We start from the raw sequence: 57,671 nt of genomic DNA on the forward strand, positions 1-57,671 counted from the left end.
GAAACTTATAACAACAAAAGACCACATTTGAATCTTAACATGAAAACACCTAATTTTATACATAACAAAAAACCAGAGAAGTTAACTTCTCTGGTTTAATTTATTTTTTAAAAACTGTCAACCTATTTTAGGACGACTCAGGAATAATAAAAAATAAGACTAAATAAAGATGACAACTATTTTAAACAATTATACACGTACTTTAATGTTTTGTTTTTTATCAATATCATGTAGTAAATCTAATATAGATAATTTAACTAATAATGAATCAATTGAAGAAAATATATGGCTTGTTGATAATCAATATATATCTGGTGGACTATCGGAATTTCAAATTATAACAAATCCTATTTATAAAACTGTTAATGAAACAATTACTCAAAACAGTTTACATTTAAATTCAAAAGTCGGAGTACTAAAGTTAAATGATATAGTTTATGTTTATCCAAATCAATTTTTAACTCCCTATGAAGTAATAAATGACACTATAGGGTCAAACCATATTGCAATTACGTATTGTCCTCTAACATTAAGTATAATAGCATATGATAGAAAAACAGCAAATGAAGAAATTTTAACTCTAAAAGCTTCAGGATATTTATATAAAAATAATCAAGTGTTTTCTACACTAAATGATAATCAGTATTGGTCTCAAATGCAAAATAAAACCATAAGAGGTTTCAATTATGAATCTGAACTACAAACTATAAATATTATTGAGACTACTTGGGAGACTGTAATAGACCATTTCCCAGAAGCAAAAATTTTCGCTCTAAATAACGCTACTAATTGTATAAGTTGCGACACAACAAATTCACCACTAAATTTAGATAATTATTATGGAATTATAAATAACAATATACTACAGAATAATGTAAAACTTTATGACTACAATTCGCTTTCATTAGTAGAAAATTCTATTTATAATACCGCTTTAAATAATAAATCCACTTTAATAGTTGGAAATAAAAAACAAGTTTTTTTTAATTCTTTTTATGTTCCAAACAATCTCAACTTTTTGGCATTATCTACATCGAACTTTCCAAACATATTAATTGACAATGAAGGTAATATTTGGAATATCTTTGGAGAAGCAGTTCAGGTACCCAGAACCGGAAATCGATTAGAGTCGCCAGAATCTTTTTCTGCGGCAGAGTGGGCTTGGGTAAGTTTATACAACAACTTCTTGAGTTACGAATAATTATTCCATTTTTCTTAAAAAAACATAGCCAAATACTAGCAGTTTTATAAGTATAAGCTAAAAATTATGATTAAAAAGTTGGTTTATTAACTTTTTATTATGATTTTTGGGGCAGACTAATTCAAATAAATTATAAAATGAAAACAAAGTTTAGTGGAATTCTAACGCTACTATTAGCGTTTGTTGTGCAATTTACGTTTGCACAAGACAGAACAATTTCAGGTACAATATCCGATGAAAGCGGATTACCCTTACCTGGAGTTAATATTATAGTACAGGGAACCAATAATGGAACTCAAACAGATTTTGATGGTAACTACTCCATTTCAGCTAGTACTGGAAGTGTATTATCATATTCTTTTGTAGGTTACAAAACTACAGAGAAAACTGTTGGTGCTTCTAGCAACATTAGTTTGTCTATGGATTTAGATGTAGCAGCAATTGAAGAAGTTGTAATAGTTGGTTATGGTACACAAGCTAAATCAGCAACTACTGGATCTATCACAGTAATCGATTCTCAAGAATTTGTTGATGTACCAGTTGCAAATATTGCAGAGACACTTCAAGGAAAATCTTCAGGTTTACAATCTTTAAGTGCCTCAGGACAACCTGGAGCAAATAGCTCAGTACTTATTAGAGGTCTAGGGTCTGTAAATGGAAATATTGAACCATTATATATTGTAGATGGAGTACCGATTAACGCAAACTCAACTTCAGATCTTGGGTCTGGTGGTTTAGACTCAGGAAATAGAGATCCTCTATCTAATATTAATGCAGCAGACATTGAATCTGTAACAATACTAAAAGATGCTTCTTCTACATCCATATATGGTGCTAGAGCAGCAAATGGTGTTATACTAATTACAACTAAAAGTGGTAAAAAAGGTAAAGCAAGGATTGACTTTTCTACACAGACTAGTGTATCAGCAAGAGCAGTAACAAAATTTCAAGTACTAAACACAAGTGAATATCTTGAACTTCAAAGAGAAGCTGATGTTAATTCTGGTTTTACAGAAGCTCAAGCCTTTGCTAGAAATCCAGATTCAGACATAGACACTGATTGGGCTGAATATGCATACAATGATTGGGATGCATTTACTAAAAAAACTAACCTCTCAATTACTGGTGGGAATGATACTGCAAATTATTTTGTTTCTTTAGGTCATTTAGACCAAGAAGGTATAGCGGTAGGTTCAGGTCTAGAAAGATTATCTTCAAGGTTAAACTTAAACGCAAACGTTTCAAACAACATTAAAGTTGGGATGGGGTTGTCATACTCTAGAACATCGCAACGAACTGCTTTAGCAGAGTCTGCGTTTTTCGCAAGCCCTGTAGTAGGAACATACTTGTTTACACCTACAACCGCGCCGTATTTAGAAGATGGAAGACCAAATCCAGAAAATTCTGCTACAGGTGGAACTTCATTTATTCAAGATTTATTTTATGATAGTGAAGGATCTGTTACAGATAGGTTAATAGGTAATGTTTTTGGTTCTATAGACTTCCTTGAAGATTTTACTTTTAAAACACAATTTGGTAGAGATTACTCTAATTTTAATTACAGTTCATATGGAAGTAATTTAAATACAGCAAATCCGGCTGGTGGTGCAGCTAGTAGAGTAAATCAAAATGTATTTAACTGGACATTAACTAACATGCTAAGTTACAGTAAGTTGTTTAACGAAAATCATAAAGTTAATGTAACTTTAGGACAAGAACTAAATAAAGAAGGTTTTGATGATTTTGGTATTGATGTTGAGGATTTTCCTAATGGAATTTTACAAAACATAGGCTCTGCAGCAACTGTTACTGGACATTTTAGTACAACAGAAGAATCAAGTTTAGAGTCATATTTTATGTCTGCAAACTATGGATATCAAAATAAATATCATTTAAATGCTGCAATAAGAAAAGATGGTTCGTCAAGATTTGGGCCAAACAATAAATGGGGTACATTTTGGTCTGTAGGTGGAAACTGGGTCATTTCAAAAGAGTCATTTTTTGACAATGTAGATTTTATGAATTTATTAAAATTAAAATCTAGTTATGGTGTTCAAGGAAATTTACCTAGTGGTAGGTATTCATGGCAAGGTATTTTCTTAAACGATACTTATAATGAATCACCCGCAGTATTTCCTTCTTCAACAAAACAAAATTTAGACTTTAAATGGGAAGAACAAAACTTATTTAATGTTGGCTTAGAATTTGGTTTTTTAAACAATAGAATTAATGGTGAAATAACCTATTTCAATAGAGAAACTACAGATTTGATATTTCCTAGAACTCTAGCCTCCTCTACAGGATTTACACAAACATTTTCAAATGAAGGGGATTTTAAAAACAGTGGTTTCGAAGGACAATTATCGTATGATGTCATTAGAGCTGAAAATACAAGATGGACTTTAGGTGGTAATATTACTATTTTAGAAAACGAAGTAACAAAAGTGACTAAAGATACTGAAGGTCCAGATGGAATATATATTAGAGAAGTTGGTGAGGCATGGAATACGTTTTATCTAGAGAGATGGGCTGGTGTTGATCCTGCAACTGGTAGTCCAATGTGGCTTGACGAAAATAACAATATAACTTTTACATATAGTGAAGCATCTAGAGAAAAAGTAGGCAGTGCTAATCCAGATTTTTATGGAGGTTTTTTTAGTAACTTAAGTTATAAAAACTGGGAATTTAATGCAGCATTTTCATATCAAGTTGGGAACAAGATTTTCAACAACACTTCTCGAATAACTAATTCTGATGGAGCGTTTAGTGGCTTTAACCAATCAAGAGAACAACTTGATAGATGGCAAAATCCTGGTGATGTGAGTGAAAATCCTATAAGAATAGTTGGTAATCCATCACAAAGTAATCAAAGATCGACAAGGTGGTTAGAAGACGGTGATTTTTTAAGATTAAAAAACTTATCAGTTGCATATAATTTGCCAAATTCATTAACAGATAAATCATTTTTAAATTCAGCTAGAATATATGTTCAAGGGACAAATATTTTAACAATATCAAGTTTTAATGGAGACCCTGAGCAATCAATAAATGGGCAACACTGGTTTGTTTATCCAAATGCTCAAACAGTATCAATTGGACTTGATGTATCATTTTAACTTTAAAAAATCTAATTATTATGAAAAAAAATAAATATTTAATTAATAGTGCATATCTAATAGCATTGCTACTATTTGTATCATGCAATAATATTGAACTGGACCCAAGTCAAGAAGATGCGGTCTCTATAGAGGATGGTATTGTAGATTTAATTTCTGCTAATGCTGCAGTAGATGGAATGTATGATTTACTATATAGAAGAGATTATTATGGTCGTGAACTCATGGTTACTCCAGAAATAATGGCGGATAATATTTTAGTGAGTCCTGCGAATTCAGGTAGATATCTAACTCAATATCAATATTCAATTATTCCAGCTAATGGGAGTGTAACTAATGTATGGGATAATTTATATAAAAACATAAATGCGGCAAATACAGTCTTGTTTTATGCAAATACTTTAACAGGAACTACTCAGGAGCAGTTAGATGAATTAAATGGTCATGCATTTGCAATTAGAGCAATGGCACATTTTGATTTAGTAAGAACTTATGCTTTTCCTTATAGTACTACTGAAGCATCAGCAGCAACTGGAGCAAATGGAAATGGTGGACATTTAGGTGTACCTTTACTTACAGAGTTTGACTCATCAGACCCTAAACCACGATCAACAGTAGCAGAAGTTTATATTCAAATAATTAATGACCTTAATTCTGCTATACAATTATTGCCAAGTACTCCTTACTCAAATTCAAGTAAATTTAATGTTACAGCTGCAAAAGCATTATTAGCTAGGGTTTACCTTTACAAGGAGGATTATCCAATGGCATACACTACGGCTTTAGAAGTAATAAATGATGGTAATTATTTTTTAACCTCAAATTCAGATTATATCGCAAACGATTGGAGTGGAACACTTAGCTCAAATGAAGGGCTATTACAATTACCAGCTTTCGCAAATGATAGCAATGGATTTGATTCATTAGGCTCTATTTACATTGACGAAGGGGATGATGGTAATGGAGGATATGGTGATTTAATTCCTACTGCCGATATTAAAGATTTATACACTGCTACAGATGTAAGAAGGAACTGGTTTAGAAATATTGGCGGTGTAGATTTTAACTTTAAGTTTCCAAATAGTTTTACTAATGATATTCCACTAATCAGGTTATCGGAAATGTACTTAATTGTAGCGGAAGCTGTTGCAAATAACGCTGGTTCTCTAATTGTTGGACAAGATGCATTGACTCAAATTATCCAAAGAGCAGACCCAAGCGCTCCATCAGTCACTTCTAGCGGAAATGACTTACTAGTACAAACATTAAATGAACGAAGAAAAGAGTTAGCTTTTGAAGGTCATAGAATGTATGATATAGTAAGAAATAAGTTAGATGTTATAAGAATTGATTTAGCAACTCCTTCAACAATTTCAACCATAAATTATCCAGATTATAGAATGATATGGCCTATTCCTGAAGATGAGATTATTGCTAACGATAACATCAATGAAAACAATAATGGATATTAAAAATAAGATTATGATAACGAAAATAATAAAAAAAACAATCCTATCATTTGCAATACTATGCTTAATCGCTTCATGTAGTGATGATGAGCAAGCAAATGTTTATCAAGGAGGTTCTTTCATCTCTTTCGGTGATACTAACTCTGGGACTAAATTAGAATCTAGTACAGAACCAATTACAATTACAGCTTATGCTTCTGTACCAAATAACCAAAATGAAATTTCAGTAGATTTTTCTATTGAAATAACTAATGGAACTGATGCAGATTATATAGTAATTGATAATAAAACAAGTTTTAACTTCGATTCTGATAACTATTCTGATTCAATTGAAATTCTTCCGGTAAATAATTTAGATGAAGATGGAGATAAAACAATTACTGTAACACTAACAAGCAATAGTGCTGGTTACACACTTGGGTTTCCTGGACCTGATGCAAATGGTAAAGTCTTTACTTTCGTAATTGAAGACGATGATTGTGCTTTTACATTAGAAGAACTAGGTACTGCTTCATGGTCAGGCTTTGATAATGTTCCATCAAACCAAGCAGGACCTAATGCAAGTATGATTACTACAAGTTTTGATGGAACTAATGTGTTATTTGAAGGCATTGGTTATGGTTGGTTAACTGACACAGATTTTTGGGATGAAGTTATTGTAACATCACAACTAGTAACATCTGATATTAACCCAATCACTGGAGAGATTACTATCGCGCAACAACCATTATGTGAAACTACTTGGCTTGGAGATCCTCAACCAGCTTATAGTATTGTTGGTTCTGGTCAATATGTGTCTTGTTCAGAAACGTTAGTAATTAATTATGATATTATCCAAAACGGAGGTGTATTAAGATCATTTTCAGAAACATTAATAAAAAATTAAAAAATATTTAAAATGAAAAAATTTCTAAAAATTTTAAGCTTATTTACACTAGTACTCTTAATTGGTTCTTGTGAGCCTAACAATGAAGAAAATGTAAACTATACTCCTAGAGAATATATACAACCAGGAAGTCTAAGTATTGCGATAGATAATGTCTCTTTTACTACTTTAGATTTAAACTTTTCATCAACGAATAATGATGACGTAGTCTATTATTCATTTCAGTTATCTAGTGCACAGGAACCTTCGGTTTTATCTTTAGTAAGTCAAAATTCACCAAATGCAATCGAAAATGGCGCATTAAATTTAAGTTCAATGCAAACAGTGATGTTGTCAAATTTAATGGATGCAACTGAATACACTTTATATGCTGTCAATTCTAGTGTTGATGGAACTCTATCAGACTTAATGTCTGCAACTGATATGACATTAACATGTCCTATAAATATTTCCTCATCTTACACAGGTGATGGTTATTCTAATGAAATAGATGTTACTGCTGGTTCTTTTCCTGCATATACTGTCGATTTTGTTCCAGTAATGGGAGAAGATAATATGTGGACTTTAGAAACAACTTGGGGTCCAAATTTTGTAAATTTACTTTCAAATGGTGGAGCTCCTCCTGGAGCATTTCCTTACCCGTCTACAGTAACATTAATGGAAGATAATTCTGTTATTGTTACAGGAGGGGCTGCCTATGCAACTGGTGGTACTGGTACATATGATGCTTGTACAGATACTTTTACTTTAAACATTACTCAAGGTCTATTCCAGGGAGACTTTACTGTTGATGTTGTTTTAATTGGTAATTAGTATTTAAATTACATATAACAAAAAAGAGACTGAGTTATCAGTCTCTTTTTTTATACTTTTGTTTTAATGGAAAAGTCTACACAAATATTTGGAATAAGAGCGATAATTGAAGCAATAAAGTCTGAAGAAACAATAGAAAAAGTCTTTTTACAAAAAGGTCTTAAAGGAGAATTGTTTAAAGAACTTGAAACAACTTTAAAAGAACAAGGTATTAATAGTTCCTATGTTCCTATTGAAAAACTAAATAGGCTAACAAAAAACAATCATCAAGGTGCTGTTGCACAAATTTCTCCTATCACCTATTATGATTTAGACTCTTTAGTTTCTAAAGTATTAGCGACTAATACTACTCCTCTTTTTTTAATGTTAGATCAACTAAGTGATGTTAGAAATTTTGGAGCAATAATTAGAACAGCTGAATGTACTGGTGTTAGTGGAATAATTATTCAAAAAAAAGGCGGAGCTCCTGTTAATGGAGACACAATTAAAACAAGTGCAGGTGCTGTATTTAAAGTCCCTATTTGCAGAGTAGATCATATTAAAGACGCTATGTTTTATATGCAAGCCTCGGGTATTAAAGTGATTGCTGCAACAGAAAAAACAGATACTACTTTGTATGATATCTCTTTTAAAGAACCTTGTGCTATTATTATGGGTTCGGAAGGTAGAGGTATTAATCCTTCAATATTAAAATTAGTTGATGCAAAAGCTAAATTACCTATACTTGGAGAAATTGAATCTTTAAATGTATCTGTTGCCTGTGGTGCGTTTTTATACGAAGTTATTAGACAACGATTAACTTAATTATCCTTCTCTGTTTCTTTTTTATAGATATAATTTATCTCCAGCCTTTCCTCTTCTACTTCTGGCTCTTTGTTTTCTATAAAGTTTCCGTATTCATCAAAATGCTTTAAAAACTCATCATCTTCCTCATTAAAGTTTTCTTCCTCCCAATTAAATTTTTTAGGCTGAGCTATTTCTTTTCTAAATAATAAAGCAAAAAGTAAGCCTGTAATTAAACCAGATAGATGACCTTCCCAAGATATACCTCTTTCTAAGGGGATTGCATACCAAATCATACTTCCATATAAAAAGATTACTAAAAACGAAAGTGCTATTAACCTATAATGTTTAGCAAAGATTCCTTTAAAAAAAGTAAAACTAAATAATACATATATCAATCCACTTGCGCCAATATGCCAAGAAGGTCTTCCTATAAGCCAGGTTAAAAATCCTGATAATATAATTCCATAAATTATTACTTTCCAAGCTACTGGCTTATAAAAATAGAATAAGGCAGTAGAGAGCACAAAAAGTGGGATCGAATTATGATATAAATGTGTAATTCCGGAGTGAATAAATGGACTAAACAAAATACCTTGTAACCCTTTTAGTGTTTTTGGATATATTCCATGTTTAGTTAAATCTACATTAAATCGCAACTCCAGTGCAAATATTAGCCATAGTAACATAACAAATGCTACTGGATAGAGAATAACTTCCAAAGAAAACTTAAATGCTGTATTGTTATTTTTCATACCACTAACCTATTACAATTTACACTCCATTAATTAAATTTTGTAAAATTGTCATACTTATTTCTTATTTAATTATCTCAAGTCCCAATTAATAAATTAATTTTGTGAAATGAATCAACCACTAGCAGAGAGACTTCGTCCAAAAACTTTACAAGACTATATTAGTCAATCTCATTTGGTGGGTAAAAATGGTGTATTAACAAAACAAATAGAAAGTGGAACAATACCATCGCTTATTCTTTGGGGACCACCAGGAATTGGTAAAACTACCTTAGCTAATATAATAGCCAACACTTCTGGAAGACCATTTTACACACTTAGTGCAATTAGCTCTGGAGTAAAAGATGTAAGAGATGTAATTGATAAAGCGAAACAAAGTGGAGGATTATTTACCACAAAAAATCCTATTCTTTTTATTGATGAAATACATCGATTTAGCAAATCTCAACAAGATTCTTTATTACAAGCTGTAGAAAAAGGTTGGGTTACTTTAATTGGTGCTACAACTGAAAATCCTAGTTTTGAAGTTATTCCTGCTCTTTTATCACGTTGCCAAGTCTATATACTTAACCCTTTTGATAAAAAGGATTTAAATGCCCTCTTAGAACGCGCAATTACCGAAGACGAGTTAATCTCTAAAAAAAATATAAAACTAAAAGAAACTGATGCTTTATTGAGACTCTCTGGTGGTGATGCTAGAAAATTATTAAACATTTTTGAATTATTAATTAATGCTGAAGAGTCTGACTCAATTAGTATTACAAACGAAAGTGTTTTAAATAAAGTACAAAATAACACTGTACGTTATGACAAAACTGGCGAGCAACATTACGATATTATTTCGGCCTTTATAAAATCTATTAGAGGAAGCGACCCAAATGCTGCTGTATATTGGTTAGCCAGAATGATAGAAGGTGGTGAAGATGTTAAATTTATTGCCCGACGACTATTAATACTTGCAAGCGAGGATATTGGTAATGCAAATCCAACTGCGCTAGTTATCGCAAATAGTACTTTCCAAGCTGTTTCAACCATTGGATACCCTGAATCTCGTATTATTTTAAGTCAATGTGCCACCTACTTAGCGTGTTCTCCAAAAAGTAATGCTGCTTACGAAGCTATTGGTAAAGCACAACGACTTGTTAAGCAAACTGGCGATTTATCTGTACCCTTAGGTATTAGAAATGCTCCAACAAAATTAATGAAAGAATTAGGCTATGGAGAGGACTATAAATACTCACATAATTACGAAAATAATTTTGCCGCTCAAGAGTTTTTACCAAAAGAAGTTGAAAACACAAAACTGTACGAGCCAGGCAAAAATGCTCGTGAACATGCGCAACGAGAATTTCTTAAATTGAGATGGAAGGATAAGTATGACTATTAAAACTTAATATCTAATACTCTAGCTGTAATTGCACTTTCATTTGCTTCAGAATATCTCCAAGTATTATTTTCTTTATAGAGTATAGCCTCTTTTCCTTTAACAATAAAAACATCTTTAAGGCTAGAATAGAAAATTATAAACTTACTATTTGTAGTGTTATTTTTTAATATAAATCCATTATCTATGGCTTCTGCATGATAAGCAGATTCACTTTTAGTCTCAATTACAACTTCAGTTGCTTCTTTTAGAGGCGCTATTTCCTCTTTAGTTTTTACAACTTGATTGGTGTTGGTTTCTTTCTTTAAAGTTTTAATTTCTTTTTTTAATTTTTCGATTTCATTAGTATTGCTCTTTGAATTAGTTATTACTGAAGCATTAGCATTATACTCATAATTTAAAGCTTTTATATGCTCAAAAGCAGCTCTTAATGCTAAATTATAGGCTGTTTTATAATCCTTCTCTCTAGATTCTCCAGGTGCTGTATTATAAACGATCTCATTTCTACAGTTTTTTAATTGAATAACAAGCTTTGTTTTAAACAATGATTTTTCTTTTAAAACATCCGATTTTAATACCAAACATCCATTATTAATGGCATCTTCAGGCATACTTTCATCTTCCTTAATTGTTGTAAATCCATATTTTTCAAATAAAAACTTACTAAGGTCATTTAGTTGATATTGATTTGCTTCCTTTAAAAAATCAAATTTATTAGGCACTAATACGTATTTATAGTCATTAACTTTGGTTTGAGATATTGCTATGTTACTTGTTAGAGTTACTAAAATTAATACTATGAAGTTTTTCATTTTTATAAGTGTTTTTTTAATTCTATTAATTTTTTAATTTGTTTTATTTCTGGTGTTAGTGTTTCGTTATGATAATTAAAGCAAATAGCATCTAATCCTATATTTAAAGCTCCCATAATATCCGCTTCAAAATTATCGCCAATCATTATACTTTGTTCAACAGTTGTATTTGCTAAGTTAAGTGCAAAATCAAAAATTTTACGATTAGGTTTTTTAACGCCAACCATTTCGGAATTTGTTACACTTTCAAAATAACTATCTATCTTAGATTTTTTAAGCTTAGTGGTCTGCACTTCTTCAAAACCATTAGTAATAATATGCAATTTATATTTTGGTTTTAAATACTCTAAAATTTCTATGGTGTCCTCAAATAAGTGATTACTATTTGTTAAGTACAAAATATATTCTTCTGAGAGTGTATGGATTACATCATCGCGTACCTTTAAATTAACAGCATTAAATGTTTCTTTTAACCGCTTATACCTTAAATCTTTTTTCGAGACTTTTTCGTCTCTATACAGTTTCCAATACTTAAGGTTTATGGGTTGGTAATGCGCTACAAATTGTTTTGTTTGTATGTTTATATTATTCTTTTTTAAAATAAAATCGAATGTAATTTCTGAGTTTTTATCAAAATCCCATAAAGTATGATCTAAATCAAAAAATATGTCTGTAATTTTTTTACTCATCGGTAGATTGTAATATTATATTAAACAGTTCTTTATAACCATTCCATTTTGGGTCTTCTCCAAAAGTGTAATTATGGAATACCGAAACAAATTTACCATTTACCTTCTTAACTTCTAATAGCATTTGATTTAAAACTCTCTTTTTATCTAATAGTGATTTTTGCTTTAATAATGCAAAATCTAAAACATGATAGGTGTAAATTTTTAATGGTGTGTGCGTTTCGTAATCCAAATCATAAAAAAAGAATGGTGTGCATGTTCCTGCTCTAAATCCTACGTGGTTGGTGTAGCCCATTGTATAATCTTCAAAAATCTCTAAATCTACCATATTTCTATACGACTCTGGCAAATTTAATTTGGAGAACGATTGTCTAGAGGCTTTAAGCTTAACGTTTATAACCTGTTCCATTCTTATTTTTTCCTTTTTCAAAACAGTACTATCATTTAGTGCAAAATAAGAGGCTTTTAGTCCTATTTCGCAATAGTCTGCCATTTGTTTAATTAACGATACGAACTTTTGTTTTTGAATATTTATTCCTTTATCATACGTGGAATAATCTCCTAAAAGAAAGAAAATAATAAATTTAAATTTTGTTTGTTTCTGTTTATTTATAATATACTTAAAACTATCATAAGGATCGTTTTTAAATCCTAAAAGCACAGTATATCTCTCATACAAATTAGTAAGCCTAAGCTTATAAATATCCCTTAAAGTACCACCAACAGTACGCATTATACCTTTTAATTTATAATTGTATGCAGATGGTACATCTATAACAGGTTTTATGGAGTAACGCCTAGTTTTAAATTCATGTTCTGGATAAAAGGTTTGCAATACTTCTAGAAACTCTAAAGCCCAAATATCTACAACTGGTTGTTTTAAAAAATCGTGCTTGTAAGCTAAACTCTCTTTAGCAGTAAAGCGCCCATAGTTGTCTTTAACGTGTGGTAAATACTCTTCGTAACGACTTAATAAATAAAATGAGGCTGCAAAAATATCGTAAGGCAATGCGCTTTTTTCACTGGTAGAGAAAAAACATTTAGTCTGTTTCCAAGGCTGCACATTAATATCTAAATCCGATAAGCCTTGCTCAAACAACAACTCGTTACTTCGTATAAAAAGCTCATTACTTAACGGTTGTTTAGAATAGGAAATTTTTAACTTATCATGCGCAATAAACTCTTCGATTGTAGTTGTAAATGCTACAGGAATGCCTAATATCCCTGTACATATTTGTTTAAAAATGTATTTTAAACGTGGTGTTATTTTATAAGTGTAAACTAGTAACATTAAAGTATATTCTCATCTGCAAAGCTAAAATAAGCTTGCTCAGTAATTATTAAATGGTCTAGCACTTTTATGTCTAAACTTTCTGCGGCAAGTTTTAATTTAGTGGTTAATTGTTTATCTGCCATACTTGGTTTTAAAGTACCAGAGGGATGATTGTGCGCCAAAATAATGCCAACTGCTCCAACCTCTAAAGCTATTTTAAGAGCCAATCTCACATCTACTAATGTTCCTGTTATACCACCTTTACTCAATTGGTTTTTTTGAATTACTTTATTAGAGTTGTTTAAATACACAATCCAAAACTCCTCGTGTGGTAATTCCCCAATTATAGGTTGCATTAATTCGTAACACGATTTGCTAGAGGTTATTTTCTTTTTTTCTAAAGCTTCCTCGCCTCTACGACGTCGTCCCAACTCCAAAGCTGCAATTATTGTAATGGCTTTTGCTTCGCCAATACCTTTAAATTCCATGAGTTGTTTAATACTTAATTTACCCAACTCACTTAAGTTGCCAACAACACTAAGTATGCGTTTACATAAAGCTACTGCGCTCTCCTCTCTGTTTCCTGAACCAATTAAAATGGCCACCAACTCGGCATCACTCAAAGCAGCTTTACCTTTGTAAAGCAGTTTTTCTCTGGGTTGATCGTCCTGGTTCCAATTTTTTATAGAAAAAGACTCTGGTTTTTCCTGCATGTAGTAAATATAAATATTGTAATTTTATTAAGTAGCACTAATTAAAATTTTTCTTTTGAATTATCCTCCAAAACAGCATCAAGATAATAATAAACAGCATTTAATCGAAGTCATTACGTCCTATCCTTTGGCGACAATCATTTCAGTTAAAAACAATACACCTCTTATTACACATTTACCTTTAATTTATGATGATAAAAGTGAGACACTCACAGGACATATAGATATTTACAACCCACAAACACCGCTTTTAAAAGACAATAACGACGTCACTATACTTTTTTCTGGTCCACAATGTTATATCTCGCCAAGTATTTACACTACAAAACAACTCCCAACTTGGAATTATATAAAAGTGCATTTAAAAGGAAAGGTTAAAGCTATTGAAGACAGAGAACAACTAAAAGAATCGCTTATTGCAATGACTCATTTTTTAGAAGCACCTCAACATAATTATAGTTTAGACGCTAATAATAAACAAATGGAAGCAGCACTAGATTACATTAAACTTTTTGAAATTTCTATTAAAACTTGGGAAGGTAAGTTTAAACTCTCACAAGACAAAAAAACTATTGACACTGCTAACGCTAAAGCGGAATTGATTCGTGCTAACCAAAACAATATAGCTTCGTTTATAAATCGCGTTCTAACAATAAATTAATCCTCAATAAAACCTGAAATATCATCAATCGAATCTTTAGCATTAGTCTCAAAAAAAGCCTTAATCCTTTTATGTAAAAGAACATGCTCTACTAATAACCACGAGCCAAATATTAAAGGAATTACACAGGAATATATTATAAAATTCAATTCCATTGAAAGTGGCTTATTACTGTACATAGTATAAAAAGTATAGCCTAAATAAGTGGCTAAACCAATTATAGACACTGCAAAAACCAAATTTAAAATTAAAAGAAATTGAGGTAGCTTTTGGTAAAGTTCTAACCTAGGATTTCTGCTGTATAAAGGAAGCGTTTTAAAGTGATAAACAGCACTAATCGAAGCAAAAAACATTAATAGAAAAGGGATTGCCATAGTCCATTCAAAAGTTGCCTGTTCTACAAAAAGCACATTAAACATTAGTATTGCCAGCAATACAAATACAGCTAAAACACCTATTAATAATAAGATTTTAAAAGCAAATTTCAACTTCATAAGCTAAACAGAAAGTGCTAATTCGGCTTCAAAAAGCGTCGCGAAATGGTTAAGTAGCTTTTCTTTTACTTCAGGAATATTAATTTCTTTTTTACCCAATTCAACATTAAGAGAGGTTACTGCTTTACCACGTATTCCACAAGGTATCATATTATCGAAATAGCCTAAATCTGCATTTACATTTAGTGCAAATCCATGCATAGTTACCCAACGGCTTGCACGAACGCCCATAGCACAAATTTTACGCGCAAATGGCGTTCCTACATCTAACCAAACACCTGTTTCACCAGGACTTCTTTCGGCTTCTATACCATATTCTGCAAGTGTGAGAATAATCATTTCTTCTAATAAACGAAGGTATTTATGGATATCTGTAAAAAAGTTTTCTAAATCTAAAATAGGATAACCCACAATTTGTCCTGGTCCATGATAGGTGATATCTCCTCCTCTATTCACTTTATAAAACGTTGCACCTTTTGTTTCTAGTTGTTTTTCATCTAGCAATAAATTAGACAAATCACCACTTTTACCTAAAGTATAAACATGTGGATGCTCAACAAACAGAAAATGGTTTTGTGTCTCTAAACCAGCAGCTTCTCGCCTGTTTTTAATTTTTGTATCAACGATTGATTTAAAGAGTGTTTCTTGGTAATCCCAAGTGTCTTTATAGTCTTTTAAACCTAAATCTTGTATATCTATTTTCTTATTCAATAGCTTAATCTTCTAAAATTACCTCTAAATTTAAAGCTTCAGGATCTGTCATGTATTTCATAAAAGGAAACTCTAAAGTCACTGTTTTCCTGTCTGCACTAAACATCGCATTCTCGTTAGATACTGATTTTACTGGCTTTGGAAAATGATAATTTAATTTATAGGTTGATGAGCCAAACATTGCTCCCATTTCACCTATACTATCTGTCATTTGTTTGTACAATTCTTTGTCTGTAACTGTAACGCTTCTGCTAAACGTTTTACCATCGTAATTATATTTTAGCTCTGTTGCGCCATTTTCGCCTAAAGACGAAAAAGGATTATTAGCAGTATTTACTTCTGCTTTTCCTTTGCCTTTCATATTACTAAAATTATTCATCGCTTTAAACATATCTTGCAGTTCACTAGCATTTTTAAAATCTGTAAACATTTCAAATTGCATTAAAGATGCTTCAGGATCCATTTTCATGTGCATGCTAAATTTTTCTAAAGATTTTAATTTCTCTTGTTCTTCTGCAGGAAGCTTAGAGATACTATCGCGTTTAGCATCAAACAACTCTTTAAAGCTAAAAGTAGAATCCATAGCTTTTTCATTGCCTTCTTTCATTTTATCTCCTGCCATTTGCATAAGTTGGGAACCATCGAAAGCAAATTCCATTTTACCACTACCATCTTCATTGATATAAATATTTTCAGAAAACTGGCAACTTGTTAAAAATAAAGTTAAAATACAGAGTATTGGGACAACTAGTTTATTCATAATAACATGATTTAATTTAAACGGATTACAAAGATAATACTTTTATCTATTAGGATTATTTAATATAATTAGTGCTGCAATAACTCCTGGAATCCAACCGCATACCCATAGAATTAATACAATTAAAATAGAGCCACAACCTTTATCTAACACTGCTAAAGGCGGACAAAATATTGAAAGTAAGACTCTCCAAAAACTCATAAAATTTGATTTAATTGATTGATGATAATTGTTAGACGTTGCATCCTATATTTTGTTACAAAGCATTATCTTTGTGGCTTTAAATTTCACAATACAATATTTTATGTCGCAATTATCTGAGCAAGAACTTGTAAGAAGAGAAAAATTAGCCAGCTTACGTGAGTTAGGTATTAATCCTTATCCAGCAGATTTATTTCCTTTAACGCACACTTCTAAACGTGTAAAAGAGGAATTTAAGGAAGGAGGAACTGTAGTTGTTGCAGGTAGATTAATGTCGCGTCGTATTCAAGGTAACGCTAGTTTTGCAGAGCTACAAGATAGCGAAGGTAGAATACAAGTATATTTTAATAGAGATGAAATTTGCACTGGAGACGATAAAACTAAATACAATACTGTTTATAAAAAACTGTTAGATATTGGAGATTTTATTGGTATTGAAGGCGAATTATTTACCACCAAAGTTGGTGAAAAAACCATAATGGTAAAAGATTTTAAAGTGCTAAGTAAAGCGCTAAAACCTTTGCCACAACCACGTGTTGATGCCGATGGAAAAATACACGACGCCTTTACAGATCCTGAGCAACGATACAGACAGCGTTATGCTGATTTAGTGGTAAACTCTCATGTAAAAGAAGTGTTTATAAAGCGTACAAAGCTTTTTAATGCCATGCGCGATTTTTTTAATACTGCTGGTTATTTTGAAGTAGAAACTCCAATTTTACAGCCTATTCCTGGAGGAGCAGCCGCTCGTCCATTTATAACACATCACAACAGTTTAGACATTCCATTATATATGCGAATTGCTAACGAGTTATACCTAAAACGTTTAATTGTTGGTGGTTTTGATGGTGTGTATGAGTTCTCTAAAAATTTTAGAAACGAAGGGATGGACAGAACCCATAATCCTGAGTTTACAGCAATGGAAATTTATGTGGCTTACAAGGATTATAACTGGATGATGGATTTTTGTGAGACACTTTTAGAGCATTGCGCAATTGCTGTAAACGGAACAACAAAAGCAACATTTGGAAAACACGAAATAGATTTTAAAGCACCTTATGCTCGTGTAACCATGGCAGATTCAATCAAAAACTTTACAGGTTTTGATATTACAGGTAAAAGCGAAGACGAGATTCGCGAAGCTGCAAAAGGAATGGGAGTTGAAGTCGATGAAACTATGGGAAAAGGAAAGCTAATTGATGAAATTTTTGGTGAGAAATGCGAAGGAAACTACATCCAACCAACATTCATAACAGACTATCCAAAAGAAATGAGTCCTTTATGTAAAGAGCATAGAGATAATCCGGAATTAACAGAACGTTTTGAACTAATGGTTTGTGGTAAAGAAATCGCAAATGCGTATTCTGAGTTAAACGACCCAATAGACCAACGCGAACGTTTTGAACACCAATTGAAGCTTGCAGCAAAAGGCGATGACGAAGCTACCGAATTTATAGATCACGACTTTTTACGTGCTTTAGAATATGGAATGCCACCAACTTCTGGAATGGGAATTGGAATGGATAGATTAATCATGTTTTTGACCAACAACCAAAGCATACAAGAAGTATTATTCTTCCCTCAAATGCGACCAGAGAAAAAAGCGTTAGCTATTAGTGACGAAGCTAAAGAGGTTTTAAAAACGTTAAAAGCTGCTGGAAAATTAGAACTTGTAGATTTAAAATCACAGTCTGGTTTAAGTAATAAAAAATGGGATAAAACTATTAAAGAACTCACAAAAAACAATCTAGCAAAAGTTGAAAAAACGGATAATGGATTGTTTGTGGAAATAGTTTAAAAAAAATATATATATTAGTTGTAACTAAAAACTTTAAAACTTATGAAAAAAGTATTGTACACCTTTGCTATTATAGCAGTAACATTAATGGCTTGCGAAAGCAATTCTGACGACCAACCTAATCCTGGAACTATGGAAGACAGCACCATTTTACCTACCAAATTGGTAATAGTAGAATCAGATGGTGAAACAGAAACTATTAATTACACTTACCAAGGCGAAAGACTTATAAAGGCAGAATATACTTATTCAGATTTTGATAATATTACCTCTAATTATGTTTATGTAGATGATAAATTAACAAATATAAATGATGTTTTTTTAAATGATGATGATATTTTAGAGTCTTACACATACGATAGTGAAGGAAGAATTAGTACTATAACAACAAATATTATTGGTGATGGTGTTTATGAATATAATGTAGCCTATAATAGTGATAACTCTTTAGTAACAGTATCATCAATTACAAATCCTTCGCCAGATTCTTCTACCTCAACCATTGCAAATGGAAATATAACTCAAGGCACAGAGCTTAATTATTATACAACAACATATACGTATGATAACAAAAATGCACCATTTAAAAATTTAGAGCATCGAGAAGTATTATTAAGGTTATTTTCAGAAAATAACGAGGGTACTTTTTATACATTAAATAACATTACAAATGAAACAGTTATAGACAACTCCACAATGGATAGTGAAATAACAACTTATTCATATACTTATACAGCTTCAAACTACCCAAGAACAGTAATTGAAAATTATGATGGCGATATTACAACATATACTTACACTTATAACAACGATTAATTTCTAGTTTGTAAGTTCAAACCAAATATGAAGCTCAACAAAAAACTTAAAGCGTATAGTCTTGGACTTTACGCTTTATTGCTTTTTATTCATTTTGGTTTAAAATTCAATGCTTTCTTTTGAATGCTTCTTAGATTGACTATTAAAATTTCAACATTCCCAATCCGACCATAAATTACTAATTGCTATGTTTACAGCCAAAAACTCAAATTAGTTTCAATCCTTCATTTTCAAACAATTTCACACTTCTTTTACATTTAATTGACACTTTACACTTAAGTATCTTCTAGTTTTACTTCAGTTAAATTAATAATCATAAAATTATCACATTATGAAAAAGAAGATACTACTTTTTACTGCAGTACTAATTACTTTAAGCCTAACAGCTTTTAATGTAATTAATCAATCTAGCAAAGCAACAGAACAAAAAAAAGATAGTGCTGTAGCTACTACCAAGGCAAATGAACCCAAAACTAATGCCCTTTTTACAGATTTTATTTACGATGTTGGACCAAGGTTTCAACCTTTTAAAAAATCTGATGTACACAACGCAAAACACATTATAGATTTTATTGGCGAAGAAGACACCAATAGTATTGCGACACTAAAATCTGTAGAGATTATTGTTATAAAAGACGAAAGACAAACCACGACTAAAGAAATTGGCTACTCGAAAGTTTTAACCGAAGCACAACGTAAACTTTTACAATCTTTTGATTATAATTCACATTTTAATATTAGAGTAGAATACACAAAAATAAACAAAGAAACTGGCCATTTAGAACATAAATTCTCTTCGCCTCATATTACTGTTGTAACCGAAAAACTTGCAGAGTATTCCGAAGGTAACGACGCATTAAAAACTTATTTAAGAGAAAATAGCAGAGATGCTAGACTAGAAGCAAATGTAGATCCATTAAAACTACAACCAGCAAAACTGTTTTTTATAATAACTAAAAAAGGATTAATTGAAAATATAAAGCTAGATAGAACATCTAAATATCCATTAGTAGATAAAACCATGATTAATCTAATTAAAAATTTACCAGGAACATGGACTCCTGCTAAAAATGAAAAAGGCGAAAATATAAATCAAGAGTTTGTTGTAAGCTTTGGTTTAATAGGATGTTAGACTTACATTAAAGCGAATTTAATAAAACAGAATTTACAAGTAAAAAAGAGACACTACCATCTTGTAGTTTCTCTTTTTTTTTAATATTAAACTTAAAATCTTTATTTTCACGTTTTTAAAATTTAAAGATGAAGAAAATTCAATTTTATTTAATGGCATTATTAGTTATAGTTTCATGTAGTGATGATGACGATGTAATTACAGTTCCTCAATGCGAAACACCTATAAATGTACAAGTAGTAAGTACTGGAATAGAAGATGCGACATTAACCTGGGAAAACAACAATGTAGATGCAGAATACACTATTGAGTATGGCATATCTGGTTTTACACAAGGTAATGGCACTTTTGCCACAAGTAGCACTAACAGCTATACAATTACTGGCTTAACTGCAAATACTACTTACCAAGCCTATATTACCACTCTATGTAGTAGTACAAACCAAAGTATGCCTAGTGATGCGCTTACGTTTACTACAAATCCGCCAAGAGTTGTTCCAGAATTTTTACCTAACCTGTCTCAATTACATATTTATAATGGTGCACTTAATGATTTACAACCTAGCATCTATGCGTTTAAATACGAATTAAATTCATCATTATTCTCTGATTATGCCTATAAAGAGCGTTTAATTGCACTTCCGGAAGGAGAATCTATGGCTTATGTTAATGCTACAGAATTACCAGATTTTCCAGATAATACTTTAATTGCTAAAACCTTTTTTTATTATAATAATGAAGGTGATCCAAGTCAAGGAAAAAAAATTATTGAAACACGTATCCTAATAAAACAAAACGGAGTTTGGGAGTTTGGCGATTACCATTGGAACAATGAGCAAACAGACGCTGTTTTAAACAACGATGGTGCAATTGTACCTGTTACTTATATAGATGCAGATGGAGGAACACGAAATTTAGATTATAAAATTCCTAATAATAACGATTGCTTTTCATGCCATAATAATGCGCAAGTGAGAACACCAATAGGTCCAAAAATTAGATCTATTAATTTTAATAACCAATTAGAAAATTTAATTGCTAACAACCAACTTACTGGTAGTCCAAACCCAAATACATTACCAACATTACCTAATTGGAAAGATACCAGCTACACGCTTGAAGAACGAGCAAGAGCTTATTTTGAAATTAATTGTGCACACTGCCATATAGACGATGGCTATTGTGGAGTACAGAGTGAATTACGATTATCTTACGAAACTAGTTTAACAGACTCTAAGATTGTAGAAAGAAGCTCTAGCATAGATTTTAGATTAAAAACGTATAACGAAGGTGTAAGTATGCCATTAATTGGTACAACAATGCAACATCCAGAAGGTTACGCATTAATTAAAGAGTATTTAACTTCACTTTAAAATTTACCTTTATACTATAAATAAAAGCCACATCTAATTCGATGTGGCTTTTTAAATTTTACTTTTTTTTTGATTAGTAATGACACAGCTTTATAACTGTGTCATTACAGGTTAATTGCTAACTTACAATTAACCAATCATCAAAACAAAAAGATCATATAAATAATAATACCTTCGGCAATTCCAGTAATAATGCTCATTCCTAAAATGTCTTTTATTTTACTTCTTAGAAAAAACACCATACTTAATATGGCCATTATAGCTGCTAATAAAATTTCTAAAGCATCAATCTCCGAAAGTAAGTGTGTTAAAACAGTAAATGCAGCTGTAATACCTATTGTAATTAGTCCAAAACGGAGAATTTCATGTTTACTATAATTTCCTTCCTTAAATCCTTTGCGTAAATCTCTTAAAATAGAGAGAATAAATAATAAAGGGACAACAGATAAAAAAGGTGCAAAAATAACTTTAATACCTTTCTCTATAGCTAAATTGTTATAGAAAAAAAACGCTATTGCTGTAAATGCTAGTAATCCAGTTACTATTATTAATTGAAATGTAAATAACAATTCACGTTTATTCACATTACTTTTTTGTTTTTGTTTTGGTGTTAAAAGTTCCATAAGTTTAAATTTTGATGATTAAATTTTTATTGCAATTGAAGCTGTTTGTCTTTCTCTTTTAAAAGATTTTATTAGCACATATAAGCCAATTGCAGATAATATGTGCTTTAAAGTGTGTCCACTAATTCCAAATAGTGAATTAAAAAATACTGAATCATAATACTCAAATAACTTTGCAACAACATAGGCGAAGAGCAAAATCCAAAATGCCTTTTTATTTCCATTTTTAGATTTAAAAAACATTAGCATAATAACAATAGCTAAAATTGGATAAAACTGAACAAATACATACATTCGTAAATCATCCATAAGCATCCAAAATAATACCGAAAACACACCTAATATGAGTAAAGGGAATAATAACTGCTTTCCGATTTTCGTATTAATAAACTCGCTTATTACTATAGATAGTATTGCCATAAAAGCAATTGTCATTGGTATTCTATCCCAAACTAAACTATTATTATTTGGATTTAAATGATAATAAGATGAACCGAAAGCTATGCCAATAATACCAAGGTATAAGAGCGTAAATTGAATATTTCTTTTCTGTTTAGAATTAAAAAATCCATAACACCCAACGATTAAAAACGGCAAATTGGAGATAACATTCATAAAATTTGGAATGCCAAATATCGTATTAGTGTCTATAAAATTATGGTACGATTGCTCTTGTATAATTATAGGTGCATTAAGCAAAACTATAGCCATCACTAAACCTGTAATTACTAAAATTAAAATTCCAATTTTTTCAATATGTCTTAGTTCTAAATTCATAAATTAATGAGATAAAAAGAACACGTGTATAGCTAGTGATAATAGTGTTCCGCTAAGTATTCCGTTTACTTTTAAGTTATTATACAACACGTAGTTTAATACGTAACTACCTATAGTTGTGGAGTTTATTAAGTGAGCAAAAATAAGCTGGTCTTCTAATTTTTGTTGTGTTAAAAACTCTACCAATTGCATAATTGCTAAGCCACTAACTACAGCGACTATAAGTAATATTGTTGCAGGTTTTTGGTTTTGCAGCTTATAATCGTCTGTGTTTTTTGGCATAAAATGTTCGATTAAAATAAACCGAACAAAAAATAACATAGGAATAGGAAACACTATCGAAGCGATAATTTTAATCACATCCTTTGCTGTTTTTATGTCATCGTATCCTAAAAAAACCAAATACACAAATACTAAAACCGAAACTCCTGTAGTAACAATAAATGCAGTATTTACTTGCTTCAGTTTCATATTAAACGCCTAAAGGTTGTATTGAAAAAGCATCTACATAAGACACACAATGCGTATAAGCATCAATAATCTCATGTTGAATAGATTTAGAAAAAATAGTAACTAGTCCTAAAACAACTATAAAGGCTGTAAATTTAATTTGAGTTTTCATCTTGTTTTGTTTTAATGATTACAGTACAAATTTGCGATATCATCATAATTTTAAAAACACAACTTTAACAAAAAACTGACGATATAAATTGTATATTTATTTTTTAAAATGAATAAAACAAACACTTATACATTTTTTTACTAACGATTAAATGACAGATTTAAACACCATAATACTCACCTTTTCTGAAGAAGAAAAGCAGAAATTCACAACATATTTAGAAAAAAAGAACAAACGAAAAGACACCAAAAACATACAATTATTCAAACTTATACACGCTAATAAGTGGACTTCAAGTAGCATTTGTAAAAAAATATATTCTAACAAAAACAAAGCTGCATATCATGCTTTAAGGAAAAGACTCTACCAATCGATTATCGATTTTATAGCAAACAATACTTTAGAAGAAGAAAATTCTACCGAAATGAAAATCATTAAATACATTTTGGCATCCAGAACATTTCTTCTTAATAAAAAATATAAAGTAGCTTACAAATTATTATATAAAGCGGAAGCAATAGCGCAAGAAAACTACCTTTTCCCTATTTTAAACGAAGTCTATCACACTAAAATACAATACGCTTATGCAAATCCAGATTTAGATTTAAACACGCTAGTTACTCAGTATAAAACCAACCAAAAAAATCATTATCTCGAAGATCAACTAAATATAGTCTATGCAAAAATTAGGCAAGCCATTACTAACGCTAATTACAATGGAGCTATTTTAAATTTTGAAACCTTACTTACTAAAACACTAAGCGAACACAATATTTCTATTAACGACTCTATGTCGTTTAAGTCGCTTTATCAATTAATGACTATTGTAAGTATTTCGGCATTTGCTACAAACGATTACCTTAAAACCGAACCCTTTTTAATCCAAACCTACTCCAATTTATTGCAGCATAAAAGCAAGGACAAAGAATTGTACTATCACATCCAAGTCCTTTACCTAATTGCAAATACGCTATTTAGAAACAAAAAATTTAAAGCATCAATTAGTTATTTAGAGCTTATGCACGACAAAATGATTCTTAATAAGAAAAAACACTACAACACCTTCTATTTAAAATACAATTTGCTTTTAGCACTTAATCTAAATTACTCCAACCAACAAGCTAAAGCTATAGCATTACTAGAGCCAATACTCCAAAAAAAATCCGAAGATTTAGAAACACTTTTAGACAGTTATTTAAGTCTAATTACTTTTTACATGCAAGCATCAGAGTATAAAAAAGCCTCTAATTTAATGTCTAATTTTTACCATACAGATCGGTATTACGAAAGTAAAGCAGGTAAAGAATGGATTATAAAAAAGAATTTAATCGAAATTATTTTACACATAGAATTAGAAAACTTAGACCTTGTGGACTCGCGTTTATTAAGTTTTAAAAGAAGCTATTACGACTATCTAAAAACCATAAAGCAACAACGCGTAATTACTTATTTAACTTTTATAGAAGCGTACTCTAAAAATCCAAATGCAGTTACAACAACACAATTTAAAGCTAAAGTTGAAGCTTCTTTTGAGTGGATAGATGCTAAAAAAGAAGATATTTTTGTAATGAGTTTTTATGCCTGGCTTAAAAGCAAAATGGACAAAAACGCACTATACACAACCACTTTAGAGCTTGTAGAAAAAGCACAGCGTGTTAATTAGGAGTTAAAATACAACTGCTAATTAAACTAATTCTAAAATTAACTGTCAAAGCATTAAATAACATTAAAAAACTATAAAATGAAAAAATTATTGATAATTGCTTTAGCTTTAGTAGGACTAAACGCAACTGCGCAAGACAAAGAAAAAAGAGGAAATGAAAGAGGTAAAGATAAAATGGAAAGATTTGAACATATAAAGGACATCTCACCAGAAGAGATGGCGCAAATCCAAACCAAAAAAATGACTTTACTTTTAGATTTAAACAATGCGCAACAACAACAAGTGCAAGCCATAAATCTTAAAAATGCCAAAGAGCGCAAAACGATGATGGAAAAAAGAATAAAATCGAAAGACGATAAACAAAAGCCCTCTAAGGAAAAGCGTTTAAAAATGACTAACGATAGATTAGACAAAGCTATAGCGCAAAAAAGACAAATGAAAACCATTTTAAACCCAGAGCAGTATGCCAAATGGGAAAAAAGATTTGCAAAAAAAGCAATGAAGAGAAAACATAAAATGAAAGGAAAAAAAAGAGGTAATAAAAAACAAAAATAGTTTAGCTGAATTTGATTTTAGTTAGTTTTTAGTTTGTAAAAAGTGTAGATTATCTAATCTGCACTTTTTTATTTGCTAATATGAACCAAAAAGTGTTACTTTGAGATATAAATACCTTTTAACACTATTATTATGAAAAAACTAATTACATTTTGCTTATTTGCTGTAGCTATACTTTTTAACACACAAGACTTACAAGCACAAAACAAAGTAGAGCTTAACAAAAAAGCTGCTGAAACAGCTGCAAATTTAAATCAATCTTTAAAGTTAAATAAAGATACTCAAGAAGAGGTTTACCAAGCATACAAGCAATACGAAACAAACATTGCAAAATTAGAAAAAAACAATACTGCTACACCATCTTCATCTTACGATATGGATAAGCAAAAAATAACAACAACGTTAATGACTAAAATGCAAGGTATTTTAAGCTCAGAACAATACGCAAAATTTACTAATATTTCCGGATTACAGCTTCCAACAACACAAGCTAAAGGCACAATAGTTTCAAAATCTAAAAAATAATATAAAAAAAAATTAGATTTTAAAATTTCATATAAAAAAGGCGACCATTTGGTCGCCTTTTTTATGTTCTAATGTTTGTGTTATACTATTATTTTTATAAAGTCTGTGCAACTTTATCGCAAGCTGCAATAGTAGCATCTAAATCTTTATAGGTTAACGCATCTGTAATAAACCAAGTTTCGTAAGCACTTGGAGCAATATAAATGCCATTATTTAGCATCCCATGGAAAAATGTTTTAAAGATATCGTTATCACCTTTGGCTGCACTTTTAAAATCTACAACCTCATCTTCGGCAAAATGCACAGAAATCATAGATCCTATTCTATTTATGGTATGAGTAATGTTTTGCTTCTCTAAAACTTCTGCTAAACCCTTATGCAAATAAGCTGTTTTTTTAGCTAAACGTTTAAAAACATCAGCATCAGCATTTAGCTCTGTTAACATTGCCAAGCCTGCTGCCATAGCTAGAGGATTTCCACTTAATGTACCTGCTTGATAGACAGGACCTAAAGGTGCTAAATAATTCATTATTTCCTCTCGAGCAGCAAACGCTCCTACAGGCAAGCCTCCTCCAATCACTTTACCAAAACACACAATATCTGCATCTACTCCTAAAAGTTCTTGTGCTCCTCCTTTTGCGAGTCTAAAACCCGTCATTACTTCATCTAAAATCAATAAAATATTATGGTTTGTACACAATGTTCTTAAGCCTTCTAAAAACCCTTCTTTTGGTGGAATACAACCCATATTACCTGCTACAGGTTCTATAATTATACAGGCTATTTCATTTGGATTAGCTTTTATTAAAGCCTTAACACTATCTAAATCATTATAATGAGCAAGCAATGTGTCTTTTGCTGTGCCTTTAGTTACACCAGGACTATTTGGTGTGCCAAAAGTAATTGCACCACTTCCTGCTTGTATTAAAAAGGAATCACTATGTCCATGGTAACAGCCAGCAAATTTTATAATTTTATCTCTTTTTGTGTAACCTCTAGCTAAACGCACTGCACTCATACAAGCTTCTGTGCCAGAATTTACAAATCTAATTTTATCAATATTTGGCACCATAGAAACAGCTAACTCTGCAATTTTTGTTTCAATTTCTGTAGGCATACCAAAGGAGGTACCTAATTTTGCTTTTTCAACTACTGCATTAACAACAGGCTGGTAAGCATGACCTAAAATCATTGGTCCCCAAGAATTTATGTAATCTATTAATTGGTTTCCATCCTCATCAAATAAATAAGCTCCTTTTGCTTTTTTTACAAATATTGGAGTACCTCCAACACCTTTAAATGCTCGAACTGGAGAGTTCACACCTCCAGGAATAACACGTTCTGCCTCAGCGAATAAGGCACTACTACGTTTATAAATCATAAAAATTAATAATCTTTTGGTAAGGGTTTAACATAAAGAACTTGGCCTACAAATAAGGTGTCATTTTCTAAACCATTTAAGGATTTTAGTTCTTCTATAGATATTTTATATTTTTTAGATAGTGAATAGAGAGTATCTCCTGCACCAACTACGTGTTTATCGTTTGGTCCAGAGGTTTTTCCTAAAACATCTGCATCAAAACGATACAATTGATAGCGTTCGATTATACTAATTAATTTTTGAGGGTATTTCCTATCTGTAGCATAACCTGCAGCTCTTAACTCTTTTGCCCAACTTTTATAATCATCTTCTTCAAGCTCAAAAAGCTTGTAATATCGTTTTCTTTCTTTTAAAAATAGTGAGTGGTCTCTAAACGAATATTTTGCATTATTATACTTTCTAAAACATTCTTGTGAGGCATCGTCATCATGGTAAATTTTTGCTCCTGTCCACTCATGGCATTTAATTCCAAAATGGTTATTTGCTTCGGTAGATAAACGGCCTTTTCCAGAGCCAGATTCTAAAATTCCTTGTGCTAAAGTTATACTTGCAGGTATTTTATATAAGCGCATTTCTTCTTGTGCAATATCACTAAAAATAGCAATATATTCTTCAGTTGCATTGGCATATACTTCTGGAGTGGATTTAACAACTACTTCTGGTTCTTCTGGTTTGATTACTTTCTTCTTCCTCTTCTTTTTTCGTTTAGTTTTAACAACAGTTTCAGTAGTATCTTGTTTTCCTTTTTTGGTAATCACTCGTTTCTTAGAGCCGCAACTCATTACAAAACTAGCTAGTAAAAAAAGTATAATTATTTTTTTCATTACTTATTGTATTAATGGTAAATTCTTCTGTTTCAATCTTGCATTCATACCATCAATTCCTTGTAAACCTCCTGTATGTATTGCTAAAATATTAGACCCTTCTTTAAAATAATTGTTTTTAATTAAATCATATAACCCAAACATCATTTTTCCTGTATAAATAGGATCTAAAGCAACATTTTGTTCTGCTTTAAACCTGTTTATAAACGCAACTAAATCAGCATTTATTTTGGCATAACCTCCAAAATGATAGGCTGTAATTAATTGCCATTGGTCTTGAGTTGCAAATTTACTAATATCTTCCTTTAAAAAATCACCTTTTAACGCAGGAAATCCTAAAACTTGTTGACCAGGTTTTAAACAATTTATTAAACCAGCGATTGTGCCTCCAGTTCCAACCGAAGCACACACGTAATCAAACTCAGCATCGTTAGCTTTTAAAATCTCTTCGCAGCCTTTAACAGCTAATGTATTTGTACCTCCTTCTGGTATAATATAAAACGCTCCAAATTGTAGTTTTAGTTTCTTAATAAACTCTTCATTATTTTTATTTCTAAAGCTTGTTCTGTCCACAAATTTAAATTCCATTCCTTGTGATTTAGCATAACTAAGGGTTGGATTTGTTTCTATTTTATCCTCTAATTCTTCGCCTCGTACCACACCTATGGTTTTGAACCCAAAAGCGTTTCCTGCAGAAGCTGTTGCTGCTAAATGATTAGAAAACGCACCTCCAAAAGTTAATAACGTATGGTGATTTTTTAACTTTGCATCTTCTAAATTATATTTTAATTTCCTGTATTTATTACCAGAAATAAAGGGATGAATGGTGTCTTCTCGCTTTAAAAACAATTTTATAGTTGTAGTAAATGGAAGTGTGATTTCTTGGTTTTCTATATTTTTAAAATTAAAAATCATTTAAAGACATATAATTTAAAAAATTCCAAAAAGGACGTTTTTGTAAGTAGTTAAAATTAGCTTCATTTTTGTAAGCCTCTCTTTCAAATGAAATATTTTTATAAGCTAAATGCCAGTTTTTATATTGAAATAATCGTATTATAAATTCTAAAACATATAGGATATAAAAAGGAAAAACTAAAAATTCAATTTGTTGACGCAAATGAATTTTTTCATGATTAATCAAAACCATATCATTTTTTAACGTTTTACTTTTTAGAAACACAAAAGGAAAAATTGTTATCCCAACATAACCTTTTGGCACTATATATTTTGAAAATAAAATCATTATCTAAATCGTCTGTTTTTTAACTGAATAATTGCAAGTATAACAAAAAATATTTCTTCGAATTTACATTATATTTGCAATATGAAGAAGATTATCCCAGTCGAAGAAGGCGATTATTATTTAACTCCCGAAGGTTATCGCTGTTTTACTGAGCAATACCACTTAAAACGCGGCTACTGCTGCCAAAGTGGATGCAGGCATTGTCCCTACGGATTTAATGCAAAAACAACATTAAAAAAAAAGTAAAGTCTCCAAAAAATATGACATTTAAAGACCAAATTTTAGAAGGAATACCAGAAAGTTTACCACAACCAAAAGCCTATGACACCTCAATTAATCATGCGCCAAAACGCAAGGCTATTCTCTCTAAAGAAGAAGAAAGATTAGCATTAAAAAATGCCTTACGCTATTTTGATAAAAAACACCATAAGACATTATTGCCTGAGTTTAAAAGTGAGCTAAACACTTACGGAAGAATTTATATGTATCGCCTTCGTCCAGATTACAAAATGTACGCAAGACCAATAAGCGACTATCCTGCAAAGTCCAAACAAGCAGCAGCTATAATGTTAATGATTCAGAATAATTTAGATTATGCTGTAGCACAACATCCTCATGAGTTAATTACTTATGGTGGTAATGGAGGCGTGTTTTCTAATTGGGCGCAATACAGATTAACAATGAAATATTTGGCCGAAATGAATGACGAGCAAACACTCGTAATGTACTCTGGCCATCCTATGGGATTATTCCCTTCTCACAAAGAAGCACCAAGAGTTGTAGTGACTAATGGCATGATGATTCCAAATTATTCCAAACCAGACGATTGGGAAAAATTTAATGCTTTAGGAGTTACGCAATATGGTCAAATGACTGCAGGTAGCTATATGTATATTGGACCTCAAGGTATAGTACATGGTACAACAATTACAGTATTAAATGGTTTTAGAAAAATTAAAAAAGAACCTAAGGGTAATCTTTTTGTAACCTCTGGATTAGGTGGTATGTCTGGCGCACAGCCAAAGGCTGGTAACATTGCTGGCTGCATTACTGTTTGTGCAGAAGTAAACCCTAAAATAACACAAGTTAGGCTAGACCAAGGTTGGATAGATGAGAAAATAACCGATTTAAATACACTTGTAAATCGTGTTAATAAAGCTAAAGCTGAAAAAGAGACGATTTCACTAGCCTATTTAGGAAATATAGTGGACGTTTGGGAAAAATTTGAAGAAGCAAACATACATATAGATTTAGGAAGCGATCAAACTTCACTTCATAATCCTTGGGCTGGAGGTTATTATCCTGCTGGCATTTCTTTTGAAGAAGCTAATGAAATGATGGCTAACAATCCTGATTTGTTTAAAGAAAAGGTACAAGAAACTTTACGTCGCCATGCAGAAGCTGTTAACAAACACACTGCAAAAGGCACTTACTTTTTTGATTACGGCAATGCCTTTTTATTAGAAGCGTCGCGTGCTGGAGCAAATATAATGGCTGATAATGGGATTGATTTTAAATATCCAAGTTACGTGCAAGATATTATGGGTCCAATGTGTTTTGATTATGGGTTCGGACCATTTCGTTGGGTTTGTGCCTCAGGGAAACCAGAAGATTTAGCAAAAACAGATGCTATTGCCTGTAAGGTTTTAGAAGACATTAAAAAGAATTCTCCAAAAGAAATCCAGCAACAAATGGCTGATAATATACAATGGATTAAAGGAGCTCAAGAAAATAAATTGGTCGTAGGCTCGCAAGCAAGAATATTATATGCAGATGCAGAAGGACGCATGAAAATAGCAGAAGCTTTTAATAATGCAATTGCAATTGGTGAAATAGAAACTGTAATTTTAGGTCGCGATCATCATGATGTTTCTGGAACAGATTCTCCATATAGAGAAACTAGTAATATATACGATGGATCACGCTTTACAGCAGACATGGCTATCCATAATGTTATTGGAGATAGCTTTAGAGGAGCCACTTGGGTAAGCATCCACAATGGTGGTGGTGTTGGCTGGGGAGAAGTTATAAACGGAGGTTTTGGTATGGTTCTTGATGGTAGTAAAGAAGCATCAAAACGTCTAAAATCTATGCTTTTTTGGGATGTTAATAATGGTATAGCCAGAAGAAGTTGGGCTAGAAATAATGAAGCCGTTTTTGCTATAAAAAGAGCAATGGAAGCAGAACCTAATTTAAAAGTAACGCTCCCAAATTACGTAAACGATGCATTATTGGATTAATAATTTAAATATTGTACCTATGAAAAAACTACTTACCATTACATCGCTACTTCTAATAGTTGTAGCTGTTTCATCATGTAGCTCAGTAAGAGTTGCTGCAGATTACGACAAACAAGCAAATTTTAATAATTTTAAAACCTTTGCTTTTTTTAAAACAGGAATTGATAAAGCCGAAATTAGTGATTTGGATAAACGTAGAATTTTACGTGCTATAGAATCTGAGCTAATGGCTAAAGGTTATACAAAATCTGAAAATCCCGATTTATTAGTAAGTATTTTTACAAAGTCGCAACAGCGAGTAAATGTTTATAATAACTCTTGGGGTTATGGTGGCTGGGGCTGGGGAGGCTTTGGTCCTGGATGGGGCTGGGGTTGGAATCAACCAGCAGTGTCAACAAGTACTGAAGGTCAACTTTTTATTGACTTAATAGATGCTAAGAAAAAAGAACTTGTGTGGCAAGGGCAAGGTAGTGGCTACCTTACTAGAAACATGGAGAAAAAAGAAGAACGTATTAAAGAATTTGTAACAAAAATAATGGAGAAATATCCTCCTGGTTTAGAAAAATAAGATATTAAAAAAATGCAACTCAATGAGTTGCATTTTTTTTAAGGATAATAAGGCTCTGCATGACCATTATCAACTAACCATTGGTTTACATCTAAACCATCTAAAACAATACTAGCTAAATAACGCCCATATTTACCTTGTTTATCTTTATAAGTATGTATTTCTACTTCCTTATCTAAAATCATCTCTCTTAAAATATCACGTACTTTTTTCCCTTCAACCTTTTCTGGACCTCTCATCTCTGGAGTATCTATACCTAATAAACGTAATTTCATTTCTTGAGAATGTAAAAATCCTAAATCCACTATAGCAGTAACAGTATCTCCATCATATACGCTTATAATTTTTGCTTTATAATGATACATAATTTTATTTTTAATGTTAAAACCTACAACAAGTTACTAATTAATACGCTAATAATTGCTTTATTTTTATCTTAACTTTTTCTGTTGAAGGAATCATAGTTTCCTCTAAAGTACTATTTAAAGGTATTGCTGGCATATTTTCACTTCCAATTGTCATTACTGGAGCATCTAAATATTTAAAACATTCTTCTTGTATTTTACCTGCTAGAGCTCTTGCAAAACTATTATTAGATGGCTCTTCTGTAACCACTAAACATTTCCCAGTTTTCTTAACAGATTTCATGATGGTATTTTCATCTAAAGGAAATAAAGTACGTAAATCAATCACTTCAATTTGATCTTTCATATCTAATACTTCAGAAGCGTTCATTGCCCAATGTACTCCCATACCATAAGTAACAATGGTTAAAGTTTCAACGTTTTCTTGCTTCCAAATTTCTTGTAAAACCCAAGCTTTACCAAATGGTAATACATAATCTTCACTTGGCTCAACAGAGGTTGCTCCTTCTGTGCCTTTTACTTTAGACCAATACAAACCTTTGTGTTCTAGAATAACTACTGGATTAGGATCGTAATAGGCTGCTTTCATCAATCCTTTTAAATCTGCTCCATTACTAGGATAGGCAATTTTTATACCTCTAATGTTTGTAATTACACTTTCTACAGAAGACGAGTGATAAGGTCCACCACTTCCGTAGGCACCAATAGGGACTCTAAGTATCATACTTACTGGCCATTTTCCGTTACTTAAATAGCAACTTCTACTTACTTCTGTAAATAACTGATTTAATCCAGGCCAAATATAATCTGCAAACTGAACCTCAACAATTGGCTTTAATCCAACTGCAGACATACCAACCGTTGAGCCTACAATAAAGGCCTCTTGAATTGGTGTATTGAAAACGCGATCATCACCAAATTTTTGTGCTAAAGTGGCTGCTTCTCTAAAAACACCTCCTAATCTTCCACCAACATCTTGACCATATAACAAACACTCTTTGTGTTTTCGCATTAATTCTTCAACGGCAAATAAAGCACAATCTACCATCACTACTTTTTCTGCTCCTTCTGGTGAACGTGTTCCTTTTTCTTCTGTAATTGGTGTTGGTGCAAAATCGTTCGTAAACAAATCTTCAGGTTTTGGATCTTCAGCTTTTAATGCTTTTTCAAAATCTGCTTGTACTTTCGCTTTCGCGGAATTTTCTATAACTTCAATTTCTTCCGAAGAAAAACCATTATCTAACAACTGTTTTTTAATAACTGGATAAGGATCTCGAGAACGAGCCTCTTCTAAATCATCACGATACCATTCCATTCTAACTCCTGAAGTATGATGATTAAGTAACGGAACTTTAGCATGTACTATAAAAGGTCGTCTTTCTTTTCTAATGGTAGTAATCACTTTTTCAATAGCTTCATAACTTTCTATAAAATTTGCACCATCAATAGAAATCGCTTCCAAACCATGAAATCCTTGCGCATATTCAAAAGCGTTTTGAGCTCTTGTTTCTGCAGCATTTGCCGAAATATCCCAACCATTATCTTGTACCAAATATAAGATTGGCATTTGTTTTAACGCTGCCATTTGGAAGGCTTCTGCAATTTCACCTTCGGTTACTGAGGCGTCTCCTAGAGAACAGACTACAATCCCATCCTCAATCCTTCCCGAAGGGAAGGAAGCCTTTATGTGTTCACTCAATTCTATATTTTCCGCGCCTTGTTTTTCTATGTATTGCATTCCCATGGCAACTCCTGTTGCTGGAATAGCTTGCATACCTGTTGCAGAGGATTGGTGCGGGATTTTAGGTTTATCTTCATCTTTTAAACTTGGATGCGAATAATAGGTTTTTCCACCAGAAAACGGATCGTCTTTTTTGGCTAATAGTTGCAACATTAAATCGTAGGGTTCTAACCCAAAAGACAACAACATCGCATCATCCCTGTAATAGGGAAATGCATAATCTTGTGGTAATAATTGCAAACCTAATGCTATTTGTATTGCTTCATGTCCACGAGATGTTGCGTGTACGTATTTTGAAACTTGTTTAAAATTTGCTTCGTATAATTCTGCCATAGCTTTTGCTGTGCAGAGTTTAGAAAATCCTTTTTTTAGTTTGTCTTTATTCATTTTTATATGCTTTGTCATTGTTAGAAAAGAAACTTGGTTGAAATCTCATCATAAGATTCTTCTCTTCGCTTTGAATGACATTTCTATTAAATTTTTCTATTGACGTCAAATTGCTCAAAATAATCTGCAACTCGTCTTACAAAACTACCGCCTAAATAACCATCAACCACTCTGTGATCAAAGGATAAGGACAGGTACATCATACTACGAATTGCGATTTCGTCTCCTTTTTCAGTTTTAATAACTTCTGGTCTTTTTTTGATAATTCCCAATGCTAAAATGGCAACTTCTGGCTGATTAATAATTGGTGTTCCCATAACGCTTCCAAAGGTTCCAACATTAGAAATTGTAAATGTACTTCCTTTTATATCGTCTCCAGATAATTTATTTTCTCTTGCTTTATTTGCAAGTTCATTGACGTTTTGAGCAATTGTTTTTAAATCTTTAGTGTCTGCATTTTTTACTACGGGAACTATTAAGTTTCCGCTAGGTAAAGCGGTTGCCATACCAATATTGATATTTTCTTTTACAATAATATTATTACCATCAACTGATGCATTTATATTTGGGAAATCTCTGACTGCTTTAGCAACTGCTTCAACAAATAGTGGTGTAAATGTTAAACGTTCTCCATGCTTTTCTTGAAATGCTTTTTTATTTGCATTGCGCCAATTTACCATGTTAGTTAAATCGGCTTCAACATAAGCTGTAACGTGTGGTGATGTGTGTTTTGAATACACCATGTGATCTGCGATCATTTGACGCATGCGATCCATTTCTATCACTTTTCCTTTTCCTTTATCGAAACTTAACTGAGGAATGCGATATGCTGTTGGATCTTTTTCGGCAACTGGTTGTGCAAACTTGTAAGGTCGTCCATCTTCTATATATTGAAACACATCACTTTTACGCAATCTACCTTCACGTCCTGTTGCTGGAATGCGAGCGAGTTCTTCAAAACTAATGTGATGTTCTTTTGCTATTTTTATAATTAATGGCGAAAAGAATGTATTTGAATTTGAAACTGAAAATGAAGTTGAATTTGAAGCTGAAGTTGGAGTTGGTCTTTTGACTTCTTTCTTCTTTTGAGACGTCTCGACTGAGCCTGTGCTGAGCGGAGTCGAAGTACTCGACGTGACAGTGGTTTTCTTTTTTGAAGACTTCACATCTTCGGAAACTTCCAAAATAGCGAGAACCTCTCCTACTGCAACGACATCTTTAGCTTGGAATTTGATTTCCTTTATTTTTCCTGCAGCTGGTGCTGGCACTTCGTTATCTACTTTATCTGTTGCAACTTCCAGAATGATATCGCCTTCTTCAAAGCTATCTCCTTCTGAAACTAGCCAATTGATAATGGTTCCTTCCGTAATACTTTCACCCATTCTGGGCATTTTTAAATCGAATTTAGACATTGTCTTTTCTTAGTTTTTTTTAAAATCTCAGTCTGCGTTAAGGATTGAGGCTTTGTTGGAGCTCATCTTTGATAGCGACTGCCGAAAGCCTGACCCTTGTGGTAACGCCAAACTACTTTTTCATAAAATCCCGAAGTGTTTTATACACATCGTCTTGTATTTTCATATGTTTTGGAACCTCTCTTAAAGGCTCCACTTCTTTTAAACTCTTATAACAATCTGCTGGTAATTGTTGATATAGTTTTGTTCCTTTTGTTTTCCAAGCTATCATTTCATCTGTAACTTCTTTGATAATCTTTGCAGGATTTCCAACTACTAAGCTTCGTTTAGGAATCTTAGTTTCAGCTTTTACAAATGCCATTGCTCCTACAATACTTTCGTCTCCAATTTCTGCATCATCCATAATTACTGTATTCATACCAATTAAACAGTTTCTACCCAAATTCGCACCATGAATAATGGCTCCATGACCAACGTGAGCGCTTTCTTTTAAGGTTATTGATTTACCTGGAAACATGTGAACTGTACAATTCTCCTGAACATTGACACCATCTTCTAAAATAATTTGTCCCCAATCTCCTCTAATCGCAGCACCTGGTCCAATATAGCAGTTTTTTCCAATGATAACGTTTCCTGTAACTGCTGCCAAAGGATGCACGAAACTGGATTCGTGAACGACTGGAGTGTAGCCTTTGAATGAATAAATCATGTATAATTATTATTTGTCATTCAGAGCAAAAGCGAAGAATCTCATCATGAGATTGCCATACTTCGACTGCGCTCAGCACAGGCTTAAACTTCGTCCTCGCAATGACAGTTTATTTAAATCCTTTTAATTTTTCTTTTGTAAAATCACTCAACACTAATCTTCCGCTGGTTTCTGCACGTTCTGCTAATAGGTTATCCCAATTTTCTGTACCTTTCCAGAACACTTTTTTCATTTCTAACATTGCTTCTGTATTGTACGTACATAAATGCTCTGCAGTGTTTTTTACAGCTTCATCTAAGATTTCTGTACTTTCATAAACATGTGCAAATAAGCCTTTTTCTTTTGCCCAATCTGGTGGATAAAAACTATTAGCATCTATGGCGATTTGCGACATCGCACTTAATCCCATTTTACGTTCAATTGCTGGTCCAACTACAAATGGTCCAATGCCTATATTTAATTCGCTTAATTTTATTGCTGCAAATTTAGTAGCCATACAATAATCTGTTGATGCTGCAAGTCCTACTCCACCTCCAACGGTTTTTCCTTGAATACGACCAATAATAAATTTTGGACATTTACGCATTGCGTTGATGACATTTGCAAAACCTGAAAAGAATACTTTCCCAGTCGCTGCATCATTAATGTTAATTAGCTCTTTAAAACTTGCTCCAGCACAAAAAGTTCGGTCACCACCACTTTTTAGAACGATGACTTTTATCGCATCGTTTTCTCCAGCTTCTCTAATTGTATTAGCTAATTTTGCTAATACATCACCTGGAAGTGAGTTATGTGCAGGATGAAAGAATTCTATGTATCCTACTTCGTTTTGTATTTCTAGTTTTACGTATGGATTTGTCATGTTATTTCTTTAAACTTAATTGTTCGATTTTTTTAATATAGTTTTTTGAGGTTTTCATGTCTGGATTTAACTCCAATGCTTTCTTGAAACTTATTAGTGCGTCTTTATAATCTTCGTTTACAAAATAGACTTCTCCTAAACTGTCATATAAATTTGCATTTTCAGGAAATTCTTCAGTTAAAAATTTGAATACTTCAATCGATTTTTGATGTTGTTCATCATTCAATAAATCGTAACCAAAATTATTTAGATCACTTACAGCAAAATCATAGGTTACAGTATCACTTTTACGGGTTCTGAAATTTTGATAAGCTTTACTAGGATTTTCGTTAAAATCTACTCTAAACATAGATGATAAATTGAGTTTAGGATAAGCTATAACCATCGGTTCTATATCTCTGAAAAATAAATTTACCCAATCATTTAATGCTGCATCTGATGTATTATTGACCATAACAATAATTCCATAATCAGAATCTGGACAAATTAATACACCACTCTGTACTCTGTTAGATGTTCCTGTTTTAGAATAATAATAACCTTCTTTTTCAGCAAAACCTATATTTTGCCATAGGTAACCAACTTGCTCATCTTCTTCTTTATCTTCAAAAAGTAATCGTGACGATTCCTTAATCCAAGGTTCATTTTTATTATCAACCAAATATTTCATGTAGGTCGCTAAATCTGGTAGAGTTGAAATCGCACCACCTGCTGCGCCATAAACTGGGTCGTAATCTATAGGTGCTAAAGTATCGCCTTTATAGCCATTTATTAATCGATTCTTATATTTTTGAGATTCATTAAGATAGGTGTCGTTCATTGCAAGTTCCTTGAAAAAAGCGTTCATTTGCTCTTTAAAAGGCTTATTGTTTACTTGTTCTAAAATGTAGGCTAGCAACTCTGGTCCAAGCGAATTATAAGCATAGACTTTTCCTGGTTTTTTGTCTAAAGTAACCGTTTTTAGGTCTTTTAATAAATCATCTATTGTATAAGTATCGGTTTTATAATCGTAAGTGCCACTCGTTACTTTTTCTCTAATCGCTTCAAAACCTTTTGTGAGTTTATTTTTTAATCCCATGCTATGGGTTAAAAGATGCTTTATAGTAATTGGTTGTCCTTGATATTCTAAATTTGAATAGTCATCACCTAAATATTTTCTAATATCATCATCTAAATTTAATTTATCTGATAAAACTGCTTTAGCAACTAGAGATCCTGTAAATGTTTTGGTTATAGATGCGATTTCATACAGCGTACTATCATTGGGTTTAATTTTGCTGCCTTTATCAATTTCGCCATAGTAGTTTTGATACATTTTACCATCTTTATAAATGGCTACAGCGAAGGAATTTACATTTCCTTTTTTGATACTATTTTCTGCAAAAGCATCTACTAAATTGGTGAGCTGAAAAAATTTATCATCTTCTATAACCTTATCTATATTAGGTGCTTTCGAATCCTTACAGCTAAATAACAGAAGTGCAATTAAAGTTGTATAAAATGTATTTTTCATATTATTTTTTTCTTTATGTTCGTTTTGTCTTGAAACAAAACGAACCAAATATTCAAGTTAAAATGAGGAAATTTTTAACGATTTGATTTTTATATTCTGTATTCCAACGGTACCCATCAGCTATCTCTATTCTAATTTCTAACTACGTAGCAGTCTATTTTTTTTTTTTTAAACTAATCCAAATTGTTCGAAATGGTGGTTAAGGTGTTTTCTTTCTAATAAATACCATTCATATTTATTTAATTCTCCAAAAACCATATTATTTAATTTAGCATCTGGATTTTCTTTAAAATATTCCAAATACTTAGCTCTTTGCTCTCTAAAGTTTGAAATAGCAGTTGCTAAATCTTCGTGCTTCAAATCATCTAATATATCTTTTTCTAACAAAGGAAATTGACTGTTCTGAGGAAATTTTTTATAGTTCCAAAGACTATTTTTTACCTTTTCCAAAATCTTTTCTGGCGTAGCGATTTCAAAATCTTGAATTTCCCCAGATGCAATTTTATAGGTGTATTCTAAATGTTCAATCATGTGTTGAGGCGTCATAATTCCCCATTTTGGTTTCATGTCTTCGGAAAGTTTAGATAAACACTCCTCAATCTTTTCCGAAGTCATTTCAGTAAACACCTCTTGCTTCTTTTGTACCATCGTTAAAATAGTAGCAATTGCAACTAATGGACTATCCTTTTCGGTTTTTTGGCTTTCGGGTCTGTTTTCAAAATTTGCATCGAATACTTCAACATGCCATTTTACGATTCCGCTAGGATGTTCTGCTGAAGCCACATCTCTATCTACTTTTTCTTTACACGTTAAACGCACATAGATGGTGTCATTATGATACAATGGTCTTAAAAAGCGAATACTATCTAAACCATAATTTGCAGCAACTGGACCTTTATTTGGATAGACGAATAATCCTGCAGCAGCCGAAATAATGAAATAACCGTGAGCTGTACGTTTCTCAAAAATACTTCCATCTAAAGAGGTAATATCTGTATGCGCATAGAAATGGTCCCAAGTTAAATTGGCAAAATTCTGTATATCGGTATCTGTTAACGTACGTTTATGAGTTTTCAATGACATTCCAGGCTGAATGTCTTCCCAATGGTATTGAAATGGATGTTGTTCTGCTTCTTTATACTTAGCATTTTGCTGATAAATACCTGTAATTTCTGTAATGGTTGTCGGTGAACCTTGAATGGCAGTACGTTGCAAATAGTGCTTAATACCTCGCATGCCTCCCATTTCTTCGCCTCCACCTGCACGACCAGGACCACCATGCACCAAGTAAGGTAATGGCGAACCATGACCTGTACTTTCTTTAGCCATTTCACGATTAATCACCATGATTCTTCCGTGATGACTTGCTGCATTGACCACGTAATCTCTAGCAATTTTATCATCATTAGTCGCAATTGAAGACACAAGCGAACCTTTACCCATTTGTGCTAAAGTAATGGCTTCGTCTAAATTTTTATATGGCATAATGGTACTTACTGGACCAAAAGCTTCACGTTCATGAATAACTGTATTTTGGAATGGATGATCTGCTCTTAATAAAATTGGACTAATGAAAGCACCTTTTTTAGCATCTGCTCCAATGGTTTCAATTGTATCTAAACTTCCATAAACGATTTGTGCTTCTTTAGCTAAATCATTTACAGAATCTCTTACAGCTTGTACTTGTTGTTGACTTACCAGAGATCCCATTCTCACTTCTTTTAATCTTGGATCTCCAATAGTTATTTTATCTAGCGCTTTTCCGAGGGAAATTTGAACATCTTCTACTAAATTTTCTGGCACTATAATTCTACGAATTGCTGTACATTTCTGTCCAGCTTTTACAGTCATTTCTTTACGGACTTCTTTAATAAATAAGTCGAATTCAGGCGTTCCTGGCACTGCATCTTCTCCTAAAATTGATGCGTTTAAAGAATCAGCTTCCATAGTAAATGGTACAGATTCTTGAATTAATCTCGGATGCGCTTTTAATAAACGACCTGTTTGCGCTGAACCTGTAAAGGTGACTACATCTTGAGATTCTACAGTATCTAAAATCGTTTTTACGGTTCCATTTATAATTTGAAGTGCGCCTTCTGGTAAAATACCTGATGCGATGATTTCTCTAGCAACTGCTTCAGCTAAATACGATGAAGAAGGTGCAGGTAATACTACTGCAGGCACTCCTGCCATCCAGTTTACTGCACACTTTTCTAACATTCCCCAAACCGGAAAATTGAATGCGTTAATATGAACAGCAACTCCCTTTTTAGGCACCATAATATGATGTGCCATAAAGCGTCCACCTCGAGATAAATCGATTGGGTCACCTTCTACATGATACGGTTGATTTGGAAAGAGCTTACGCAATGAAGCATTTGCAAATAAGTTTCCAAATCCGCCTTCAATATCAATCCAGCTATCTACGCGAGTTGCTCCTGTTCTGTAACTTAGCTCGTAAAATGCATCTTTTCTTTTTGTAAGATATAATGCCAGACTTTTAAGCATATTACCACGTTCTTGAAAGGTCATTTTCCGTAGTTTTTCGCCTCCTTTGTTTCTTCCATAGTTAAGAATTTCAGGAATATCTAAACCTTCAATAGCAACACTTGTAAAAGCTTCACCTGTTACTGCGTCTAAAATTGGTATTCCTTCTTCTTTACCTGTTGTCCAGTTACCAGTTACATAATGTTGAATCTTTTTCATAAGCTTTTTGCTTTATTTATTAAGATTTCCGTTTTCACGGAACCATGATGTTGTATTTTTTTCATATCAAATGCCTGCGCAGGCAGGTATCTTTTAATTATTACTACATTTTTGGCGTTACCTAAAGGTCGGGCTTTCCGCTATATCTTTTTTTCTTGTTCTCGATACCAAATTGCAAAAAAGCAATTTCACTCGAACTGACGTAAAAAAGGATGCCGCATCAATCCCTAACGCACTTACTTGTTATGTTCTTTCTTAGTCAAAGTTATTTTCTATTTGCTAAGAGATTTCTGCCTATACAGGAATTCGTTCTATTATTGCTGCGTAACCTTGTCCAACTCCTATACACATTGTAATTAGTGCATACTTTTTATTCATTTCCTGCAATTCTAAAGCTGCAGAATATGTGGTTCTTGCTCCTGTTACTCCAAGTGGATGACCAATAGCAATAGCTCCTCCGTTTGGGTTTAATCTTGGGTCGTTATCTGCTAATCCCCAAGCACGAGTACATGCTAGTGCTTGTGCTGCAAAGGCTTCGTTTAATTCTATCACGTCCATATCGTCCATTGTTAAGCCTGCTTTTTCTAACGCTTTGTTAGATGCTTGAACTGGACCAATTCCCATTATTCTTGGTTCGACACCAACTACTGCAGAACTTACAATTCTTGCTAATGGTTTTAGATTGTATTTTTTTACAGCATCTTCTGATGCAATTATGGTTGCTGCTGCGCCATCATTTAATCCTGAAGAATTTCCAGCTGTAACACTTCCGCCTTCTTTTTTGAATGCTGGACGAAGTTTTCCTAAAACCTCAAGTGATGTATTTGGTTTTACAAATTCATCTTTAGAAAATTGTATTGGGTCTTTTTTACGTTGCGGAATTTCTACCGTTACTATTTCTTTTGCTAATCGACCATTTTCTTGCGCTTTGGCCGCCTTCATTTGACTCCAATAAGCGAACTTGTCTTGGTCTTCTCGAGAAATGTTATATTTTTCTACAAGATTTTCGGCAGTATTTCCCATTCCGTCTGTGCCATACAATTTTTGCATTTTTGGGTTGATAAAACGCCATCCGAAAGTAGAATCGTATAGTTTAGCGTCTCCTCCATAAGCTGAACTTGGTTTTGCCATAACATAAGGTCCGCGTGTCATATTCTCAACTCCACCAGAAATAAACACGTCGCCATCGCCAGCTTTTATAGCGCGATTTGCGTGAATGATTGCTGATAATCCTGAACTACATAAACGGTTTACGGTTTCACCAGGTACTGTAAATGGTAATCCTGCCAATAATGAAGACATACGCGCTACATTACGATTATCTTCTCCTGCTTGATTCGCGCAACCCATAATAACATCGTCATACGCTTCTTTAGGAATGCTTGGATTACGTTTTACAATTTCTTCTATAACAATTGCTCCTAAATCGTCTGTACGAACAGCAGATAATGTGCCTTTGTAGTTTCCTATTGGTGTTCTAATTCCGTCTATTATATATGCTTTTTTCAAATTAAAAATTTTAAATTATAAATGTAAAATGTAAAAGGATTACGATGTTCAACTTTTACATTTAAAATTTTACATTTTTCGGTTTTACATTTTATTTTGTGTTGTCTTTATACTGGAAGTGAATATTGCTACTAATTCAGAATTTTCTTTTAAAACTTTTTTAAATTCTTCGATATCATTAACCAAATTTGCTTCTATAAGTATTTCAATATTAACTTGGGATTCTCTAAGTTCTTTTAGACATATTTTCATTTTATGAATAAAATCTCTTTTTGATTCTGCACTTTGAGCTTCTCCATAGTTTAGTGCTGCAGATGTGGCTGAGCGAATTAACTGTTTTGTTAAATGCTCTGATGCAAATTCTTTTTTAAGTGACTTAATACTTAGTATAATTAAAGCCGAAAACTTCACTAATCGTTTCTGCAAATTATATTTTGTGTCACTCATTATTATATTTTTATTAATCTATTTTATTTCCAATCTTTTTGAGTACGATAAACAACACCTTTAAAAAGCGCTACTAATTCTTCTCCTCTTTTTACTTCGATAATATTAAACCCTAGTTTATTATTCACTTTTTCAATTACAGATTCTGCGACCAAATAATCACCTTCATTTAATGCTTCAATGTGATTGATGCTTGTTTCAATTGACACTGCATATTTACCATGTGTATTTGCTGCAAACCCAAAAGCGGTATCTGCTAACGAATAACTAATTCCACCATGTGCTTTATTCATGCTGTTTAGCATGTCGCCTCTAATGGTCATTCCGACTTTGCATCGTCCGATTTCGCATTCTATAATTTCAATACCTAACCAAGTGCTGTATGCATCTTGGGATAACATTTTATGTGGAATTTGTTCACCAGTTAAAGGCATTAGTTATTTGGTATTAGGTATTAGTTTTACATTTCTTTCTAAAATTCTCTTTCTCAAAGAAGACATCATTTTTGTTAACTCTGATATGTGTTCTCTAATTCTCTCATCTTGTTCAAAGTCTATATAATTTCTTCTTCTTGCTTTTGTACTGCAACTCACGCATTCGTTTGCACTATATATAGAATGATTAATATGTTTTACAAATTGTGCATCTGAACCAGGATAACCTTCAGCAAGATTTAAAGCAATAGAATCAGCTGCTCTTCTAAATTGTGATGATAAAGCATATAATTCGTGATTAGGAAAATTTCTCACTAATTCATCAACGACTTCTCCAAAATCCATAGCTTTTTGATATACTAATAAATCTTCAAATTTAAAATGGTAGTTACTTTTCATACTAATTCCTAATACCTCTTTTATTTTTCAAAAAACCTCATGCCTGTTTTTTTCATTTTGCGCAGTAATGGACTACATCGATATCTGTCTTCGTGATACTCGTTGTATAATTCGTCCATTTTACTCACACACCAATCGATGCCTTTTTCGTCTGCCCAAGCTAATAATCCTTTTGGATAATTAACTCCTTTGGTCATGGCATTATCTATATCTTCTGCTGAAGCGATGTTTAAAAATAAGGCATCTGCAGCTTCGTTTATTAACATTACTAGTATTCTATCAAAAATAGTTTTAGAAAGAGACGTCTCGACTGCGCTCGACGTGACAGTTGAGTCTTCTACTTTTCTACCATTTTCATCATATTCATAATAGCCTATTCCAGATTTTCGACCTAAGTATCCTGCTTCTGCAAAACGCTTTTGTGTAAATGCTGGTTTATATCTTGGGTCGAAATAAAACGCTGTAAAAACCGTTTCAGTTACTGTGTAATTAACGTCATTTCCTATAAAATCCATTAGCTCAAATGGTCCCATTCTGAACTTACCAATAGTTTTCATTGCCTCATCAATAGTTGCAAAATCGGCTAATCCTTCTTCATAAATTCTTAATGCTTCTCCGTAAAATGGTCGAGCAACTCTGTTTACTATAAAACCTGGCGTGTCTTTTGCAACTGCTACTGTTTTTTTCCAACTAGCAATGGTGTCAATAGATTTTTCTAAAGTTTCATAAGAGGTTTGAATAGCTGGTATGACCTCAACCAACTTCATTAAAGGTGCTGGATTGAAAAAATGAATTCCGACACAACGTTTTGGGTTTTTAAGTGAAGCTGCAATAGATGCGATTGACAAACTCGACGTGTTTGACGCGATTATGCAATCGTCTGAAACATAACTTTCCAATTCTGAAAATACTTTTTTCTTGATGTCTAAATTTTCGATAATTGCTTCAATAGTCAAGTTAGAGTCTGACAAATCTTTTAATGTATTTACATAAGAAATGTTAGATTGAATTCTATTTTTTTCTTCGGAATTTATTCGTCCTTTTTCAATTAGACGATTTAAGATTTTCTCAAGGCTTGCTTTTGCTTTATCTAATGCTTTTTGATTAGTGTCGTATAACTTTACATTACAACCAGAAGTTGCTGCGACTTGTGCAATACCACTTCCCATTGTTCCTGAACCTATTATTCCTATGTTTATTCCCATCTTCCGTCTTCCCAAAGGGAAGATACTTTTTTTAGTTAAACTTTTATTTTAAATACCTACAAGGTTTTAAAAACCTTGCAGGATATACTGAGATTTAGTTACCTTTAAAATTTGGCTTTCTTTTTTCTATGAATGCAGCAACGCCTTCTGCATAATCATTGCTTTGTGCTGCTTCTATTTGTAATTTAGATTCTAATGCTAATTGAGATTCTAAATCGTTTGTCATGGATTGATTGAATAATTCTTTAATTAATCCTAATGCTTTGGTTGGCATGTTAGCTAATTTTACAGCGAGTTTATTTACTTCTTCTTCAAAATTTTCTAAAGCAATCATTTTGTAAATCATTCCCATTTTTTCTGCGTCGCCTGCAGAAATTTTATCTCCTAACATTGCTAGTGCTAGTGCTTTTTGAAAGCCTATTAGTCTTGGTAAAAAGAACGTTCCTGCACTATCTGGCACTAAACCAATTAAGCTAAATGCTTGAATAAAACTTACCTTTTCATGAGCAACCACTATATCGCAAGCTAATGCTATGTTTGCTCCAGCTCCTGCTGCAACTCCATTTACTGCAGCAATAATTGGTTTTTTAATTGCTCGAAGTCTTGTGATGATAGGATTGTAATGCTCTTCAAGAATTTTTTTAAATCCTGGATTTAATTCTGGATCTGTAACTTCTTTAAGGTCTTGACCAGCACAAAATGCTTTTCCGTTTCCAGTAAGTACAATAGCTCTTACGTCATCATTATTTTCACAAGCGTCTAGAGTGTCGTGAAGTAAAAATGCCATTTCACGATTGAAGCTGTTGAATACTTCTGGTCTGTTGAGCCTGATGTACGCTACTCTGTTTTCAATTTTAAGCTGAATGCTTTTCATATATTTTCTTTTATTGTGGATTCCGCATCAAGTGCGGAATGACAAAACTTTTTAATTTATATTCTCATTACTATTTATAAGATTCCCATTTTCATGGGAATTTGATTATTTCAAACACTTGAAATAATCAAAAGGTTCTTGGCAATCCTCACACTGAAATTGTGCTTTACATGCTGTAGATCCAAATTGACTGACTAATCGTGTGTTTTGCGAACCACAATTGGTGCATTTTACTAATCGTTTATTATTTAGCAACACGTCTTTATCTGCTTCTGCGCTTAAAGGTGCTGCTATACCATAATCTTCTAATGCTTTGCGACCTCTTGGTGTAATCCAATCGGTTGTCCAAGCTGGATGTAAAATCAATTCTATTTCAGATTCATATCCTGCTTCTTTTAGTGCTTTTTTTATATCGTCTCCAATCACATCCATTGCTGGACAACCACTGTAGGTTGGTGTGATTTCGACTTTAACTATATTATTTTCAATAACTGCAGAACGTACGACTCCCATATCCATGATTGATAATACTGGAATTTCTGGGTCTGAGACTTTTTCTAAAATCTCAATTAATTTGTTGTCTATGTTTTGTTCTGTTGTTGTCATTTCTTGAAATTGAAACTGAATTTGAAATTGAAATTGAAAGGCTTAACCAGTTGCTTCAAATTTCGAGTTCAAATTCGAGTTCATTTTTTAGATTCCTGCCTGCTCAGGAATTGGTTACCATTCCATATTTGGATACGTGCGTTGCATATATTGCAAATCGCTTAATAAGTATCCTAAATGTTCTGTGTGAATACCTTCTTTGCCTCCTTTTTGGAAGTATTTTGATTCTGGAACTTCTAATGTTGACTCTTCTAAAAGCTCTCTTACATTTTTGTAATAGACCTCTTTTAATTTGGTAACATCAACACCAATTCCTTCTGAAACCATTGCTTTATCTGCTTCCGTTTGATGAAATAACTCATCTGTATAGGTCCATAAATCGTTGATGGCTTCCTGCATTTTAGCTTTACTTTCTTCTGTACCGTCACCTAAACGCTTTACCCAATCTGAAGAGAAACGCTCATGATAACTTACTTCTTTGATACATTTGTTAGCGATTGCTGACAATGTTAAATCTGTACTTTTTTGTAATTCTGAAAGAAACGCTAAATGATACACATCAAATAAAAATTGACGTCCTAAAGTGTATGCAAAGTTTGTATTTGGTTGTTCTACTAACAATACATTTTTGTATTCACGCTCTTTACGAAGCATGGCAATATCGTCTTCTGTTCTTCCATCTCCTGCAATTTTAGCTGCGTATTGAAAATAGCTACGCACTTGTCCAAATAGATCTAATGAGATATTTGTACAAGCAATATCAGTTTCTAAACTTGGTCCGTGACCACATAGCTCTCCCATTCTTTGTCCAAGAATGAGTGAATTATCTGCTATACCAAGGATGTAGTTGTATAGGTTTTTGTTTTTCATGTTTACTTCCCACGAAAGTGGGAACCTTTTTAATTAAACATTTATTCTTTTAATGAGATTCTTCGCTTTGCTCTGAATGACATTTTATTTTAATTGATGAGTTTCCCACTTTCGTGGGAATTGTAATTTGAGCAAAACTCAAATTACATGTGCTTCACTTCGTCTGGTAAATCGTAAAATGTTGGGTGACGATATACCTTATCGTGTGCAGGTTCAAATAATTCTCCGTTATTTTCAGGATTAGATGCAGTAATGTGCTTTGACTCTACAACCCAAATACTTACACCTTCACTTCTTCTGGTATATACATCGCGTGCGTTTTCTAAAGCCATATCCTCATCTGCTGCGTGTAAACTTCCGCAGTGACGATGTTCTAATCCGTTTTTACTTCTTACGAAGACTTCCCAAAGTGGCCAGTTTTTTTTGTTTGACATAATTTTTAGTGCCTGTGAAAGCAGGTATCTTGTTAATTTAATCTCTATGTTTATTATAATTAAAATTCCAATTGGCGCTTATATCATTCCAACTAGGATTCATTTCTTCAATTAATTCTATTTTCCAATCTCTTTTCCACTTTTTGAAATGTCTTTCTCTTTTCTCTGCCTCATTTCCTTTTTCAAACTCTTCAAAATATACCAGTTTATCACAATTATATCTTGCTGTGAAAGATTTTGGATAAACCTTCAATTTATGCTCTTTTATTCTTTCTTCAATATTATCAGTTACTCCAATATAAATGACGCCATTGCGTTTGTTAGTCATTATATAGACATACCAATAGTTCATGACTATCGATTAAGAGACCTCTTTTTTCAAAGAGGTTTTGTGAGCATAAGCCATTGCCGCATCTCTAACCCATTCTCCTCGTTCCCATGCACCAACTCTAGCTTTCATTCTTTCTTTATTACATGGTCCATGACCTTTTACAACTTGCCAAAATTCATCCCAATTAATTTCTCCAAAATCGTAACTTTGACGCTCTTCGTTCCATTTTAAATCTGGATCTGGTATTGTTAACCCAATTAATTCTGCTTGTGGTACTGTTTGATCTATAAATTGCTGTCGCAAATCGTCGTTAGATTTGCGTTTTAATTTCCATTTCATAGATTGTTCTGTGTGCACAGACACATCATCTGTTGGTCCTAACATCATTAAGCTTGGCCACCACCAACGATTTAAAGCATCTTGAGCCATTTCTTTTTGCTCAGGTGTTCCGTTTGCTAGTTTCATCATAATTTCGAAACCTTGACGTTGGTGGAAACTTTCTTCTTTACATACACGAATCATTGCTCTTGCATAAGGTCCGTAAGATGTGTTGCACAATGGTACTTGATTAATAATAGCTGCACCATCTACTAACCAACCGATTGCTCCCATATCTGCCCATGAAATTGTTGGGTAGTTAAATATTGATGAGTATTTTGCTTTTCCTGTATGTAGCTGCTCATACATTTCTTCTCTTGAAATTCCTAAGGTTTCGGTTGCGGAATATAAGTATAAACCATGTCCTGCTTCGTCTTGTACTTTTGCCAAAAGCGCTACTTTACGTCTTAAGGAAGGTGCTCTTGTTATCCAGTTACCTTCTGGAAGCATCCCAACAATTTCGGAATGTGCATGTTGCGACATTTGACGAATGTGGGTTTTACGATACTTTTCTGGCATCCAATCTTTGGGTTCGATTTTTTCGTCTCTTGCGATACGCTCTTCGAACTGTCTTTCTAAACTTCTAATTTGTTCTTCACTCATGATGATTAACGATTTTTGATTAACGATTTTTGATTTCTGAAGTTTATATTCTGAAGTCTTTATTCGTTTATCATAGCTTTTAGCTTTTGGCCTTTAGCAGGTTGAACTTTAATTTTTCTTTTTCTTTTTTTTAGCTGTTGGCTGTTGGCCTTTTGTTGTTGGCGCGTTAAGGATTGAGCAATTGTTGGAGCTCATCTCTGATAGCGACTTGCGAAAGCCTGACGCTTTTTTGCCATTAAAAGCAAAAAAGGGTAACGCCATAATTATTATTTTATACCTACAAGGTTTTAAAAACCTTTCAGGATGCTACTTTTATACCTACAAGGTTTTTAAAACCTTGCAGGATGCTATATTTCAATTTATTAACTAGATTCCCATTTTCATGGGAATGCTCGCCTTTGGCTCACACATCAAAATCAACGACTACTTTATCTGTTGTTGGTACTGCTTGACAGCTTAGTACTAAATTTTGACTGACTTCTTTTTCATCTAAAGCGTAATTGATTTTCATCTCTACGCTTCCTTCTTTTACTTTGCATTTGCAGGTGCTACAAACACCTCCTTTGCAGGCAAATGGTAGGTCTGCTCCTGCGCCTAATGCTGCATCGAGAATGTTGTCGTATTCTTTTGTCATGGTGAACATGAATTCTTTTCCACCATCTACAATAGTTACTTCTGTTCCTTCTACATTTTGTTTTGCCAGACGTTCTGCTCTCTTAATATCTTCTTCTGTAAGTCCTGTTACAAATAGCTCAAAATGAACCAATTCTTTTGGCAATCCTGCGTTTATTAAATACTCACTTACGTAGTTTACCATTTTTTCTGGACCACATAAAAACACTTCGTTTGTATCTGGTATATCAATGAATGTGTTTGTTAGCACGTCCATTTTTTCGTCATCAAATCTTCCGTTAAACAACTCAATATCTCTTCTTTCTTTGGTTAAGAAATAATATATTTCTAATCTGCCAAAATATTTATTTCTCAATTGTTCTAATTCTTCTTTAAAGATAATGGATTTTGCTGTTTTATTTACGTAAAATAACTTACATGTTGCATTTGGCTCTGCTGCTAAATGCGATTTTATCATAGATAATACTGGTGTAATACCACTACCTGCAGCGAAAAATAAATAGTTTTTTGATTCTTTAGGATTGCACTCTACACCAAAAGTTCCGGTTGGTGCCATGACCTCTAACTGATCTCCAGTTTTTAGAACTTCATTTACATAAGTTGAAAATTTTCCGCCAGGAATCATTTTTACCGCAACTTGCCACTTTTTATCAAGAGGACTGGAACATAAAGAGTATGAGCGACGAACATCTTCATCATTGATATCTGCTTTTAGTGTTAAATGTTGTCCTTGTCTGAAATGGAACGTATCGTATAGCTCAGAAGGGACATCAAAAGTTATTACAGATGTGTCTTCCGTCTCTTTATATATGTTTGCAACTTTTAGGTTGTGAAAATCTGCCATTGCTGTCTCTAACTCTTTCCAAAGGAAAAAGAACTGTTGTTTTAAATTATTAAAAACTGTAAGGTTTGTAAAACACTAACAGTTTAAACTAACACTTGTTAGTTTAGGTAACAAAGATACTAAATAATTTTCAGATTCCCATTTTCATGGGAACTAGACTAATTGTTAATTCCGTCTATGAGAACTTGACTTAAACTATTTGCTAAATCGTTTGCGTTAAGGTCTTCTTTTTTTGGAATCCATAAGTAAAGTGAACGTAGAGTGGATAACATAGAAAACATAATAATTTCTGGGTTACTTTGTCGAATCTCTGAAGAACTTATGCCTTGTTGAATGATGTTTAAAAAATTTGTTTCGTATTCGTTTCTTAATTTTAAATAGTAGTCTAATTTATCTTCAAGATGCATCCAATCGTTGTTTAAGGATGCCATACCATTAGTATTTTGTGATGTAATTGTAACGTGCAACTCGACTATTTGCTTTAATTTTTGAATTGAGGTATTTTCGGTGTTTATAATCTGGTTCATTCCATTTGTAAAATCTTCGGCAATAGATATAATAATTATTTTAAGGATCTCTTGTTTTGAACTGATATGGTTGTATAAACTTGCGGCTTTTATTCCCATTGCTGTTGCCAAATCGCGCATAGTTACTGCACTATAACCTTTTTCTTTAAAAAGCTTGGCTGCTGTTTTAATTATTTCTTCTTTACGTGTTGGAGTGTTCAAATTGTTATAACGTTAATTCTTTGTAAATTTATAGAAAAAAGAAGACTATGGGATTATTGGATTTTATTTTTGGCGCGAAAAAGCGTGAGGTTGATACTTATTTGGAAAATGGAGCTGTTATTTTGGATGTAAGATCGCAACGAGAATGGGATAGTGGACATATTGAAAATTCAATTCATATTCCAATAAATGAGCTACACAATAGAGTTGAGGAAGTAAAGGCTTTAAATAAGCCTATAATTGTCTGTTGCGCAAGTGGAGTACGCTCTGCCAAAGCTGCAAAGTTTTTAAATTTAAATACTATTGAAGCTACTAATGGTGGAGGTTGGTTAAATCTAAAGAAGAAATTATAGTTTGAAAGTATTTAATTCTTCTGCTTTTTGAATTGGTGTTTCGTTGTATTGGAGTGTCCAACCTAAAGAGTTTGTGAGTATATAGAATTTAGCAAGCTCGCTTAACAATCTATTTTTTGCATTGGATTTTAAATCGGAAGCTTCAATTTTTTTCATCAGCGATTGGTTTACTGTTTGCTTAATAGAATTATAGTCTTTGGCTTCGAATTGATTTAAAAAATCGGCTTGAATATCGTAGTACTCAAAATCTGGACTGATTTTAATTTCTTCTTTAGGAATGCTTAGAATTTGGAGCGTTTTTGTGGCTTCGTCTATTTTATATTCAATTTTACTTAAATCATAACTCACAGTAACATTAGCATTAACAACAACTAATGCTTTTTTTTCTGCCTCTATTAAATCACCAAAAATAGCTTTTGAGTTTTTATAGCTAAAGACTTCGCTAAAATGACCTTCTGTTACTACAAGTTTTCCAACATTTTTTATTTGCTCTTGGATAAGTGCAGAATGTTCTTTAACCTCAATTCTTGTTTTATTTTGGTCTCCACAGTATTTAAATGTAAAGAGTATAATTAATGTTAATATTACTCCAAATAGTACTTTTCGCATACGCTAATGTACATAAAAAACATTAGTTTTTATGATTCAAAAAAAAATCGCAATAGGCAATAGTGATAGCTATAATTGTAATTAAATTTAAGATTAAACAGGAGTATTAAAAACAAAAAAGCATTAAGCTACACTAGTTAGTTGTACTTAATGCTTTTATTAGGTTGATTAATAGCGATTTGAATATACTATTAAAATCCTTTAGCAAACTAAATAATCGTTAAAAAGATGTTAAAAAACGTTAAAGGAATTATAGTTAGAGTTTTCCTACTAAATTTTAAATTAACATTATTTATTAAAAAGTTATGTGGCTATGTTTTAATTCTATAGCCTGTTGTTTTTTATTTAATTTTGATAGAAACTTTTTATGATTTTCGGCATTTGGATTAAAAGGTTTGTGTGCCAATCCCTTTTGAATTTCGTTAATAGTTTTCATGGTATTTTGAGCATCCTGAGCTATCCAAACTGTTTTAAAACGCTCCCAAATATAATTTACTGCTACAGAGTTTGGATGCAACATGTCTTCTTTATAGAATCTATAATCTCTGAGTTCGTCTATCATGATTTCATAAGATAGAAAATAACTTGTTTGTTTCTCTTTACTTATTAAAGTATGAATTGCAGTTATTAAATGTGCCTTGCTTTGCGTGTTTTCAATAAAACCATCTTTTATATGACGTACTGGAGAAACTGTAAAAATTATAGATGCTTTAGTATTTATCTCTTGAATTTTATGAATTATATTTTGAAGTGATATTATAATTTCTTCTACAGAAAGTAATTTTTTTTCAAATTCTTTTTGTGGAATTTTATGACAATTAGCTACAGTTTTATTGTTGTGTATATGTTTATAAACCCAAGCTGTTCCTAAAGTGATAATGATATGCGAAGCTTTGCTTATATGCTGATTTGTTGCTTTTACTTTATCATTTAATTGTTGCAACAATATTTCTTTAGAAGCATTACTTAATTTTGAATGCGCATCAAAACAATGCCATTGCTCGTTATGAAAAAATATATCTTTTTCTGTATAAACTTTTTCATGAATTGCATTTTCTATTACTATTTCAATTGCTTTTGGGTGAAATAATATACCAAAAGGATTAATAGCATTTTGAAACTTAAAATACTGCAATTTATCTCCAATGTTTTCTGAAAAACAGGAACCTAACAGCAAGAGTTTGGAGTTATAATCAATTAGATTATTTTCTTGTTGTTTTAATGGTATTTTGGTTTGTAAATTCATTTTCTTATCTCGCGAAGTCGCAGAGTCGCAAAGCTTACTCTCATTTGATTACTCTAATATGCTATTAACTAATCTAAACCATTAACAATTCTGGTAATTCCTGTTTTTATCAATGGACTATTAAAATTGATTAATAATCCCAGTTTAATTTCGGTTAACTTTAAATAAGTTAATAATTGTTTAGGATGAACTGGATGAATTTCTTGAACGGATTTAATTTCAATAATAACTTTGTTTTCTACAATTAAATCTGTTCTAAAACCCAAGTTCAATTCTTTGTTTTTCCAAAATACTGGTAAAGTTTTTTGTCTTTTAACCTCAAGTCCTTTCTCCAATAATTCAGTATATAAAATTTCTTCGTAAACAGATTCTAGAAGACCAGGACCAAGACTGACATGAATATGATAACAACAATCAACTATAATTTTAGCCAAACTATTTTCGTTGTGTTCATTATTCTGCTTCAAATCCTTTTTTTATTTATTCAACTTTGCGTCTTCGCGATAAACTTTAATCTAAATAATTCTTACTTTCATTAAGTGCAGTTTCTATTCCAGCAGGATTTTTCCCTCCAGCTGTTGCAAAGAAAGGCTGTCCTCCTCCACCTCCTTGAATGTGTTTACCAAGTTCTCTAACCACTTTTCCTGCATCTAATCCTTTTTCTGCAACTAGTTCTTTAGAAATATAACAAGAAAGCAAAGCTTTTCCGTTTTGTTCGGTTGCAAATAAGAAGAATACATTGGTTTCATTTTGACCTAAATTAAAACATACATCTTTAATTCCTGCAGCATCTAAATCTAATTTTTTAGCTAAAAATTGCACACCATTTATTTCGGTTAATTCATTTTTTAACTCGCCAATAATATTTTTGGCTTTATCTTTTAATAAAGTTTCTATTTGCTTTTTTAAATCTGTATTTTCTGATTGCAAATTTTGCAATGCTTTAATGGGTTCTTTAGCATTATTAAGCATTTCTTTCATTTCAAAAAATGCTTTATTATTTTCATAATAATAATCTTTTACAGCATCACTAGTTATGGCTTCAATTCTACGTATTCCTGCTGCAACTGCACCTTCAGACACTATTTTAAAATGCCATATATCTGCTGTATTTTTTACGTGAGTTCCTCCACAAAGCTCAATAGATTGACCAAATCGAACAGCACGAACAGTATCACCATATTTTTCACCAAAAAGTGCTAATGCGCCTTCATCTATGGCCTGTTGCATTGGTATATTGCGTTTTTCTTGTAATGGTAATTTGCCATAAATTCTTCGGTTTACAAAGTTTTCTACTTCCTGTAATTGCTCTGCAGTTACTTTTGAGAAATGTGAAAAATCAAATCGCAAATATTTTGAATGCACTGCAGACCCTTTTTGTTCTACATGGTCTCCTAAAATTTCACGTAGTGCTTGATGCAATAAGTGCGTAGCTGTGTGATTGCATTCTGTTCTGTAACGCTGTTTTGCATCAACCGAAGCTTTAAAAGTTTCTTGAATATGTTTTGGTAAATTTTTGGTAAAATGTATGACTTCGTTATTTTCTCTTTTAGTATCAATTACATAAACCACATCACCATGACTATCTTCTAAATAACCTTTATCACCTACTTGCCCTCCTCCTTCTGCATAAAATGGTGTGATATTAAAAACTAATTGGTATAATTCGCCATCTTTTTTAGAGGTTACTTTTCTGTATTTTACAATTTTTACAGCAGCTTCTAGCGTATCGTAACCAATAAACTCTTGTTCTTCATCATCTATTAAAACTGTCCAATCATCAGATTTTAACTGTGAAGCTTCTTTACCACGTTGTTTTTGTTGTTTTAATTTATTGGTAAATTCTTCTTCATTATAAGTAAACCCTTTTTCGCGAAGAATTAAATCTGTTAAATCTTCTGGGAAACCATAGGTATCTTTTAGTTCAAAAACTTTTGCTCCAGAAATTTCTTTTGTTTTTGTGTTTTCTACAATACGATCTAAAAGAATTAATCCTTGTTCTAAAGTTCTTAAAAACGAAGCCTCTTCTTCTTTAATTACATTTTCTATTAGTTGTCTTTGTACTTTTAGTTCTGGGAAAGCTTCGCCCATTTTTTTAACAAGTACATCTACTAATCTATAAATAAAGGGTTCTTTTTTATCTAAAAAAGTAAATCCGTAACGTACTGCACGACGTAAAATTCTACGAATTACGTAACCAGCTCCTGTGTTACTTGGCAATTGACCATCTGCAATAGAGAATGCTACTGCACGAACATGATCACTAATTACACGAATAGCAACATCTATTTTTTGGTCCTTACCATATTCTTTATCTGTTATGGTTTCAATTTCGCGAATTATTGGCGTAAAAACATCTGTATCATAATTAGATTGTACATTTTGTAAAACCATACAAAGACGCTCAAATCCCATTCCTGTATCAATATGTTTGTTTGGTAAATTTTCTAGCGAACCGTTTGCCTTTCGGTTATACTGCATGAATACCAAATTCCATATTTCTACCACTTGTGGATGATCCATGTTTACCAAAGACTTACCATCTACTTTTGCTTTTTCTTCGGCAGAACGAATATCTACATGAATTTCACTACAAGGTCCACAAGGTCCTT

At 32.4% G+C, this 57,671-nt stretch carries 61 protein-coding genes (1 of these 61 running past the window's edge); 19 read left to right on the forward strand and 42 right to left on the reverse strand.

All coding sequences use genetic code 11. The features are described from left to right. Positions 1–169: 169 nt before the first annotated feature. From ACVC5O_RS10010 to rlmB, 6 genes are all read left to right on the forward strand, one after another. Positions 170–1,201 (forward strand): DUF3179 domain-containing (seleno)protein, encoded by a 1,032-nt coding sequence (locus tag ACVC5O_RS10010; protein WP_452221343.1) that lies wholly within the window; start codon positions 170–172, stop codon positions 1,199–1,201. Positions 1,202–1,338: 137 nt separating this feature from the next. Next, positions 1,339–4,317 (forward strand): SusC/RagA family TonB-linked outer membrane protein, encoded by a 2,979-nt coding sequence (locus tag ACVC5O_RS10015; RefSeq protein WP_452221344.1) that lies wholly within the window; start codon positions 1,339–1,341, stop codon positions 4,315–4,317. A gap of 20 nt (positions 4,318–4,337) precedes the next feature. Continuing rightward, entirely contained in the window at positions 4,338–5,789 is a 1,452-nt protein-coding gene (locus ACVC5O_RS10020) for a RagB/SusD family nutrient uptake outer membrane protein (protein WP_452221345.1), read from the forward strand. Between the two features lie 10 nt (positions 5,790–5,799). Then, on the forward strand, positions 5,800–6,672 hold the full coding sequence (locus ACVC5O_RS10025) for a hypothetical protein (protein ID WP_452221346.1): 873 nt from the start codon (positions 5,800–5,802) through the stop codon (positions 6,670–6,672). Between the two features lie 12 nt (positions 6,673–6,684). Beyond that, positions 6,685–7,485, forward strand: a complete 801-nt coding sequence (locus tag ACVC5O_RS10030; protein WP_452221347.1) for a hypothetical protein — start codon at positions 6,685–6,687, stop codon at positions 7,483–7,485. Positions 7,486–7,551: 66 nt separating this feature from the next. Next, positions 7,552–8,289, forward strand: coding sequence for a 23S rRNA (guanosine(2251)-2'-O)-methyltransferase RlmB (gene rlmB / locus ACVC5O_RS10035; RefSeq protein ID WP_452221348.1), 738 nt, complete (start codon positions 7,552–7,554; stop codon positions 8,287–8,289). On the opposite strand, the gene ACVC5O_RS10040 is transcribed toward rlmB, so the two are convergent. After that, the gene (locus tag ACVC5O_RS10040) at positions 8,286–9,023 is read right to left on the reverse strand and encodes a rhomboid family intramembrane serine protease (RefSeq protein ID WP_452221349.1); all 738 of its coding nucleotides are present in this window, start codon (positions 9,021–9,023) and stop codon (positions 8,286–8,288) included. The genes rlmB and ACVC5O_RS10040 overlap by 4 nt on opposite strands. 109 nt (positions 9,024–9,132) lie before the next feature. Between ACVC5O_RS10040 and ACVC5O_RS10045 the strand changes: the two genes are divergently transcribed. Then, complete coding sequence (locus ACVC5O_RS10045; protein WP_452221350.1) at positions 9,133–10,410, forward strand: replication-associated recombination protein A; 1,278 nt, start codon at positions 9,133–9,135, stop codon at positions 10,408–10,410. On the opposite strand, the gene ACVC5O_RS10050 is transcribed toward ACVC5O_RS10045, so the two are convergent. Genes ACVC5O_RS10050 through radC form a run of 4 tightly spaced genes read right to left on the reverse strand, consistent with a single transcriptional unit; the run spans position 10,407 to position 13,894 of the window. Then, on the reverse strand, positions 10,407–11,219 hold the full coding sequence (locus ACVC5O_RS10050; RefSeq protein ID WP_452221351.1) for a hypothetical protein: 813 nt from the start codon (positions 11,217–11,219) through the stop codon (positions 10,407–10,409). The genes ACVC5O_RS10045 and ACVC5O_RS10050 overlap by 4 nt on opposite strands. A 2-nt stretch (positions 11,220–11,221) precedes the next feature. Next, on the reverse strand, positions 11,222–11,908 hold the full coding sequence (locus ACVC5O_RS10055; RefSeq protein WP_452221352.1) for a YjjG family noncanonical pyrimidine nucleotidase: 687 nt from the start codon (positions 11,906–11,908) through the stop codon (positions 11,222–11,224). Further along, the gene (locus tag ACVC5O_RS10060; RefSeq protein WP_452221353.1) at positions 11,901–13,199 is read right to left on the reverse strand and encodes a polysaccharide deacetylase family protein; all 1,299 of its coding nucleotides are present in this window, start codon (positions 13,197–13,199) and stop codon (positions 11,901–11,903) included. Before ACVC5O_RS10060 ends, ACVC5O_RS10055 begins: the two co-directional genes overlap by 8 nt. Next, the gene (radC, locus tag ACVC5O_RS10065) at positions 13,199–13,894 is read right to left on the reverse strand and encodes a RadC family protein (protein ID WP_452221354.1); all 696 of its coding nucleotides are present in this window, start codon (positions 13,892–13,894) and stop codon (positions 13,199–13,201) included. The genes ACVC5O_RS10060 and radC overlap by 1 nt, the downstream gene beginning before the upstream one ends. A gap of 55 nt (positions 13,895–13,949) precedes the next feature. Between radC and ACVC5O_RS10070 the strand changes: the two genes are divergently transcribed. After that, positions 13,950–14,555 carry an FMN-binding negative transcriptional regulator gene (locus ACVC5O_RS10070; RefSeq protein WP_452221355.1) on the forward strand — a complete coding sequence of 202 codons (606 nt, stop codon included), beginning with the start codon at positions 13,950–13,952 and terminating at the stop codon, positions 14,553–14,555. Here ACVC5O_RS10070 and ACVC5O_RS10075 read toward each other — a convergent pair. Genes ACVC5O_RS10075 through ACVC5O_RS10090 form a run of 4 tightly spaced genes read right to left on the reverse strand, consistent with a single transcriptional unit; the run spans position 14,552 to position 16,721 of the window. After that, complete coding sequence (locus tag ACVC5O_RS10075; protein WP_452221356.1) at positions 14,552–15,049, reverse strand: hypothetical protein; 498 nt, start codon at positions 15,047–15,049, stop codon at positions 14,552–14,554. The two genes, ACVC5O_RS10070 and ACVC5O_RS10075, sit on opposite strands and share 4 nt — an antisense overlap. A 3-nt stretch (positions 15,050–15,052) precedes the next feature. Beyond that, positions 15,053–15,760 (reverse strand): lipoyl(octanoyl) transferase LipB, encoded by a 708-nt coding sequence (gene lipB, locus ACVC5O_RS10080; RefSeq protein WP_452221357.1) that lies wholly within the window; start codon positions 15,758–15,760, stop codon positions 15,053–15,055. Positions 15,761–15,764: 4 nt separating this feature from the next. Then, the gene (locus ACVC5O_RS10085; protein WP_452221358.1) at positions 15,765–16,520 is read right to left on the reverse strand and encodes a hypothetical protein; all 756 of its coding nucleotides are present in this window, start codon (positions 16,518–16,520) and stop codon (positions 15,765–15,767) included. Positions 16,521–16,562: 42 nt separating this feature from the next. Continuing rightward, positions 16,563–16,721, reverse strand: a complete 159-nt coding sequence (locus ACVC5O_RS10090) for a YqaE/Pmp3 family membrane protein (RefSeq protein ID WP_452221359.1) — start codon at positions 16,719–16,721, stop codon at positions 16,563–16,565. 103 nt (positions 16,722–16,824) lie between these two features. Between ACVC5O_RS10090 and lysS the strand changes: the two genes are divergently transcribed. From lysS to ACVC5O_RS10110, 4 genes are all read left to right on the forward strand, one after another. Continuing rightward, complete coding sequence (lysS, locus tag ACVC5O_RS10095) at positions 16,825–18,519, forward strand: lysine--tRNA ligase (protein WP_452221360.1); 1,695 nt, start codon at positions 16,825–16,827, stop codon at positions 18,517–18,519. A 42-nt stretch (positions 18,520–18,561) separates the two neighbouring features. Further along, positions 18,562–19,335 carry a hypothetical protein gene (locus ACVC5O_RS10100; protein ID WP_452221361.1) on the forward strand — a complete coding sequence of 258 codons (774 nt, stop codon included), beginning with the start codon at positions 18,562–18,564 and terminating at the stop codon, positions 19,333–19,335. 331 nt (positions 19,336–19,666) lie between these two features. Further along, positions 19,667–20,467 (forward strand): hypothetical protein, encoded by an 801-nt coding sequence (locus ACVC5O_RS10105; protein ID WP_452221362.1) that lies wholly within the window; start codon positions 19,667–19,669, stop codon positions 20,465–20,467. 128 nt (positions 20,468–20,595) lie between these two features. Further along, entirely contained in the window at positions 20,596–21,840 is a 1,245-nt protein-coding gene (locus ACVC5O_RS10110; protein ID WP_452221363.1) for a fibronectin type III domain-containing protein, read from the forward strand. A 140-nt stretch (positions 21,841–21,980) separates the two neighbouring features. Here ACVC5O_RS10110 and ACVC5O_RS10115 read toward each other — a convergent pair whose 3' ends face one another. The 4 genes from ACVC5O_RS10115 to ACVC5O_RS10130 are packed head-to-tail and all read right to left on the reverse strand — an operon-like array spanning position 21,981 to position 23,862. Beyond that, positions 21,981–22,463 carry a hypothetical protein gene (locus ACVC5O_RS10115; protein ID WP_452221364.1) on the reverse strand — a complete coding sequence of 161 codons (483 nt, stop codon included), beginning with the start codon at positions 22,461–22,463 and terminating at the stop codon, positions 21,981–21,983. A gap of 18 nt (positions 22,464–22,481) precedes the next feature. Further along, positions 22,482–23,240, reverse strand: coding sequence for a ceramidase domain-containing protein (locus tag ACVC5O_RS10120; protein ID WP_452221365.1), 759 nt, complete (start codon positions 23,238–23,240; stop codon positions 22,482–22,484). A 3-nt stretch (positions 23,241–23,243) separates the two neighbouring features. After that, a complete protein-coding gene (locus ACVC5O_RS10125) occupies positions 23,244–23,711 on the reverse strand; it encodes a hypothetical protein (RefSeq protein WP_452221366.1) in 468 nt (155 codons plus the stop codon). A 1-nt stretch (position 23,712) separates the two neighbouring features. Beyond that, the gene (locus tag ACVC5O_RS10130) at positions 23,713–23,862 is read right to left on the reverse strand and encodes a hypothetical protein (RefSeq protein WP_452221367.1); all 150 of its coding nucleotides are present in this window, start codon (positions 23,860–23,862) and stop codon (positions 23,713–23,715) included. A gap of 151 nt (positions 23,863–24,013) precedes the next feature. Between ACVC5O_RS10130 and ACVC5O_RS10135 the strand changes: the two genes are divergently transcribed. The 3 genes from ACVC5O_RS10135 to ACVC5O_RS10145 all read left to right on the forward strand — a co-directional run bounded on the left by ACVC5O_RS10135 (position 24,014) and on the right by ACVC5O_RS10145 (position 26,605). Further along, positions 24,014–25,525: a hypothetical protein gene (locus ACVC5O_RS10135; protein ID WP_452221368.1), complete on the forward strand. Its 1,512-nt coding sequence runs from the start codon at positions 24,014–24,016 to the stop codon at positions 25,523–25,525. A gap of 78 nt (positions 25,526–25,603) precedes the next feature. Continuing rightward, on the forward strand, positions 25,604–26,080 hold the full coding sequence (locus ACVC5O_RS10140) for a hypothetical protein (RefSeq protein ID WP_452221369.1): 477 nt from the start codon (positions 25,604–25,606) through the stop codon (positions 26,078–26,080). A gap of 132 nt (positions 26,081–26,212) precedes the next feature. Further along, the gene (locus ACVC5O_RS10145; RefSeq protein WP_452221370.1) at positions 26,213–26,605 is read left to right on the forward strand and encodes a hypothetical protein; all 393 of its coding nucleotides are present in this window, start codon (positions 26,213–26,215) and stop codon (positions 26,603–26,605) included. 94 nt (positions 26,606–26,699) lie between these two features. Here the strand turns inward: ACVC5O_RS10145 and hemL are convergent, their stop codons facing one another. Genes hemL through ACVC5O_RS10165 form a run of 4 tightly spaced genes read right to left on the reverse strand, consistent with a single transcriptional unit; the run spans position 26,700 to position 30,053 of the window. Beyond that, positions 26,700–27,986 carry a glutamate-1-semialdehyde 2,1-aminomutase gene (hemL, locus tag ACVC5O_RS10150; protein ID WP_452221371.1) on the reverse strand — a complete coding sequence of 429 codons (1,287 nt, stop codon included), beginning with the start codon at positions 27,984–27,986 and terminating at the stop codon, positions 26,700–26,702. Between the two features lie 5 nt (positions 27,987–27,991). Next, positions 27,992–28,810, reverse strand: coding sequence for a glucosaminidase domain-containing protein (locus ACVC5O_RS10155; RefSeq protein WP_452221372.1), 819 nt, complete (start codon positions 28,808–28,810; stop codon positions 27,992–27,994). Positions 28,811–28,813: 3 nt separating this feature from the next. Next, positions 28,814–29,725 carry a 1-aminocyclopropane-1-carboxylate deaminase/D-cysteine desulfhydrase gene (locus ACVC5O_RS10160; protein ID WP_452221373.1) on the reverse strand — a complete coding sequence of 304 codons (912 nt, stop codon included), beginning with the start codon at positions 29,723–29,725 and terminating at the stop codon, positions 28,814–28,816. Beyond that, a complete protein-coding gene (locus ACVC5O_RS10165) occupies positions 29,715–30,053 on the reverse strand; it encodes a hypothetical protein (protein WP_452221374.1) in 339 nt (112 codons plus the stop codon). Before ACVC5O_RS10165 ends, ACVC5O_RS10160 begins: the two co-directional genes overlap by 11 nt. Positions 30,054–30,134: 81 nt before the next feature. Here ACVC5O_RS10165 and ACVC5O_RS10170 point away from each other — a divergent pair, with 81 nt between their 5' ends. Genes ACVC5O_RS10170 through ACVC5O_RS10180 form a run of 3 tightly spaced genes read left to right on the forward strand, consistent with a single transcriptional unit; the run spans position 30,135 to position 32,861 of the window. Beyond that, a complete protein-coding gene (locus ACVC5O_RS10170; protein WP_452221375.1) occupies positions 30,135–30,299 on the forward strand; it encodes a DUF5522 domain-containing protein in 165 nt (54 codons plus the stop codon). A 14-nt stretch (positions 30,300–30,313) separates the two neighbouring features. Beyond that, positions 30,314–32,293 carry a urocanate hydratase gene (locus ACVC5O_RS10175; RefSeq protein ID WP_452221376.1) on the forward strand — a complete coding sequence of 660 codons (1,980 nt, stop codon included), beginning with the start codon at positions 30,314–30,316 and terminating at the stop codon, positions 32,291–32,293. Positions 32,294–32,312: 19 nt separating this feature from the next. Then, a complete protein-coding gene (locus tag ACVC5O_RS10180) occupies positions 32,313–32,861 on the forward strand; it encodes a DUF4136 domain-containing protein (protein ID WP_452221377.1) in 549 nt (182 codons plus the stop codon). 38 nt (positions 32,862–32,899) lie between these two features. Here ACVC5O_RS10180 and ACVC5O_RS10185 read toward each other — a convergent pair whose 3' ends face one another. From ACVC5O_RS10185 to ACVC5O_RS10285, 21 genes are all read right to left on the reverse strand, one after another. Then, the gene (locus ACVC5O_RS10185) at positions 32,900–33,226 is read right to left on the reverse strand and encodes a thermonuclease family protein (protein WP_452221378.1); all 327 of its coding nucleotides are present in this window, start codon (positions 33,224–33,226) and stop codon (positions 32,900–32,902) included. Between the two features lie 40 nt (positions 33,227–33,266). Further along, on the reverse strand, positions 33,267–35,354 hold the full coding sequence (locus ACVC5O_RS10190; RefSeq protein ID WP_452221379.1) for an alpha-ketoacid dehydrogenase subunit alpha/beta: 2,088 nt from the start codon (positions 35,352–35,354) through the stop codon (positions 33,267–33,269). A gap of 86 nt (positions 35,355–35,440) precedes the next feature. Beyond that, complete coding sequence (locus ACVC5O_RS10195) at positions 35,441–36,766, reverse strand: dihydrolipoamide acetyltransferase family protein (protein ID WP_452221380.1); 1,326 nt, start codon at positions 36,764–36,766, stop codon at positions 35,441–35,443. 112 nt (positions 36,767–36,878) lie between these two features. Then, positions 36,879–37,475, reverse strand: a complete 597-nt coding sequence (locus tag ACVC5O_RS10200) for an acyltransferase (protein ID WP_452221381.1) — start codon at positions 37,473–37,475, stop codon at positions 36,879–36,881. 109 nt (positions 37,476–37,584) lie between these two features. Then, on the reverse strand, positions 37,585–38,337 hold the full coding sequence (locus ACVC5O_RS10205; protein WP_452221382.1) for an enoyl-CoA hydratase/isomerase family protein: 753 nt from the start codon (positions 38,335–38,337) through the stop codon (positions 37,585–37,587). Between the two features lies 1 nt (position 38,338). Next, positions 38,339–39,850 (reverse strand): serine hydrolase, encoded by a 1,512-nt coding sequence (locus tag ACVC5O_RS10210; RefSeq protein WP_452221383.1) that lies wholly within the window; start codon positions 39,848–39,850, stop codon positions 38,339–38,341. Positions 39,851–40,018: 168 nt separating this feature from the next. Then, entirely contained in the window at positions 40,019–42,556 is a 2,538-nt protein-coding gene (gene paaZ / locus ACVC5O_RS10215) for a phenylacetic acid degradation bifunctional protein PaaZ (protein WP_452221384.1), read from the reverse strand. A gap of 294 nt (positions 42,557–42,850) precedes the next feature. After that, positions 42,851–44,065 carry a 3-oxoadipyl-CoA thiolase gene (gene pcaF / locus ACVC5O_RS10220; protein ID WP_452221385.1) on the reverse strand — a complete coding sequence of 405 codons (1,215 nt, stop codon included), beginning with the start codon at positions 44,063–44,065 and terminating at the stop codon, positions 42,851–42,853. 84 nt (positions 44,066–44,149) lie between these two features. Further along, positions 44,150–44,512: a four helix bundle protein gene (locus ACVC5O_RS10225; RefSeq protein ID WP_452221386.1), complete on the reverse strand. Its 363-nt coding sequence runs from the start codon at positions 44,510–44,512 to the stop codon at positions 44,150–44,152. Between the two features lie 23 nt (positions 44,513–44,535). Beyond that, positions 44,536–44,946, reverse strand: a complete 411-nt coding sequence (locus ACVC5O_RS10230; RefSeq protein ID WP_452221387.1) for a PaaI family thioesterase — start codon at positions 44,944–44,946, stop codon at positions 44,536–44,538. A gap of 3 nt (positions 44,947–44,949) precedes the next feature. Then, complete coding sequence (locus tag ACVC5O_RS10235) at positions 44,950–45,345, reverse strand: four helix bundle protein (protein ID WP_452221388.1); 396 nt, start codon at positions 45,343–45,345, stop codon at positions 44,950–44,952. A 20-nt stretch (positions 45,346–45,365) separates the two neighbouring features. Beyond that, positions 45,366–46,544, reverse strand: a complete 1,179-nt coding sequence (locus ACVC5O_RS10240; protein WP_452221465.1) for a 3-hydroxyacyl-CoA dehydrogenase NAD-binding domain-containing protein — start codon at positions 46,542–46,544, stop codon at positions 45,366–45,368. 100 nt (positions 46,545–46,644) lie between these two features. After that, positions 46,645–47,424 (reverse strand): enoyl-CoA hydratase-related protein, encoded by a 780-nt coding sequence (locus tag ACVC5O_RS10245; RefSeq protein WP_452221389.1) that lies wholly within the window; start codon positions 47,422–47,424, stop codon positions 46,645–46,647. A 105-nt stretch (positions 47,425–47,529) separates the two neighbouring features. Beyond that, positions 47,530–48,030 (reverse strand): 1,2-phenylacetyl-CoA epoxidase subunit PaaD, encoded by a 501-nt coding sequence (gene paaD, locus ACVC5O_RS10250; RefSeq protein WP_452221390.1) that lies wholly within the window; start codon positions 48,028–48,030, stop codon positions 47,530–47,532. Between the two features lie 114 nt (positions 48,031–48,144). Next, a complete protein-coding gene (paaC, locus tag ACVC5O_RS10255; RefSeq protein WP_452221391.1) occupies positions 48,145–48,900 on the reverse strand; it encodes a 1,2-phenylacetyl-CoA epoxidase subunit PaaC in 756 nt (251 codons plus the stop codon). 143 nt (positions 48,901–49,043) lie between these two features. Then, entirely contained in the window at positions 49,044–49,334 is a 291-nt protein-coding gene (paaB, locus tag ACVC5O_RS10260; RefSeq protein WP_340169959.1) for a 1,2-phenylacetyl-CoA epoxidase subunit PaaB, read from the reverse strand. 37 nt (positions 49,335–49,371) lie between these two features. Next, positions 49,372–49,686 (reverse strand): GIY-YIG nuclease family protein, encoded by a 315-nt coding sequence (locus tag ACVC5O_RS10265; protein ID WP_452221392.1) that lies wholly within the window; start codon positions 49,684–49,686, stop codon positions 49,372–49,374. A gap of 9 nt (positions 49,687–49,695) precedes the next feature. Further along, positions 49,696–50,646 (reverse strand): 1,2-phenylacetyl-CoA epoxidase subunit PaaA, encoded by a 951-nt coding sequence (gene paaA, locus ACVC5O_RS10270; protein ID WP_452221393.1) that lies wholly within the window; start codon positions 50,644–50,646, stop codon positions 49,696–49,698. A gap of 108 nt (positions 50,647–50,754) precedes the next feature. Continuing rightward, positions 50,755–50,907 (reverse strand): hypothetical protein, encoded by a 153-nt coding sequence (locus ACVC5O_RS10275; protein WP_452221394.1) that lies wholly within the window; start codon positions 50,905–50,907, stop codon positions 50,755–50,757. A gap of 142 nt (positions 50,908–51,049) precedes the next feature. After that, positions 51,050–52,123: an FAD-binding oxidoreductase gene (locus ACVC5O_RS10280; protein ID WP_452221395.1), complete on the reverse strand. Its 1,074-nt coding sequence runs from the start codon at positions 52,121–52,123 to the stop codon at positions 51,050–51,052. Between the two features lie 158 nt (positions 52,124–52,281). Continuing rightward, positions 52,282–52,851, reverse strand: coding sequence for a TetR/AcrR family transcriptional regulator (locus tag ACVC5O_RS10285; protein ID WP_452221396.1), 570 nt, complete (start codon positions 52,849–52,851; stop codon positions 52,282–52,284). 47 nt (positions 52,852–52,898) lie between these two features. Between ACVC5O_RS10285 and ACVC5O_RS10290 the strand changes: the two genes are divergently transcribed. Then, a complete protein-coding gene (locus ACVC5O_RS10290) occupies positions 52,899–53,204 on the forward strand; it encodes a rhodanese-like domain-containing protein (RefSeq protein ID WP_452221397.1) in 306 nt (101 codons plus the stop codon). On the opposite strand, the gene ACVC5O_RS10295 is transcribed toward ACVC5O_RS10290, so the two are convergent. The 4 genes from ACVC5O_RS10295 to alaS form a co-directional block, all read right to left on the reverse strand. Continuing rightward, positions 53,199–53,813, reverse strand: a complete 615-nt coding sequence (locus tag ACVC5O_RS10295) for a DUF4230 domain-containing protein (protein ID WP_452221398.1) — start codon at positions 53,811–53,813, stop codon at positions 53,199–53,201. The genes ACVC5O_RS10290 and ACVC5O_RS10295 overlap by 6 nt on opposite strands. Positions 53,814–54,108: 295 nt before the next feature. After that, positions 54,109–55,059 (reverse strand): GSCFA domain-containing protein, encoded by a 951-nt coding sequence (locus ACVC5O_RS10300; protein WP_452221399.1) that lies wholly within the window; start codon positions 55,057–55,059, stop codon positions 54,109–54,111. Positions 55,060–55,127: 68 nt separating this feature from the next. Continuing rightward, positions 55,128–55,526: a GxxExxY protein gene (locus tag ACVC5O_RS10305; RefSeq protein WP_452221400.1), complete on the reverse strand. Its 399-nt coding sequence runs from the start codon at positions 55,524–55,526 to the stop codon at positions 55,128–55,130. 43 nt (positions 55,527–55,569) lie between these two features. Beyond that, a protein-coding gene (alaS, locus tag ACVC5O_RS10310; RefSeq protein ID WP_452221401.1) for an alanine--tRNA ligase crosses the window boundary here: on the reverse strand, positions 55,570–57,671 show its 3' portion. The gene runs 514 nt beyond the window's last position; 2,102 of the gene's 2,616 nt are visible here — the last part of the coding sequence; its start codon lies beyond the right edge, outside the window; its stop codon occupies positions 55,570–55,572.

The sequence above is a fragment of the Lacinutrix salivirga genome (genome assembly GCF_053604675.1).

Bases quoted from the DNA above. Each gene is read 5' to 3' on its own strand.
- ACVC5O_RS10040 (WP_452221349.1), bottom strand. From the start codon at position 9,023: ATGAAAAATAACAATACAGCATTTAAGTTTTCTTTGGAAGTTATTCTC.
- ACVC5O_RS10115 (WP_452221364.1), bottom strand. From the start codon at position 22,463: ATGGAACTTTTAACACCAAAACAAAAACAAAAAAGTAATGTGAATAAA.
- rlmB (WP_452221348.1), top strand. From the start codon at position 7,552: ATGGAAAAGTCTACACAAATATTTGGAATAAGAGCGATAATTGAAGCA.
- ACVC5O_RS10170 (WP_452221375.1), top strand. From the start codon at position 30,135: ATGAAGAAGATTATCCCAGTCGAAGAAGGCGATTATTATTTAACTCCC.
- ACVC5O_RS10025 (WP_452221346.1), top strand. From the start codon at position 5,800: ATGATAACGAAAATAATAAAAAAAACAATCCTATCATTTGCAATACTA.
- ACVC5O_RS10245 (WP_452221389.1), bottom strand. From the start codon at position 47,424: ATGAAAAGCATTCAGCTTAAAATTGAAAACAGAGTAGCGTACATCAGG.
- ACVC5O_RS10230 (WP_452221387.1), bottom strand. From the start codon at position 44,946: ATGCCTTTAACTGGTGAACAAATTCCACATAAAATGTTATCCCAAGAT.
- ACVC5O_RS10210 (WP_452221383.1), bottom strand. From the start codon at position 39,850: ATGAAAAATACATTTTATACAACTTTAATTGCACTTCTGTTATTTAGC.
- ACVC5O_RS10020 (WP_452221345.1), top strand. From the start codon at position 4,338: ATGAAAAAAAATAAATATTTAATTAATAGTGCATATCTAATAGCATTG.
- ACVC5O_RS10125 (WP_452221366.1), bottom strand. From the start codon at position 23,711: ATGAAACTGAAGCAAGTAAATACTGCATTTATTGTTACTACAGGAGTT.
- ACVC5O_RS10060 (WP_452221353.1), bottom strand. From the start codon at position 13,199: ATGTTACTAGTTTACACTTATAAAATAACACCACGTTTAAAATACATT.
- ACVC5O_RS10175 (WP_452221376.1), top strand. From the start codon at position 30,314: ATGACATTTAAAGACCAAATTTTAGAAGGAATACCAGAAAGTTTACCA.
- ACVC5O_RS10145 (WP_452221370.1), top strand. From the start codon at position 26,213: ATGAAAAAACTAATTACATTTTGCTTATTTGCTGTAGCTATACTTTTT.
- ACVC5O_RS10275 (WP_452221394.1), bottom strand. From the start codon at position 50,907: ATGGCGTTACCCTTTTTTGCTTTTAATGGCAAAAAAGCGTCAGGCTTT.
- ACVC5O_RS10290 (WP_452221397.1), top strand. From the start codon at position 52,899: ATGGGATTATTGGATTTTATTTTTGGCGCGAAAAAGCGTGAGGTTGAT.
- ACVC5O_RS10055 (WP_452221352.1), bottom strand. From the start codon at position 11,908: ATGAGTAAAAAAATTACAGACATATTTTTTGATTTAGATCATACTTTA.
- ACVC5O_RS10090 (WP_452221359.1), bottom strand. From the start codon at position 16,721: ATGAGTTTTTGGAGAGTCTTACTTTCAATATTTTGTCCGCCTTTAGCA.
- ACVC5O_RS10085 (WP_452221358.1), bottom strand. From the start codon at position 16,520: ATGAATAAACTAGTTGTCCCAATACTCTGTATTTTAACTTTATTTTTA.
- ACVC5O_RS10105 (WP_452221362.1), top strand. From the start codon at position 19,667: ATGAAAAAGAAGATACTACTTTTTACTGCAGTACTAATTACTTTAAGC.
- ACVC5O_RS10155 (WP_452221372.1), bottom strand. From the start codon at position 28,810: ATGAAAAAAATAATTATACTTTTTTTACTAGCTAGTTTTGTAATGAGT.
- ACVC5O_RS10235 (WP_452221388.1), bottom strand. From the start codon at position 45,345: ATGAAAAGTAACTACCATTTTAAATTTGAAGATTTATTAGTATATCAA.
- ACVC5O_RS10100 (WP_452221361.1), top strand. From the start codon at position 18,562: ATGAAAAAAGTATTGTACACCTTTGCTATTATAGCAGTAACATTAATG.
- ACVC5O_RS10265 (WP_452221392.1), bottom strand. From the start codon at position 49,686: ATGAACTATTGGTATGTCTATATAATGACTAACAAACGCAATGGCGTC.
- paaD (WP_452221390.1), bottom strand. From the start codon at position 48,030: ATGACAACAACAGAACAAAACATAGACAACAAATTAATTGAGATTTTA.
- paaA (WP_452221393.1), bottom strand. From the start codon at position 50,646: ATGAGTGAAGAACAAATTAGAAGTTTAGAAAGACAGTTCGAAGAGCGT.
- ACVC5O_RS10135 (WP_452221368.1), top strand. From the start codon at position 24,014: ATGACAGATTTAAACACCATAATACTCACCTTTTCTGAAGAAGAAAAG.
- ACVC5O_RS10200 (WP_452221381.1), bottom strand. From the start codon at position 37,475: ATGATTTATTCATTCAAAGGCTACACTCCAGTCGTTCACGAATCCAGT.
- paaZ (WP_452221384.1), bottom strand. From the start codon at position 42,556: ATGAAAAAGATTCAACATTATGTAACTGGTAACTGGACAACAGGTAAA.
- ACVC5O_RS10295 (WP_452221398.1), bottom strand. From the start codon at position 53,813: ATGCGAAAAGTACTATTTGGAGTAATATTAACATTAATTATACTCTTT.
- ACVC5O_RS10140 (WP_452221369.1), top strand. From the start codon at position 25,604: ATGAAAAAATTATTGATAATTGCTTTAGCTTTAGTAGGACTAAACGCA.
- ACVC5O_RS10195 (WP_452221380.1), bottom strand. From the start codon at position 36,766: ATGTCTAAATTCGATTTAAAAATGCCCAGAATGGGTGAAAGTATTACG.
- ACVC5O_RS10010 (WP_452221343.1), top strand. From the start codon at position 170: ATGACAACTATTTTAAACAATTATACACGTACTTTAATGTTTTGTTTT.
- ACVC5O_RS10030 (WP_452221347.1), top strand. From the start codon at position 6,685: ATGAAAAAATTTCTAAAAATTTTAAGCTTATTTACACTAGTACTCTTA.
- ACVC5O_RS10110 (WP_452221363.1), top strand. From the start codon at position 20,596: ATGAAGAAAATTCAATTTTATTTAATGGCATTATTAGTTATAGTTTCA.
- ACVC5O_RS10225 (WP_452221386.1), bottom strand. From the start codon at position 44,512: ATGAGTGACACAAAATATAATTTGCAGAAACGATTAGTGAAGTTTTCG.
- paaC (WP_452221391.1), bottom strand. From the start codon at position 48,900: ATGAAAAACAAAAACCTATACAACTACATCCTTGGTATAGCAGATAAT.
- lysS (WP_452221360.1), top strand. From the start codon at position 16,825: ATGTCGCAATTATCTGAGCAAGAACTTGTAAGAAGAGAAAAATTAGCC.
- ACVC5O_RS10300 (WP_452221399.1), bottom strand. From the start codon at position 55,059: ATGAATTTACAAACCAAAATACCATTAAAACAACAAGAAAATAATCTA.
- ACVC5O_RS10190 (WP_452221379.1), bottom strand. From the start codon at position 35,354: ATGAATAAAGACAAACTAAAAAAAGGATTTTCTAAACTCTGCACAGCA.
- ACVC5O_RS10185 (WP_452221378.1), bottom strand. From the start codon at position 33,226: ATGTATCATTATAAAGCAAAAATTATAAGCGTATATGATGGAGATACT.
- ACVC5O_RS10050 (WP_452221351.1), bottom strand. From the start codon at position 11,219: ATGAAAAACTTCATAGTATTAATTTTAGTAACTCTAACAAGTAACATA.
- ACVC5O_RS10280 (WP_452221395.1), bottom strand. From the start codon at position 52,123: ATGGCAGATTTTCACAACCTAAAAGTTGCAAACATATATAAAGAGACG.
- ACVC5O_RS10015 (WP_452221344.1), top strand. From the start codon at position 1,339: ATGAAAACAAAGTTTAGTGGAATTCTAACGCTACTATTAGCGTTTGTT.
- hemL (WP_452221371.1), bottom strand. From the start codon at position 27,986: ATGATTTATAAACGTAGTAGTGCCTTATTCGCTGAGGCAGAACGTGTT.
- ACVC5O_RS10130 (WP_452221367.1), bottom strand. From the start codon at position 23,862: ATGAAAACTCAAATTAAATTTACAGCCTTTATAGTTGTTTTAGGACTA.
- ACVC5O_RS10180 (WP_452221377.1), top strand. From the start codon at position 32,313: ATGAAAAAACTACTTACCATTACATCGCTACTTCTAATAGTTGTAGCT.
- ACVC5O_RS10075 (WP_452221356.1), bottom strand. From the start codon at position 15,049: ATGAAGTTGAAATTTGCTTTTAAAATCTTATTATTAATAGGTGTTTTA.
- paaB (WP_340169959.1), bottom strand. From the start codon at position 49,334: ATGTCAAACAAAAAAAACTGGCCACTTTGGGAAGTCTTCGTAAGAAGT.
- ACVC5O_RS10160 (WP_452221373.1), bottom strand. From the start codon at position 29,725: ATGATTTTTAATTTTAAAAATATAGAAAACCAAGAAATCACACTTCCA.
- radC (WP_452221354.1), bottom strand. From the start codon at position 13,894: ATGCAGGAAAAACCAGAGTCTTTTTCTATAAAAAATTGGAACCAGGAC.
- ACVC5O_RS10205 (WP_452221382.1), bottom strand. From the start codon at position 38,337: ATGACAAATCCATACGTAAAACTAGAAATACAAAACGAAGTAGGATAC.
- ACVC5O_RS10165 (WP_452221374.1), bottom strand. From the start codon at position 30,053: ATGATTTTATTTTCAAAATATATAGTGCCAAAAGGTTATGTTGGGATA.
- ACVC5O_RS10045 (WP_452221350.1), top strand. From the start codon at position 9,133: ATGAATCAACCACTAGCAGAGAGACTTCGTCCAAAAACTTTACAAGAC.
- ACVC5O_RS10120 (WP_452221365.1), bottom strand. From the start codon at position 23,240: ATGAATTTAGAACTAAGACATATTGAAAAAATTGGAATTTTAATTTTA.